This is a genomic window from Caballeronia sp. LZ029 (assembly GCF_031451275.1).
Classification (GTDB): Bacteria; Pseudomonadota; Gammaproteobacteria; order Burkholderiales; family Burkholderiaceae; genus Caballeronia; species Caballeronia jiangsuensis.
The window spans coordinates 1534681-1591225 of record NZ_JARUXO010000004.1 but is presented as its reverse complement, the minus strand read 5'-3'; the positions used below and the strand labels follow the sequence as shown (position 1 = coordinate 1591225).

At 63.5% G+C, this 56545-nt stretch carries 53 protein-coding genes (2 of these 53 running past the window's edge); 28 read left to right on the top strand and 25 right to left on the bottom strand.

Going from position 1 to position 56545, the window contains the following annotated elements; all coding sequences use genetic code 11:
• Positions 1–87: the 3' portion of an L-threonine 3-dehydrogenase gene (tdh, locus tag QCE73_RS33235; protein WP_309885201.1), read on the top strand. Its footprint begins 945 nt before the window's first position; the window shows 87 of its 1032 coding nt (coding positions 946–1032); its start codon lies beyond the left edge, outside the window; the stop codon is at positions 85–87.
• A gap of 10 nt (positions 88–97) precedes the next feature.
• Here the strand turns inward: tdh and QCE73_RS33230 are convergent, their stop codons facing one another.
• The gene (locus tag QCE73_RS33230) at positions 98–736 is read right to left on the bottom strand and encodes a YceI family protein (RefSeq protein WP_309885200.1); all 639 of its coding nucleotides are present in this window, start codon (positions 734–736) and stop codon (positions 98–100) included.
• A gap of 179 nt (positions 737–915) precedes the next feature.
• Between QCE73_RS33230 and QCE73_RS33225 the strand changes: the two genes are divergently transcribed.
• Complete coding sequence (locus QCE73_RS33225) at positions 916–1434, top strand: hypothetical protein (protein ID WP_309885199.1); 519 nt, start codon at positions 916–918, stop codon at positions 1432–1434.
• A gap of 39 nt (positions 1435–1473) precedes the next feature.
• On the opposite strand, the gene QCE73_RS33220 is transcribed toward QCE73_RS33225, so the two are convergent.
• On the bottom strand, positions 1474–2367 hold the full coding sequence (locus QCE73_RS33220) for a LysR substrate-binding domain-containing protein (RefSeq protein WP_309885306.1): 894 nt from the start codon (positions 2365–2367) through the stop codon (positions 1474–1476).
• A 134-nt stretch (positions 2368–2501) separates the two neighbouring features.
• Here QCE73_RS33220 and QCE73_RS33215 point away from each other — a divergent pair, with 134 nt between their 5' ends.
• The 4 genes from QCE73_RS33215 to QCE73_RS33200 all read left to right on the top strand — a co-directional run bounded on the left by QCE73_RS33215 (position 2502) and on the right by QCE73_RS33200 (position 7805).
• Complete coding sequence (locus tag QCE73_RS33215; RefSeq protein ID WP_035502779.1) at positions 2502–3683, top strand: M20 aminoacylase family protein; 1182 nt, start codon at positions 2502–2504, stop codon at positions 3681–3683.
• Positions 3684–3700: 17 nt separating this feature from the next.
• Positions 3701–5017 (top strand): MFS transporter, encoded by a 1317-nt coding sequence (locus tag QCE73_RS33210; RefSeq protein WP_238214486.1) that lies wholly within the window; start codon positions 3701–3703, stop codon positions 5015–5017.
• A 142-nt stretch (positions 5018–5159) separates the two neighbouring features.
• Positions 5160–6872, top strand: a complete 1713-nt coding sequence (locus QCE73_RS33205) for an IlvD/Edd family dehydratase (RefSeq protein ID WP_309885198.1) — start codon at positions 5160–5162, stop codon at positions 6870–6872.
• Between the two features lie 12 nt (positions 6873–6884).
• Complete coding sequence (locus tag QCE73_RS33200) at positions 6885–7805, top strand: dihydrodipicolinate synthase family protein (protein ID WP_309885197.1); 921 nt, start codon at positions 6885–6887, stop codon at positions 7803–7805.
• Position 7806: 1 nt separating this feature from the next.
• Here the strand turns inward: QCE73_RS33200 and QCE73_RS33195 are convergent, their stop codons facing one another.
• The 6 genes from QCE73_RS33195 to QCE73_RS33170 form a co-directional block, all read right to left on the bottom strand.
• Entirely contained in the window at positions 7807–8781 is a 975-nt protein-coding gene (locus QCE73_RS33195; protein ID WP_309885196.1) for a bifunctional helix-turn-helix transcriptional regulator/GNAT family N-acetyltransferase, read from the bottom strand.
• 98 nt (positions 8782–8879) lie between these two features.
• On the bottom strand, positions 8880–9878 hold the full coding sequence (locus QCE73_RS33190; RefSeq protein WP_309885195.1) for a lysylphosphatidylglycerol synthase domain-containing protein: 999 nt from the start codon (positions 9876–9878) through the stop codon (positions 8880–8882).
• Positions 9875–10708, bottom strand: coding sequence for a hopanoid biosynthesis-associated protein HpnK (gene hpnK / locus QCE73_RS33185; protein ID WP_309885193.1), 834 nt, complete (start codon positions 10706–10708; stop codon positions 9875–9877). Before hpnK ends, QCE73_RS33190 begins: the two co-directional genes overlap by 4 nt.
• A gap of 4 nt (positions 10709–10712) precedes the next feature.
• Positions 10713–12137, bottom strand: coding sequence for a hopanoid biosynthesis associated radical SAM protein HpnJ (hpnJ, locus tag QCE73_RS33180; RefSeq protein WP_309885192.1), 1425 nt, complete (start codon positions 12135–12137; stop codon positions 10713–10715).
• Positions 12138–12159: 22 nt separating this feature from the next.
• Positions 12160–13362 carry a bacteriohopanetetrol glucosamine biosynthesis glycosyltransferase HpnI gene (gene hpnI / locus QCE73_RS33175; protein ID WP_309885305.1) on the bottom strand — a complete coding sequence of 401 codons (1203 nt, stop codon included), beginning with the start codon at positions 13360–13362 and terminating at the stop codon, positions 12160–12162.
• A gap of 255 nt (positions 13363–13617) precedes the next feature.
• Positions 13618–14010, bottom strand: coding sequence for a hypothetical protein (locus QCE73_RS33170; protein ID WP_309885191.1), 393 nt, complete (start codon positions 14008–14010; stop codon positions 13618–13620).
• 199 nt (positions 14011–14209) lie between these two features.
• Here QCE73_RS33170 and QCE73_RS33165 point away from each other — a divergent pair, with 199 nt between their 5' ends.
• The 5 genes from QCE73_RS33165 to QCE73_RS33145 all read left to right on the top strand — a co-directional run bounded on the left by QCE73_RS33165 (position 14210) and on the right by QCE73_RS33145 (position 18593).
• On the top strand, positions 14210–14872 hold the full coding sequence (locus QCE73_RS33165) for a response regulator (RefSeq protein ID WP_035502804.1): 663 nt from the start codon (positions 14210–14212) through the stop codon (positions 14870–14872).
• The gene (locus QCE73_RS33160) at positions 14869–16248 is read left to right on the top strand and encodes an ATP-binding protein (RefSeq protein WP_035502806.1); all 1380 of its coding nucleotides are present in this window, start codon (positions 14869–14871) and stop codon (positions 16246–16248) included. The genes QCE73_RS33165 and QCE73_RS33160 overlap by 4 nt, the downstream gene beginning before the upstream one ends.
• A gap of 80 nt (positions 16249–16328) precedes the next feature.
• Complete coding sequence (locus QCE73_RS33155) at positions 16329–16550, top strand: hypothetical protein (protein ID WP_309885190.1); 222 nt, start codon at positions 16329–16331, stop codon at positions 16548–16550.
• Between the two features lie 63 nt (positions 16551–16613).
• Positions 16614–17660, top strand: coding sequence for a Gfo/Idh/MocA family oxidoreductase (locus QCE73_RS33150; protein ID WP_309885189.1), 1047 nt, complete (start codon positions 16614–16616; stop codon positions 17658–17660).
• Positions 17661–17708: 48 nt separating this feature from the next.
• The gene (locus QCE73_RS33145) at positions 17709–18593 is read left to right on the top strand and encodes a bifunctional helix-turn-helix transcriptional regulator/GNAT family N-acetyltransferase (RefSeq protein ID WP_309885188.1); all 885 of its coding nucleotides are present in this window, start codon (positions 17709–17711) and stop codon (positions 18591–18593) included.
• A 10-nt stretch (positions 18594–18603) separates the two neighbouring features.
• Here QCE73_RS33145 and QCE73_RS33140 read toward each other — a convergent pair whose 3' ends face one another.
• On the bottom strand, positions 18604–19518 hold the full coding sequence (locus tag QCE73_RS33140) for a LysR family transcriptional regulator (RefSeq protein WP_309885187.1): 915 nt from the start codon (positions 19516–19518) through the stop codon (positions 18604–18606).
• Positions 19519–19647: 129 nt separating this feature from the next.
• Positions 19648–21057: an MFS transporter gene (locus QCE73_RS33135; protein ID WP_035502815.1), complete on the bottom strand. Its 1410-nt coding sequence runs from the start codon at positions 21055–21057 to the stop codon at positions 19648–19650.
• 268 nt (positions 21058–21325) lie between these two features.
• Between QCE73_RS33135 and QCE73_RS33130 the strand changes: the two genes are divergently transcribed.
• On the top strand, positions 21326–22093 hold the full coding sequence (locus tag QCE73_RS33130) for an IclR family transcriptional regulator C-terminal domain-containing protein (protein WP_035502817.1): 768 nt from the start codon (positions 21326–21328) through the stop codon (positions 22091–22093).
• Positions 22094–22339: 246 nt separating this feature from the next.
• The gene (locus QCE73_RS33125; protein ID WP_309885186.1) at positions 22340–22876 is read left to right on the top strand and encodes a periplasmic heavy metal sensor; all 537 of its coding nucleotides are present in this window, start codon (positions 22340–22342) and stop codon (positions 22874–22876) included.
• An 11-nt stretch (positions 22877–22887) separates the two neighbouring features.
• On the opposite strand, the gene QCE73_RS33120 is transcribed toward QCE73_RS33125, so the two are convergent.
• Positions 22888–23577 carry a hypothetical protein gene (locus tag QCE73_RS33120; protein WP_309885304.1) on the bottom strand — a complete coding sequence of 230 codons (690 nt, stop codon included), beginning with the start codon at positions 23575–23577 and terminating at the stop codon, positions 22888–22890.
• Positions 23577–24059, bottom strand: a complete 483-nt coding sequence (locus QCE73_RS33115; RefSeq protein ID WP_035502886.1) for a glycoside hydrolase family 108 protein — start codon at positions 24057–24059, stop codon at positions 23577–23579. Before QCE73_RS33115 ends, QCE73_RS33120 begins: the two co-directional genes overlap by 1 nt.
• 422 nt (positions 24060–24481) lie before the next feature.
• On the opposite strand from QCE73_RS33115, the gene QCE73_RS33110 reads away from it, so the two are divergent.
• From QCE73_RS33110 to QCE73_RS33100, 3 genes are read left to right on the top strand one after another with little or no spacing between them, the layout of a single operon-like run.
• On the top strand, positions 24482–24868 hold the full coding sequence (locus QCE73_RS33110; protein WP_035502822.1) for a hypothetical protein: 387 nt from the start codon (positions 24482–24484) through the stop codon (positions 24866–24868).
• A gap of 31 nt (positions 24869–24899) precedes the next feature.
• The gene (locus QCE73_RS33105) at positions 24900–25427 is read left to right on the top strand and encodes a universal stress protein (RefSeq protein WP_309885185.1); all 528 of its coding nucleotides are present in this window, start codon (positions 24900–24902) and stop codon (positions 25425–25427) included.
• Between the two features lie 20 nt (positions 25428–25447).
• Positions 25448–27064: an alkaline phosphatase D family protein gene (locus QCE73_RS33100; RefSeq protein ID WP_309885184.1), complete on the top strand. Its 1617-nt coding sequence runs from the start codon at positions 25448–25450 to the stop codon at positions 27062–27064.
• A gap of 15 nt (positions 27065–27079) precedes the next feature.
• On the opposite strand, the gene wrbA is transcribed toward QCE73_RS33100, so the two are convergent.
• A complete protein-coding gene (wrbA, locus tag QCE73_RS33095; RefSeq protein WP_238293595.1) occupies positions 27080–27682 on the bottom strand; it encodes an NAD(P)H:quinone oxidoreductase in 603 nt (200 codons plus the stop codon).
• Positions 27683–27865: 183 nt separating this feature from the next.
• On the opposite strand from wrbA, the gene QCE73_RS33090 reads away from it, so the two are divergent.
• Positions 27866–28504, top strand: a complete 639-nt coding sequence (locus QCE73_RS33090) for a LysE family translocator (RefSeq protein WP_309885183.1) — start codon at positions 27866–27868, stop codon at positions 28502–28504.
• Between the two features lie 317 nt (positions 28505–28821).
• Here QCE73_RS33090 and QCE73_RS33085 read toward each other — a convergent pair whose 3' ends face one another.
• On the bottom strand, positions 28822–29121 hold the full coding sequence (locus tag QCE73_RS33085; RefSeq protein ID WP_309885182.1) for a hypothetical protein: 300 nt from the start codon (positions 29119–29121) through the stop codon (positions 28822–28824).
• Between the two features lie 477 nt (positions 29122–29598).
• On the opposite strand from QCE73_RS33085, the gene QCE73_RS33080 reads away from it, so the two are divergent.
• The 3 genes from QCE73_RS33080 to QCE73_RS33070 are packed head-to-tail and all read left to right on the top strand — an operon-like array spanning position 29599 to position 34799.
• Positions 29599–29850 (top strand): PAAR domain-containing protein, encoded by a 252-nt coding sequence (locus QCE73_RS33080; RefSeq protein WP_309885181.1) that lies wholly within the window; start codon positions 29599–29601, stop codon positions 29848–29850.
• 7 nt (positions 29851–29857) lie between these two features.
• Positions 29858–33919 (top strand): type VI secretion system tip protein TssI/VgrG, encoded by a 4062-nt coding sequence (locus QCE73_RS33075; RefSeq protein WP_309885180.1) that lies wholly within the window; start codon positions 29858–29860, stop codon positions 33917–33919.
• Positions 33909–34799 (top strand): hypothetical protein, encoded by an 891-nt coding sequence (locus QCE73_RS33070; RefSeq protein ID WP_309885179.1) that lies wholly within the window; start codon positions 33909–33911, stop codon positions 34797–34799. Before QCE73_RS33075 ends, QCE73_RS33070 begins: the two co-directional genes overlap by 11 nt.
• 93 nt (positions 34800–34892) lie before the next feature.
• Here QCE73_RS33070 and QCE73_RS33065 read toward each other — a convergent pair whose 3' ends face one another.
• Positions 34893–35228, bottom strand: a complete 336-nt coding sequence (locus QCE73_RS33065) for a hypothetical protein (RefSeq protein WP_309885178.1) — start codon at positions 35226–35228, stop codon at positions 34893–34895.
• A gap of 157 nt (positions 35229–35385) precedes the next feature.
• Between QCE73_RS33065 and QCE73_RS33060 the strand changes: the two genes are divergently transcribed.
• A complete protein-coding gene (locus QCE73_RS33060; RefSeq protein WP_309885177.1) occupies positions 35386–36678 on the top strand; it encodes an FUSC family protein in 1293 nt (430 codons plus the stop codon).
• A gap of 27 nt (positions 36679–36705) precedes the next feature.
• Here QCE73_RS33060 and zwf read toward each other — a convergent pair whose 3' ends face one another.
• From zwf to QCE73_RS33030, 6 genes are all read right to left on the bottom strand, one after another.
• Positions 36706–38181: a glucose-6-phosphate dehydrogenase gene (zwf, locus tag QCE73_RS33055; protein WP_309885176.1), complete on the bottom strand. Its 1476-nt coding sequence runs from the start codon at positions 38179–38181 to the stop codon at positions 36706–36708.
• A gap of 175 nt (positions 38182–38356) precedes the next feature.
• Positions 38357–39256 (bottom strand): LysR family transcriptional regulator, encoded by a 900-nt coding sequence (locus QCE73_RS33050; protein WP_035502838.1) that lies wholly within the window; start codon positions 39254–39256, stop codon positions 38357–38359.
• 91 nt (positions 39257–39347) lie between these two features.
• Positions 39348–41435: a pyridoxamine 5'-phosphate oxidase family protein gene (locus tag QCE73_RS33045; protein ID WP_309885175.1), complete on the bottom strand. Its 2088-nt coding sequence runs from the start codon at positions 41433–41435 to the stop codon at positions 39348–39350.
• Positions 41436–41487: 52 nt separating this feature from the next.
• A complete protein-coding gene (locus QCE73_RS33040) occupies positions 41488–42108 on the bottom strand; it encodes a glutathione S-transferase (RefSeq protein WP_309885174.1) in 621 nt (206 codons plus the stop codon).
• Positions 42109–42266: 158 nt separating this feature from the next.
• Positions 42267–42569: a hypothetical protein gene (locus QCE73_RS33035; protein ID WP_035502845.1), complete on the bottom strand. Its 303-nt coding sequence runs from the start codon at positions 42567–42569 to the stop codon at positions 42267–42269.
• Between the two features lie 102 nt (positions 42570–42671).
• Positions 42672–42854, bottom strand: a complete 183-nt coding sequence (locus QCE73_RS33030) for a DUF1289 domain-containing protein (RefSeq protein WP_309885303.1) — start codon at positions 42852–42854, stop codon at positions 42672–42674.
• Between the two features lie 279 nt (positions 42855–43133).
• Here QCE73_RS33030 and QCE73_RS33025 point away from each other — a divergent pair, with 279 nt between their 5' ends.
• On the top strand, positions 43134–45137 hold the full coding sequence (locus QCE73_RS33025; protein ID WP_035502846.1) for an AI-2E family transporter: 2004 nt from the start codon (positions 43134–43136) through the stop codon (positions 45135–45137).
• A gap of 14 nt (positions 45138–45151) precedes the next feature.
• On the opposite strand, the gene QCE73_RS33020 is transcribed toward QCE73_RS33025, so the two are convergent.
• The 3 genes from QCE73_RS33020 to QCE73_RS33010 form a co-directional block, all read right to left on the bottom strand.
• Positions 45152–45385 carry a hypothetical protein gene (locus QCE73_RS33020; RefSeq protein ID WP_035502848.1) on the bottom strand — a complete coding sequence of 78 codons (234 nt, stop codon included), beginning with the start codon at positions 45383–45385 and terminating at the stop codon, positions 45152–45154.
• 67 nt (positions 45386–45452) lie between these two features.
• Positions 45453–47012 (bottom strand): methyl-accepting chemotaxis protein, encoded by a 1560-nt coding sequence (locus tag QCE73_RS33015; RefSeq protein ID WP_309885173.1) that lies wholly within the window; start codon positions 47010–47012, stop codon positions 45453–45455.
• Positions 47013–47164: 152 nt separating this feature from the next.
• Positions 47165–47959 carry a 3-hydroxybutyrate dehydrogenase gene (locus QCE73_RS33010; protein WP_309885172.1) on the bottom strand — a complete coding sequence of 265 codons (795 nt, stop codon included), beginning with the start codon at positions 47957–47959 and terminating at the stop codon, positions 47165–47167.
• 779 nt (positions 47960–48738) lie between these two features.
• On the opposite strand from QCE73_RS33010, the gene QCE73_RS33005 reads away from it, so the two are divergent.
• Entirely contained in the window at positions 48739–49269 is a 531-nt protein-coding gene (locus QCE73_RS33005) for a GNAT family N-acetyltransferase (RefSeq protein WP_187605441.1), read from the top strand.
• 4 nt (positions 49270–49273) lie between these two features.
• On the opposite strand, the gene QCE73_RS33000 is transcribed toward QCE73_RS33005, so the two are convergent.
• A complete protein-coding gene (locus QCE73_RS33000; protein WP_035502854.1) occupies positions 49274–50269 on the bottom strand; it encodes a GlxA family transcriptional regulator in 996 nt (331 codons plus the stop codon).
• Between the two features lie 438 nt (positions 50270–50707).
• Here QCE73_RS33000 and QCE73_RS32995 point away from each other — a divergent pair, with 438 nt between their 5' ends.
• The 5 genes in view from QCE73_RS32995 to QCE73_RS32975 are tightly spaced (at most 41 nt apart) and all read left to right on the top strand, a layout consistent with a single transcriptional unit that may run on beyond the window.
• Entirely contained in the window at positions 50708–51679 is a 972-nt protein-coding gene (locus QCE73_RS32995; protein WP_035502855.1) for a dipeptidase, read from the top strand.
• Between the two features lie 33 nt (positions 51680–51712).
• Complete coding sequence (locus tag QCE73_RS32990) at positions 51713–52243, top strand: DUF5943 domain-containing protein (protein WP_035502857.1); 531 nt, start codon at positions 51713–51715, stop codon at positions 52241–52243.
• 41 nt (positions 52244–52284) lie between these two features.
• On the top strand, positions 52285–54348 hold the full coding sequence (locus QCE73_RS32985) for an NADH:flavin oxidoreductase (RefSeq protein ID WP_309885171.1): 2064 nt from the start codon (positions 52285–52287) through the stop codon (positions 54346–54348).
• A gap of 14 nt (positions 54349–54362) precedes the next feature.
• The gene (locus QCE73_RS32980) at positions 54363–56273 is read left to right on the top strand and encodes a (Fe-S)-binding protein (RefSeq protein WP_187605444.1); all 1911 of its coding nucleotides are present in this window, start codon (positions 54363–54365) and stop codon (positions 56271–56273) included.
• A 4-nt stretch (positions 56274–56277) separates the two neighbouring features.
• Positions 56278–56545, top strand: partial view of an electron transfer flavoprotein subunit alpha/FixB family protein gene (locus QCE73_RS32975; protein WP_309885170.1) — the 5' end (the start) only. The gene runs 893 nt beyond the window's last position; only the first 268 of its 1161 coding nucleotides appear in the window; it begins with the start codon at positions 56278–56280; the stop codon falls past the right edge of the window.

The following is a 56545-nucleotide window of genomic DNA, read 5'->3' as shown; positions in this document are numbered from 1 at the left end:
TTTCCCGTCGACGACTATCAGCAGGCGTTCGACACCATGCTGTCCGGAAACAGCGGCAAGGTCGTACTCGACTGGACCGCGGCCTGAGCGCCGCGCGTCATTGAGCGGCATCAGCCGGCGCTTTCGAAAACTCGGCCTGAATGGCGACGTGCACATCGTCGCCGACGGCCGGATACCACGTCGTCAATCCGAACTGCGCGCGGCTGAAATGTCCGTCGGCGGAAAAGCCCAGGGTTTCCTGCTTCGTTAGCGGATTGACCGCGTGCCCGTTGAAGGTCACGTTCAGCGTCACCGGCTTCGTGGTGCCCCGGATCGTCAGATCGCCGGTCAATACGCCTTTGTCGTCGCCCGTGCGCTGGAAAGCCGTGCTGACGAACACGATGCTCGGATAACGCTCGACATCGAACATGTCCGGCCCTTTCACCATGCGATCGAGCAGCGGCACGTTGGTGTTGACGCTCGACGCGTCGATGGTCGTTCGCACCGAGCTTCCGGACATTCCGTCCGCATTCCAGTCCAGTTGCGCAGTCGTCTTGTCGAACCGGATGACGAAGCGCGAGTAGTGAAAATGATCGACGTCGAAGCTCACGTTCCAGTGATGCGGATCGAGTTGATAACGCCCCGGCGGCACGCTCGATTCGCTCGACGACACATGATGCGTGACGACCTGCAGCGGCGTGCACGCCGTCAATGCAACCGCCGCCAGAAAAGGAATGAGACGCTTATAGACGTTCATCGGGCTTTGCCTCGAATACGAAAAAAACTTCGACAAGTTTCGCCGAGATTGCAAAAACTTGCGCAAGCCGTCACGGGCTTTTCGTCAGCACACACGAAAATCGCGCGATCAGGTAGAGTTCGCCTCGACCTCCATCTCAAAAAAAGGCGCCATCGTAGACGCGCGATGGCGGAGAACCCATGCGCACATGGCTGTCCCGTTTCCGAACCTTCCGCGCTCGCCTGTTGACCGTTGCCGCCATCGCCGCGTCGGCCTGGGCGCCTGCCGCGCACGCGAGCTGGTGTGGCGACGGTTTCTGGCTCGATGCGATGGTCGCATCGCATCACTTTCACCCGGACAAGGATTTCGAGCAGTTCAATCCCGGCATCGGCGCGGAATGCTGGGTCGCGCCTCAATGGGCGGTGACGGGCGGCTACTTTCGCAACTCGCTGTCGAAGCCGTCGTTCTATGGCGGCGGCGTCTGGGGCCCGGACTTTCTTCACTGGAACTACGTCAGGCTCGCCGTCATGGCCGGCCTCATCTCCGGCTACGACTACGGCAGTTATGGCATCGGGCACAACCATACGGTCGGACCCGTGGCCGCGCCGCTCATCATGCTCGAATACAAGCGCGTCGGCGCGAACATCATCCTGATTCCGCCGATTCCTTCGAGCGATCTTCCGTTCACGCTCGGCTTCATGCTCAGACTGAAGTTCTAGGGAATCCGAACTAAATGGTTATGAGATGTTCGGCGCATGTCACTGCGAACGCGCCGCGTGTTGCAGGCATTCGAGCAACACCGTCGCTGCGGGCGTCAACGGACTATCTCGCCGCGTCACGACTCTCACCGACACCGCGGGCAACGGATCGGCGATCGGAAAAATGGCGAGCCCTTCGCTGACCCACGAATGTTCGAGCAACGCGGCAGGCAGCGCGGCCAATACATCCGATCCGCGCAACAAGCCATGCGCGATGATGAAGCTCGGGCACTCGATCACGCGATTCGGCACCGTCAGACCGCGCTCCGCATACGAGTGAAGCAGCGCCTGCGTCGAGCTTTCCGGCGACGGGTTCAGCAGCCACTCCGCATCCGATAGCTCCGCCAGCGACGTGCAGTGCCGCAACGGATGATCCGCGCGCCCGACGATAGCCGAGCGGCTCTCATACAGTTCGATGTGATCGAACTCCGGCGCGAGATGCTCGGGCACGACGACCGCGACGACGAAGTCGAGCGTGCCGTCGCGCAAACGCGGCATCGCGACACCCGGAAAGCCTTCGATGAAGCTCACGCGCGCGTTCGGCATCTGCCGCCGGAATGCGCGATACGCCTGCGGCAGTATCGATAGCGCGGCCATCGGCGTGATCGCCGCGCTTACGCTTCCCGAACCCGCGCTTTTCATCTGCGTGATGTCGTCTTCGGCGCGGCGCATCTCGCTCACGATCAGATGTGCGCGCACGCGCAATTGCTGGCCGAACGCGGTCAACTGCACGCCGCGCGCCGTGCGCAGAACCAGCGGCACGCCGAGATCCTGCTCCAGTTCCTTGATCGCCTTCGTCAGCGCCGCCTGCGACAGATGCAGGCTGCGCGCGGCCGCGCGGATGCTGCCCTGCTCGGCGGTCGTCAGGAATGCGCGTATCTGGTGAATCTTCATGCTCATGAGCGACACCTAAGGGTTAGCACCGACGACTGATGGTAGTCACGCAATAAATTTACCGTCTTTTGGTTTGCTTTTCGGCTTTATATGCTTGGATCACGTTGATTTCGCATCGAGCAAGGAGTGTCTACATGTTGTCAGTCGAGCCCGTTATCCCCGGCATTGCCGCCATCGCATCGGAATTCGTCGATGTGCGCCGTCGCATTCACGCGCACCCCGAACTCGCGTATGAAGAAACGCAAACGAGCGATCTCGTCGCCGGATTGCTCGCGCAATGGGGCTACGAAGTGCATCGCGGGCTCGGCAAGACGGGCGTCGTCGGCGTGTTGAAGGAGGGCGCGGGCGGCAAGCGCATCGGCCTGCGCGCGGACATGGATGCATTGCCGATCGAAGAAGCGACCGGCCTGCCGTACGCCAGCAAGCACGCGCGCACGATGCACGCTTGCGGCCACGACGGCCACACCGCGATGCTTCTGTGCGCCGCGCGCTATCTCGCCGAAAGCCGCCAGTTCTCGGGCACGCTGATCGTGATCTTCCAGCCCGCCGAGGAAGGCGAGGCCGGCGCGCGCGCGATGATCGAAGACGGCCTCTTCGAAAAGTTTCCGTGCGATGCCGTGTTCGGCCTGCACAACATGCCCGGCCTGCCCGCGGGCGACATGTTCTTCACGCCGGGCCCCGGCATGGCCTCGTCGGACCGCGTGAACATCACGGTGCGCGGCGTCGGCGGTCATGGCGCGATGCCGCATGTCGCATGCGATCCGATGCCCGCCGTCGCGTCGATCATGCTGGGCCTGAACAGCATCGTCGCTCGCGAAGTCGATGCGCAAAAGCCCGCCGTCGTCACCGTCGGCAGCGTGCAGGCGGGCGAGGCGTGCAACGTGATTCCCGAGACCGCGCTGATGAAGCTCTCGGTGCGCGCGCTCGACGCGGGCGTGCGCAAGCAGCTCCAGGAACGCATCACGGCGCTCGTGAACGCGCAGGCGCTGGCATTCGGCTGCACGGCCGAGATCGATTACGAACTCGGTTATCCGGTGCTCGTGAATCACGAAGGGCCGACCGCCTTCGCCACCGATGTCGCGACGAAAATGCTCGGCGCGCAACGCATCGATCCGGCCGCGCGGCCGCTCATGGGCAGCGAGGACTTCGCGTTCATGCTCGAAGCCTGTCCGGGCACGTACGCGTGGATCGGCAACGGCGTCGGCTCGAAGGGCGGCTGCATGGTCCATAACCCGGCCTACGATTTCAACGACGACATCCTCGCAGTCGGTGCGAGCTACTGGGTGCGCCTGGCCGAAGCCTGGCTCGCCGACTGATCCCTTCGGAGCACATCATGAACGCACCCACGATCGCCAGCGCGCCGGCGAATGCATCGACGCAGACCAGCCGCGCAGCGCGCACGCGGCTCGTGATGGCGGCCGCCGTCGGCAACGCGCTCGAGTTCTACGACTTCACGGTCTATGCGTTCTTCGCGCTCGTCATCGGCAAGCTGTTCTTTCCGGTGCACGATCCGGTCGGCCAGTTGCTGCTCGCGGTGGCGAGCTTCGGCGTCGGGTTCTTCACGCGGCCCGTGGGCGGCCTCGTGATCGGCATGTACGCCGACCGCGCCGGCCGCAAGAAGGCGATGCTGCTCACGCTCGGCCTGATGGCGCTCGGCACCGCGATGATCGCGGCCGCGCCGACGTTCGCGCAGGTCGGTATCGCCGCGCCGGTCATCCTCGTGATCGCGCGGCTGATTCAAGGCTTTTCGGCGGGCGGTGAAGTGGGTGCATCGACGACGCTTCTGCTCGAACAGGCGCCGTCGAATCGTCGCGGCTTCTACGCTTCGTGGCAGTTCGCGAGTCAGGGACTCTCGGCGCTCGCGGGCGCGTTGACGGGCGTCGCGCTGACGGCGACGCTCACGACCTCAGAACTCGAAAGCTGGGGCTGGCGCGTGCCGTTCATCATCGGCACCGCGATCGTGCCGGTCGGCTGGTGGCTGCGACGCACGATGGAAGAAGCGCCGCGCGAGAGCATCGAAGCCGCGCCGAAAGCGCCGAAGCTGCCGCTCGTCACCGTGCTTCGCGAACATGGCCGCGCGGTGCTCAACGGTCTCGGTCTCACGATCGGCGGCACGTCGGCGCACTTCATCATCGTGTTCTATCTGTCGATCTACGGCGTGAAGACGCTCGGCCTGCCGGGCTGGACGGCGATGCTCTCCGGCTGCGTATCGGGCGCGATTCTCTTCATCGTCGCGCCGATCGGCGGCTATCTGTCGGATCGCATCGGCCGCAACAAGCTCGCGCAGACGACGCGCATCCTGCTCATGCTCGCGATCTGGCCGGCCTTCGCGCTCCTCAACAAGTCGCCGACGGCGGGCACGCTGCTCGCGGTCGTCACGGCGCTCTCGATCGTGCATTCGCTCAATGTCGGCCCGACCGGCGCGATGCTCGGCGAACTGTTCCCGCGTTCCGTGCGGGCGACGGGCGCGGCGATCGTCTACAGCCTGGGCGTCGCGATCTTCGGCGGCTTTGCACAGTTTTTCGTGACGTCGCTGATCGTCATCACGAAGAGCGTAATGGCGCCCGCATGGTATGTGATCGGCTGCGGCGTGTTCTCCGTGATCGCCGTGGCGTGCATGCGCGACAGATCGAAGGAAATGCTCGACTGATCGTCGAATCTTGCAACTCACGCGCGCCGGATGCGATGCGAGGTGTATAACTCGACGTATCCGGGTTTCGAAAAGGCCGCCCATGCGGCCTTTTTTCACTGGATCCCACACTATGAAGAACGCGCGATAAAAGGGGACGTCCATGCGCAAGCTACGCTCGCAAAGCTGGTTCGGCGGCAACGATAAAGACGCCTTCATCCACCGCTCGTGGATGAAGAATCAGGGCATTCCTCACGATCAGTTCGATGGCCGGCCGGTCATCGGCATCTGCAATACATGGTCGGAACTCACGCCCTGCAACGCGCATTTCCGCGAGCTCGCCGAGTACGTGAAGCGCGGCGTGCGCGAGTCGGGCGGTCTGCCGCTCGAATTCCCGGTGATGTCGCTCGGCGAATCGAATCTGCGGCCCACGGCGATGCTGTTTCGCAATCTCGCGTCGATGGACGTCGAAGAGTCGATTCGCGGCAATCCCATCGATGGCGTCATTCTGCTCGTCGGCTGCGACAAGACCACGCCCGCGTTGCTGATGGGCGCGGCGTCGTGCAATCTGCCCGCGCTCGCGGTATCGGGCGGACCGATGCTGAACGGGCGTTTTCGCGGCGGCACGATCGGCTCGGGCACGGGCGTATGGCAGATGTCGGAGGAAGTGCGCGCGGGCAAGATGACGCAGGACGAGTTCGTCGAAGCCGAGTCGTGCATGAACCGCTCGCGCGGCCATTGCATGACGATGGGCACCGCTTCCACGATGGCGTCGATGGTCGAATCGCTCGGCATCGGCCTGCCGCACAACGCCGCGATTCCCGCCGTCGATGCGCGCCGTCAGGTGCTCGCGCATGTGGCAGGACGGCGCATCGTCGACATGGTCAAGGAGGATCTCACGATGGACAAGATCCTCACGCGCGAGGCCTTCGAGAACGCTATCCGCACGAACGCGGCCATCGGCGGATCGACGAATGCGGTCGTGCATCTGATCGCGCTGGCGAAGCGCATCGGCGTGGAGCTGAAGCTCGAAGACTGGGAGCTCGGCTCCGACGTGCCGTGCCTCGTGAACCTGCAACCATCGGGCGAGTACCTGATGGAAGACTTCTATTACGCGGGCGGTTTGCCCGCTGTGCTGCGTCAGCTCGGCGAGCAGGGCTTGCTGCATCGCGACGCGCTCACGGTGAATGGCCGCACGATCTGGGACAACGTGAGCGACGCGCCGAACTACGACGAGAAGGTCATCACCCGCTTCGAGCAGCCGTTCAAGCCGCACGCGGGCATTGCGGTGCTGAAGGGCAATCTCGCGCCGAACGGCGCGGTCATCAAGCCGTCGGCGGCGACGCAATCCTTGCTGAAGCATCGCGGGCGCGCGGTCGTGTTCGAGAATGTCGAGGAGTTGCACGCGAAAGTCGATGACGATTCGCTCGATATCGACGAGCACTGCATCATGGTGTTGAAGGGCGCGGGACCGAAGGGTTATCCGGGTTTCGCGGAAGTCGGCAACATGCCGCTGCCGAAGAAGGTGCTGCAAAAAGGCATCACCGACATGGTCCGCATTTCAGATGGCCGCATGAGCGGCACGGCATACGGCGCGGTCGTGCTGCACGTGTCGCCGGAAGCGGCGGCGGGCGGTCCGCTCGCGCTCGTGCAGACAGGCGACATGATCGAACTCGATGTCGAGGCGCGCCGTCTCAATCTCGAAGTCTCCGACGAAGAACTGGCGAAGCGCCGCGCCGCGTGGCAGGCGCCCGAGCTGCCGAAGCGCGGCTATTACCGCCTGTATGTGGAGCATGTCTTGCAGGCGGATCAGGGCGCGGACCTCGATTTTCTCGTCGGTTCCAGCGGCGCGCCCGTGCCGCGCGACTCGCACTGAGCGGAGGCGTCGATGTCCGATCATCAAACGCCGCCATCCGGCATGTGGCCGGTGCTCTACGCCTACTTCGACACGCTGAACCGGCTCGACAGCGACGCCACGCGCAGACAGATCGATGCGACCATCGCGGCGGGCGCGCCCGCCATCGTCACGCTCGGTCTCGCTACCGAAGTGAATCGCCTTTCCGATGCCGAAAAGCGCACGATGATCGACGACTGCGCCGCGCACATCGGGGGCCGCGTGCCGCTCGCGGTCACGATCACCGGCGACAGCATCGAGTCGCAAGTCGCGCTCGCTGACTACGCGCTCGAACGCGGCGCGTCGTGGCTCATCCTTCAGCCGCCATCGATGCGCGGCGAGCCGGAAGCCTTCTACTACGAGTTTTTCGCGTCGGTGCTCGAACGGACCGGCGCGAACGCGGGCATTCAGAACGCGCCGGAATATCTCGGCGTCGGTCTGTCCGCGGAATCGATCGCCGCGCTCGCTGCCGAGCAGCCCAACTTTCGCTTGCTCAAAGGCGAAGGTCCGGCCGTGACGATCCGCGCGACCATCGAACGTCTGCGAGCGCTCGAACAGACGCTCGCGGTGTTCAACGGGCGCGGCGGTCAGGAGCTCATCGACAATCTGCGCGCGGGCTGCGACGGCCTCATCGTCGCGCCGGATGCGTACGATCGTCAGGTCGCGATCCATCAGGCATTCACTGAAGGGCGCGAGCACGACGCGGAATCGCTGTATGCGGAGACGCTGCCGGAAATCGTCTTCGTGATGCAGTCCCTGGAAACGCTCACCTGTTACGGCAAACGCATCGCGGCATGGCGCATGGGCTTCGATGTCCTGCACGATCGCGGCGCGCGTCCGAGCTCGTTCGGCATCGAATGTGCGCGGCGTTTCGCGCAACGCCTCGGGCCGACGTCGCGCGCTCTGCGTCGATGAATCATCGAACCGGGCGGCGCGTGAAGCGCTGCTCGGTCACCGGCGTGCCCCATTGCGTGCCTTCGGCTTCATCGCTCAATATGAAGCCGAAGGATTCGTATAAGTGACGCGCGGCGTCGAGACTCTTGAAGGTCCAGAGATACGTCTCGTCGTAATGCGCATCGACGAATTCCATCGCGCGCGCCATCAACTGCCGGCCCATGCCGCTGCCACGCAATGCATCGTCGATGATGAACCAGCGCAGATGCGCGACGCGCGTCGCGGCGTCGCCGTCGATCGCAAGCGAGCCGAGCGTGCGCTCGCCGTCCATGACGAGCCACAACGCCTTGTCGGGCGCGGGCAGGCTTTCGGCGAACGCGGCCAGTTCGGTGGCGACCCTGCGCTCGAAGAACGCGCCGAAGCCCGCATGATGCGCATAGAAGCGCGCGTGCAGGCTCGCCACGTCGCCGATGCAGCCCGGCCGATATCCCTCGACGATGCGCGCGCCGTGCGTATGCGCGGCGTGCGGCTTCTTGTGGTCGTGACCGTGGGCGAGCGCATCGGCGTAGAGCGCGAGCGAGCGCACGAGCGTCTGCTGATCTTCGGGCACCATGCGGCGCAGCGCGTCGGAAACCTGATCGGTCGCGAACTTGTCGATCTTTCTGCGCAGCTTCTGACCCGACGTAGTGAGGTAAAGCTCGGAAGAGCGCGCATCCTCGCTCGATGTCTGCCGCGTGATGAGTCCCGCCGCTTCGAGCCGCGCGATCTGCCGGCTCGCGTTGGACTTGTCCAGCCGCAAAGTCTGCGCGATATCGCGCGCCTGAATGCCGGGCGTCGCGCCGATCTCGATGATCGCGTGCACCGCCGACGGCGCGAGGCCGCTATCCGCGAGCGTGTTGCGCATGAAGCCCAGTTCGCGCACGAGCTTGCGCGAGAACTCACGCAGTTCGAGGATGGTTTTATCGCGGGATTGAACGGGTGTGTCGATGAAATCCATGACGTCTCCATCGGTTGCGAAGCGCAACCACGTCCGTTCAATTTAGTTGCGGATTGCAACTTTCGCAAGCAAAATCGTGCTCCCGAAAATTCTCACCTTTAACCGCGATCGCGTGCGAATGTCTCCGCGCGTTCGGGTTCCGCGGCGCGCAGCAGCACGAGCGCGATGCCGCCCCACACGAACTCGCGCACGCGCCGCAGAAGCGCGAACGAAAGCGCCGCCTCCCGATCGACGCCGAACGCCGACGCGATCGCGACGATCGTCGCTTCCTGCACGCCGAGTCCCGCGGGCGCGATGAACACCGCGTTGCGCACAGCCTGCGTGAGCGTTTCGATGGCGATCGCGCCCGCGATGGAGACCGGATGCCCGAGCATGGCGAACGCGGCAAAGACTTCGACTGCGCCGAGCACGTATCCCGCGAACTGCCACGCGAACGCGCGCGCGAGCAGCGGCGTGCGATGCAACAGCGCGCGGATGTCGTGGTCGAGCCGTTTGCCGTCGAGCTTCGCGGCAAGCGCGTGAGCGGGATCGAGCCAGCGCCGCGCCATCGCTTCGAGACGATGAAACGGCGCGCCCTTGTGTGCGACGACGAACGCCGCGACGCAGACCGGCAGGGATGCGATCAGACCCGCGCCGATCATGTTGCCGACGCCGCCGCCCGAATCGCTCGCATGAAAGCGCAGCAGGAAGAGGCCGAGCATCGCGAGCGCATATTGCACCGCGATCGTCACGAGCATCTCGACGATCACGGATGCACTCACGCGGCTCACATCCGGCAGATAGCGCGTGCCGAGCCGGATGCCCGCGAGTTCGCCGCCGATGCCGAGCACCGGCAGCAGGCGTCCGACAGCTTCGCGCACGACCGCGATCCACCAGAGCGCGAGCAGGTCGATACGTTTGTCGAGCAGAAGCTGCCATGCGCGCGCATCGAGCAGCAACGGCAATCCGTGCAGCGGCACGAGCCACAGAAGTACCGGCCCCGTATGCGCGATGAGCGTGAACGCATCCGCGATGCCTTCACGCAACGCGAGCGCAATCAGCAGCGCGATGGCCGCCGGCCAGCGCAGCCACGCGACGCGTTTGAGCCAGATCGTCACGTGGCTGGCTCCGGCGTGCGGGCGTGCCCGAACACATCCGCGAAGCCGCCGTGCATCGCGCCTGTCGATTCGATGGCGTGCGCGACGCGCGGCGAGCACAAGGCAGCCAGTTCATCCGCATGACGATAGTCGTGCATCGACGGCGTCAAGGGCGCGCCTTCCGTCGCGGGATGGCTGTAGATTTCGAGCACGCCTTCGCGCGGTTTGGCGAGCGCCGCGAGCAATGCGGCTTCATCCATGCGACCCGTCGCGGCGATGCCCGCGACCCAGTCGTTATGAGCGATGCCCGCATCGTCGAGCCGCTTTTTCATCAGCGCGACCCACGGCCCGAGCAAGAGCGAGCCGTGCATCTCGCGCGGCAGGCGCATCGCGCGCATGCCGAACTGCGGCCCGATTTCGAGGATCAGCGCGAGGATCGTCGGATGCAGATGAAAATGCTTGTGCACGTTGACGTGATCGAGTTCGAGGCCGGTCGCGGCGAAAGCCTTGAATTGCGCGTAGATCTCGATGGCGAGCTGCCGCCGCGCGCGCTGGAGAAAGAAGAAACGCACGCCGTTCTCGAACATCGAGCCTTCGAACGAGCCGCGCGCATCGACGAGATCCGGGATCGACCAACGCGGCAGCGTCGCGGCGCCATCGGTCAAAACGAGGTGCAGGCCGACACGCAGCGTCGGCAGATCGCGTGCGATCTTCACGGCGTGGTGAGCGGCGTTCGCGCCGACCATCAGGCTCGCGCACGTGAGCACGCCTTCGCGATGCGCGCGCGCGACCGCATGGTTCACGCGTTCGTGCAGCCCGAAGTCGTCGGCGGTGACGATGATTCCACGCACGGCATCATGCCTCGCGTGCGCGCAGGAAGCGGAAGAACTCGACGCCTTCGCGCAGGCGCCGCGTCATCATTTCCCAGCTCGTGAGCATCTCGCGCACGATCTCCCAGATCTTCGACGGACGGAAATAAAAGCCTTTGTAGAAGCGTTCGAGATCATGATAAATCTCTTCGCGCGACAGATGCGGATAACCGATCGCGGCCAGTTGCACACCTTGCTTGCTCACGAGATTGATGACCTTGTTCTCCGCGAGCCAGCCGCTTTCCACCGCCTGGTTATAGAGCGTCGTGCCGGGATAGGGCGCCGCGAGCGAGACCTGGATCGTATGCGGGTTGATTTCCTTCGCGTATCGAATGGTCTTTTCGATCGTCTCTTTCGTTTCGCCCGGCAAGCCGAGGATGAACGTGCCATGCACCTTGATGCCGAGCTTGCGGCAATCGTCCGCGAAGCGCCGCGCGATATCCGTGCGCAGGCCCTTCTTGATGTTCAGGAGGATGTGATCGTCGCCGGATTCATAGCCCACGAGCAGAAGCCGCAAGCCGTTCTCCTTCATGATCTTGAGCGTCGCATAAGGCACGTTCGCCTTCGCGTTGCACGACCATGTGACGCCGAGCTTGCCGAGCCCGCGCGCGATCTCTTCGACGCGCGGCTTGAAGTCCGTGAAGGTGTCGTCGTCGAACATGATCTCTTTCACTTCGGGCATGTTGTCGCGAATCCACTTCACTTCCGCGAGCACGTTCTCGACCGAGCGCACGCGATAGCGATGTCCGCCGACCGTCTGCGGCCACAGGCAAAACGTGCAGCGCGAACGGCAGCCGCGTCCGGTATAGATCGACACATACGGATGCTTCAGATAGCCGATGAAATAGTTGTCGATCTTGAGATCGCGCTTGTAGACCGGCGCGACGAACGGCAGCTCGTCCATGTTTTCGAGGATCGGGCGCGCTTCGTTGTGTTCGATCGAGCCATCGGGCAGGCGATAGCTGAGTCCCTTGATATCCGCGAACGCGCGGCCCTCGGCAATCTCCTTGCAGGTGAAATCGAATTCCTCGCGACACACGAAGTCGATCGCTTCGCTCGCAGCGAGCGAGTTGTGCGCATCGACGGCCACCTTCGCGCCCACCATGCCGATCATGACGCCCGGCGCGCGCGCCTTCAGTTTCTCGGCGAACAGCGCATCCGTCGGAAACGAAGGCGTGCTCGTGTGGATGATCACGAGCTCGTGCTGCGCGGCGATATCGAGCGTCGCGTCGACCGACACGCCGTCGGCGGGCGCATCGAGCACGCGCGAACCGGGCACGAGCGCGGCAGGCTGCGCGAGCCACGTCGGATACCAGAACGAACGGATTTCGCGCTTCGCCTGATAGCGCGAGCCGGCGCCGCCGTCGAAGCCGTCGAAAGAGGGCGCCTGAAGGAAAAGCGTGTGCTTCATGATGCGAGGTCCGGTGAATATGTTATTGACTGTCGGAGGCGTTGGCGTCGTAGCGCTCGCGTGCGTCGTCGAGCGGAATGCGCACGCCGCGCCACATGACGCTCGATCCGAACGATGCGGCGAGCCATTGCAGCCACATCAGCAGGTCGCGCAACGCAATGAGCGGGAGATCGCGCCAGAACGCGCGCCATGAGCGTGCGGCGCGCCAGTGCAGCAGTAGCCGCGCGGAAAGACCGAGCGATGTGCTCAGATCGACGATGGTGTCCGCGATGCTTTGCGCGGTCTCGGTGCCGTGCTCGAAGCCGAGCCCGAAGATGGCGCTCGTCAGAAGCCAGGGCGTCGTGAACGTGACGCACAGACACGCGAAGCCGAGCGGATTGACCGAGCGGATCGTGCGCAGCCAGCGCGTTTCGCGGCGCCAGAGCGAGGCGAGGTCGTGTTCGATCACGTCGGTGGTGACAACCACGTCTGAAAGCACCGTGCGCAAGCCGAGCGCGCGCACGTGCTCCGCGAGCCAGTAATCGTCCGCGAGACAGTCGCGCACGGCTTCGAAGCCGCCGCTCTTCACGAGCGTGTCGCGCCTGAGCGCGAGCGTCGCACCGAAGCCGAAGCGATTCTGTCCGAGCACATTGGCCACATGCACCGAAGGCGCGAACCATTCGTCGATGAACAGCGCGCCGATGCGCGACCAGAAGCCGCCCACGCGCCGCGCACGATACAGGCACGTGACGACGCCCACGTTCACATCGGCGAGCGGCTCGGTCACGCGCAGGAGATAGTCCGGCTCGACGGCGATGTCGCTGTCCGCGATCACGATGAGATCGTGCTTCGCGCGCGCGGCCAGGTTGATGAGGTTGTCCACCTTGCGGTTGCTGCCGTGCGCGGTGCCGTCGATCACGAGTTCGATGTCGTGCTTCGGAAAGGCGCGCGCGAGCCGCTCGACGACGCCCGCCGCTGGATCGGACGCGCTCGCCACGCCGAACAGCAGTTGGTATGACGGATGCGTCTGCGTGCAGAAGGTTTCGAGGTTCGAGTACAGGCGCGGCTCGGTGCCGCACAGCGGTTTCAGCACGCTGACGGAGCAGTGCGTGTCGTCGCCGCGCCGCGCGCCGGCCGCGCCGCGCAAGCCGGGAAACACGAGCGCGGCGAATGTCGCGTGGCACGTCGCGGCGCAGCACAGCGCGATGACGAGCCATACGAACAACGGAACCGAATGCGCCGTCATGATCGTCGCGTCCGGATGCAGCACATGAGCCACGGCATGAGGATCTCCACAGTTGCCTTGCGCATCGCAAGGATTCGAATGCGTGTCGAGAACCCGAAGCCTGCCTTCGCGAACCTTAAGAGATGCTTAGATAAGCGAACGAATGCACATTGAAATACGCGTGAAAGCGGCTTGTATCGCCGCGCTAAGAAACGGACGTGGACAAAAAAAACCCGGCGGAGAGGCCGGGTGAAGGAGATCGGGCGAGATCCGAGGTCACGCCCGACCGCGTGGCACTCTGCAGGACGCCGCTGCGCGCGGACAGGCTTGCGCGGCGGCGTTCAGCCGGGAACTGTCGGGATGTAGTTCCGCATGAAGCTGCACCAGCCAGTCGCCCGGAGAGGTTCCGTCGATCACGAGCCTGTCGGCGGCCCATGCGATGCGATGTGCCGTGCGGGCGGCATCGAATGCGAGCTTCGCGATGTGCCGCACGACGAGCACGATGCCCACCGCGCTCGCGAGCGTCGCGAGGCGCACCGCGGTGTTTTCGAGCGCATGAACGTGGCCCGTGCAGCCGCAGACCGTGAGCCACGCTGCATCCGACGCGGCGATGCACAACGCGATCAGCACCGTGTTCGCACGCAGGGAAACAAGAGTGGACGGTCGCATCGGCATCTCCGGGCCGCGCGCCCGCGAATCGGCGCGCTCGACGGTATAGTGCGGGGACGAAGCTTATGCAATGCTTAAGCAGGACGCGCGCAATGCCGATAACGGGGCCACCATGTGCGGCACCGCGCAAAGCTTAAGTGGCGCTTAAGCATGCAGGCCGGAGAATCGGTGGGCCCCTGTTCGAGCCTGGAGAAAGCGCATGCGCCTGTTATTGGTGGAGGACGACGAGATGATCGCGGAGACCGTGCTCGCCGCGTTGCGCCGCGCGAGTTACACCGTGGACTGGGCGCAGGACGGCCGGGCCGCGGAGCTTTCGCTCGGCAACGGCGTATATGACCTCGTGCTGCTGGATTTGAATCTGCCCAAGCGCGACGGCCTCGACGTGCTCGGCACTTATCGCAAGAACGGCGGCAATGCGCCCGTGATGATCCTGACCGCGCGCGATGCCGTCGACGACCGCATTCGCGGCCTCGATGCCGGTGCGGACGACTACCTGATGAAGCCCTTCGATCTCGACGAGCTCGCGGCACGCGTGCGCGCGCTTCTGCGACGCCGCACGGGTCACAAGCATCCGGTGTATTCGCACGGCGAGCTGTCCCTCGATCCCGCCGCGCACGAAGCGAGCAAGGGCGGCGTCGCGCTCAATCTCGTGCCGCGCGAATTCGCGCTGCTACAGGCGCTGATCGAAGAGCCGTCGCGTGTGTTTCGCCGCTCGGAGCTCGAAGAGAAGCTGTACGGCTGGGGCGAGGAAGTCGGCAGCAACGCGATCGAAGTCCATGTGCACAGCTTGCGGCGCAAGATCGGCGCGGAGGAGATCGTGACGGTGCGCGGCGTGGGTTATCGCCTGAAGAGGATCGGATGACATCCATTCGCCGATGGCTGCTCGGATGGCTCATTTGCGGCCTCGGCGTCGCGTGCGTGATCGCGGGCGTCGGCATATTCAGCACTGCGCGGCTGGAAGCGGGCGAGCTCTTCGATTACGAGCTGCGCACCGTCGCGCTTTCGCTGCCGCACAACATCAACGCCGACGACGTCGCGCAAGGCCGCGATCACGAACTGCACGGCATTTCGGATGACAGGCTCGTCATCGACATATGGGACCGCTCGGGCCGGCTCATCTATCACTCGCCGCGCGAGCCCGCGCTGCCGCGCTTTGGCGTCGGCTTCGAATCCGCCGAGCGCGAAGGCTTTCGCTGGCGCGCGTTCGGTGTCGCGCAGCCGGACCGCTTCGTGCAGGTGGCCCAGCCTTATTACATCCGCGACGACCTCGCCATCTCGCTCGCGCTGCGCACGATCTGGCCGCTCGCGTTGCTCATACCGGTGATCGTCGTGATCGTGCTGTTCGTCGTCGCGCGCGGGCTCTCGCCGGTGCGCTGGCTGTCGCAATCGCTCGCCGCGCGCTCGCCGGAGTCGCTCGAACCCATTGCATTCGACAAGCCGATGCCCGTCGAACTGCATTCCCTCGTCAATGCATTGAATGACCTGCTCGCGCGACTGGGCGACGCGTCGCAGGCGCAACGAACGTTCGTCGCGGACGCCGCGCACGAGCTGCGCACGCCGCTCACGGCGCTCAAGCTGCAAATCCAGGGCGCAATCGGCGACGGTTCGCTTCAGGTCGATCCCGCGACGCTCGCGAAAATCGATGGCCGCCTAAACCGGCTCATCCACCTCGCGCAGCAACTGCTCAGCATGGCGCGAGAAGATGCCGCGCGCGAGGCGGCCATCGCGCCGATGAGCCTGCGCACGCTGTGCGAGCTACGCGTGAGCGATTTCTCCTTGCTGGCCGAAGCCCGCTCGATCGACCTCGGCCTCGAACTCGAACAGGCGCGCGACGAGCACGACGCGTTCACCGTGATGGGCGATGTGCAGGCGCTCTCCGTGCTCGTGAACAACCTGCTCGACAACGCGATCCGCCATACGCCGCACGGCGGCCGCGTCGACGTGACCTTGCGGCGCGAAGCGGAAGGCATCGCGCTGACCGTGCTCGACTCCGGCCCGGGCATTCCGGAGAGCGAGATCGGCCGCGTATGCGACCGTTTCTATCGCTGCGTCGGCACATCGGGGCATGGCAGCGGCCTCGGACTCGCGATCGCGCTGCGCGTCGCGCAACGGCATCACGCGACGCTCGACATCACGAATCGCGACGATGCGAGCGGGCTCATCGTTCGAGTGCGCGGCTTGCGCGCGGTTGCATCGACGGCGCACGCGAAGGATATCGTCAGCGGAATGCATGCGTGAATGAAAGCGCAAGAAGCGGGGCGTCGCATGTCTCGTGCGCGACGAAGCTTGTCGTTTCATCCCTTCATGCCGGGCCTATCATGAAGAAGTTTGTCCTCTTGTGCGCATGTGCAGCGTGGACCGGCGCCGCGCTTGCGGCCGATGCAGCCGCGCCCGCTGCCGCTCCGGCCGCGGCATCCGAGCCCAAGACTCTGAAAGAGCGTCTGGGCGACAAGGCGAGCGACGAGCAACGCGTCGACAATTGCCACGTGCCCGCCGACCGGCGCGGCACGAAGGTTCGCCCCGACCGGTGCGCGCCCTGACGCATGGGCGAATGTGTTACCTTTCGAGGATGAACCATTTGGTACAAACTCAAGGAGCCCGCCTTGTCTTCCACTCAAGCTTCATCCGTTCTGCGCCTCGGCATTCTCGGCGCCGCGAACATCGCAAAGCAATTCACGCGTGATGTCAGGCCGAGCGAGCGCGTGCGCGTCGTCGCCGTCGCGAGCCGCAGCGACGATAACGCGAAAGCCTACGCGGAAGCGAACGGCATCGAAACATGGTTCGGCAGCTATGACGCGCTGCTCGCGAGTCCGGATATCGATGCCGTCTATATTCCGCTGCCCAACAGCCTGCATGCCGAATGGGCGATCAAGGCCGCCGATCGCGGCAAGCACATCCTGTGCGAAAAGCCGCTCGCGCTCGATCGCGACGAAGCCGTGCGCATGTTCGAGGCCGCCGATCGCAACGGCGTGATGCTGCTCGAATCGTTCCCGTATTACTTCCAGCCGCAGACTGCCACGATGATGGCGCTGATCGGCGAAGGCGCGATCGGCGAGGTGCGCGCGATTCAGGCGAGCTTCGGCTTCACGGTGGGCAATCCCGGCGCGAATATCCGCATGAAGCCCGAGCTCGGCGGCGGCGCGCTGCTCGACGCGGGCAGCTATCCGCTGAGCCTCATCCGGCTCGTGATGGGCAGCGCGCCGCAGCGCGTCGATGCGGTCGCGACGTGGGCGGACAGCAAGGTCGACATCAGTCTCATGGCGACGCTCGTCTATGCCGATGGCCGACGCGCGCAGGTCTCGTGCTCGATGGATGCGGCGAATCATCGTTACGCGACGATCATCGGCTCGCAGGGCACGATCGACACCGAGTATCTCAATCACACGAGCGCGCAGACGGCCGGCGATCAATACGGCTATCTGCCGAGCCAGATGCGCGTGCGTCGCGGCATTCCGAATTCGGTTCCGTTCGAGCCGGTCGCGTCCGATGTGGGCAGCGGTTTCCTTTTCGCGGCGGAAAGCTTCGCGCGCATGATCGAGACGCGCGACGCCGCCGCGATCGAGTACTACGCGCAAGTGAGCCTCGACAATGCCGCGACGCTTGCGGCGATCATCGAAAGCGCGCGCAGTGAAAAGCCTGTCACGCTGTGACGTGATTTCGGATTGACGCCGGTTGATTCTCTGACTAGAGTCAGAGACATGAGCCCGACCGACATCAACCGGATTCGCAGCTTCAATCGCACCGTTGCCGAGGGCATCGGTGCGCTCAACGATCATTTTCTCGGGCGCGGCCGTCCGATGGGCGAGTCGCGGCTCGTCTGGGAGATCGGGGCTCAGGGCGTCGATCTTCGCGTGCTGCGCGAGCGCCTCGGCCTCGACTCGGGCTATCTGAGCCGCACGCTCGCCGCGCTGGAGCGGCAGGGTCTCGTCGCGATCGAGTCTAGTCCCGAAGACCGCAGGGTGCGCCGCGCCAGCCTCACCGAAGCGGGCCGCGCCGAACGCGAGGAACTCGAACGGCTTTCCGATGCCGTCGCGGGCGGCATGCTGGCGCCGTTGAACGAGGCGCAGCGCCGGCGGCTGATCGCGGCGATGGCAGAAGTCGAGCGCTTGCTGCTGCCGTCGCTGATACGTTTCGAGATCGAAGATCCGACGAGCGAGGATGCGCGATGGTGCATCGATCAATACTTCGCCGAGTTGAACGCGCGCTTCGATGCGGGCTTCGATCCGTCACTCAGCCTCTCAGCCGACGCGCGTGAACTGACCGCGCCGCAGGGCGCGCTGATCGTGGCGAGGCTTCGCGGCGCGGCGGTAGGCTGTGTCGCGCTCAAGTTTCACGGCGCGGCTCCGGCCGAGTTGAAACGCATGTGGGTGAGCGAGGCCGCTCGCGGACTGGGCGTAGGACGCCGATTGCTCGAAGAAGCCGAAAGGCACGCGCGGCAGAGCGGCGCGAAAGTCCTGCGTCTCGAAACGAACAAGGCGCTCACGGAGGCCGTCGGGCTGTATCGGCGATCGGGTTATGTCGAGGTTGCCGCGTTCAGCGACGAGCCCTATGCGGATCACTGGTTCGAGAAAGCATTGCGCTAACCCGTTTCGTTCAACTCGCGTCCGTCAACGCGATGACGAGATCGAGAAACGCGCGCGTCTTCGCAGGCGGATGATGCCGCGACGGATAAAACGCATAGAGCGGGAAGCGCTCGTCGGGCCAGTCGGGGAAAAGATCGACGAGCTTGCCATCGGCGAGCAGATGTTCGTGGCCGAGCAGCAGAATCTGTGCGATGCCATAGCCCGAGAGAATCGTGCTCAACATCGTGCCGGGATCGTTGAGCGTCAGCCGGCCGCGCGTCTGCACCGTCAGACGCTTCTTCTTGCGATGAAACTCCCACGCGAACGGCCGCGCCGTTTCGGGATCGCGAAACTCGATGCAGATGTGCGTATCGTCAGCGAGCGCCTGCGGCGTCGCGGGCTTGCCGTGCCGCTCGATGTACGAGGGCGCGGCGACGGTGCGCACCGGCGTATCGAGCAGCTTGCGCGCGACAAGGCTCGAATCGCGCGGCTCGCCGAAGCGCACGGCGAGATCGAAACCGTCCGCGATGATGTCGCCGAGACGATCGCTCGTGATGAGTTCCAGTTGCAGATCGGGATGCGCGTTCAGGAACGCATCGAGCTTCGGGCCGAGCAATAGCCGCGAGAAGATCGGATCGACATTCACGCGCAGGCGGCCGCGCACGGCCGTCGCGCCCTCCGATGCGGTCGCCGCGGCTTCCTCCAGTCCCGCGAGATGCGGCATCACGTGTTCGAAGAAGCGCCGGCCATCGTCGGTGAGAGCGACGCTGCGCGTGGTGCGATCGAACAGACGAATCTTCAGGCGCGCTTCGAGGCGCGCGATCGCACGGCTCACGCCGGGCTGCGACATGCCGAGCCGATCGCCCGCTGCGGCGAAGGTGCCCGCATCGACGATCGCGGCGAACACGCTGATGCCGTTGAGGATGCGTTCGTTGAAGGCGGACATTCATGCCTCTGCGTCATCGATGAGAGGGCATTCATGTTATCGCGATGCGGGGTGAAGATGCGAATGCCCGCCGCGCGCAAAAAAAACGGGCCCCGAAGGGCCCGGCAAATCACTCCAACACGGTCACCTTTACGCGTGGCGGGCCTTCGCAACCTTGTCCACAGAAATCGAATCGGCACGCAGACGCTCATATTCCTGCTCGCTCATCGGCACGGCGTCCTTCTTGCCCAGATCGTTCAGGCGGATGCGATACGTCTCACGCGCCGAGTAAGCCGCGATCGCCGCGATGACCGTCACGCCGAACGCAATCGCGCCGACCGTCAGCGGGATGTTGTTCGATCCCGGGGGCGCAACCGCTGCGAACAGGGCGGGCAGCAGCGCGGTGATCGTCGTGCCGATGTTCTGCGCAATCGCCATCGCCGAAACACGCGAGCGAGTCGGGAACAGTTCCGGATAGAAGCTCGGGAAGATCGCGTTGTAGCCTTGATACACGACGCCCCACATCAGAAGCGACATCAGGAACGCGAGCGGAACGCTGTGGATGCTGATCGCATAGAGATACGCGAACGCCAGCACACCGGAGATCAGCGAGCCGCCAATCATCATCGGGCGACGGCCGATCTTGTCCGACAGGTTGCCGACGAACGGAATCACCAGCACCGCGACGATGTTGCCGACCACCGGAATCCACAGATACACGCTCTTGTGAAAGCCGATGCCATACGAGGACTGCACCGCATACGCCGCACCGAAGATCGTCGCGACGACGGGAATCACGTTCATCAGCGCCATGCAGACGACGCGGATCATGTCGGGCGTGCTGTTGGCGAACGCTTCCTTGATCGGCGACTTCGGCAGATCGCCGTGCGACTCTTCGGACGTGAACGCCGGCGTTTCATGCACTTCCTTCCGGATGATGTAGCCCGCGACCAGCACGAACGCCGACAGCAGGAACGGAATGCGCCAGCCCCAGGAGTTGAACATGTCTTCCGGCATGAACGTGGCGAGCGGCAGGAACACGGCGGCGGCGAGAATCTGGCCGGCCTGCACGCCCTGCAGCGTGAAGCTCGCGTAGTAGCCGCGGCGTCCGAATGGCGCATGCTCCAGAATCATCGAGCTTGCGCCGGAGATTTCACCCGCCACCGCGAAGCCCTGAACCAGACGCAGCACGACGAGCAACGCCGGAGCCAGCATGCCGACGCTGTGATACGTCGGCAGGAGGCCGACTGCCATCGTCGAGAAACCCATCAGGAACATGCAGATGAGCAGCACGTTCTTTCGGCCGTGCGTGTCGCCCAGATGGCCGAGCACGAATGCGCCGATCGGACGGGCGACGTAACCCACGCCGTACGTCGCGAGGGACGCGATGATCGCCACCTTCGGATTGCCCGACGGGAAGAACAATTGCGGGAAAATGAGTGCTGCTGCCTGGGCGTAAATGAAGAAGTCGTAATACTCCAGCGCCGAGCCGATCCAGCCGCTCGCGGTGGCCTTCTTCGCCTGGCGTCCGCTGTGCGCGTCTTCCTTGGGGCTAGCCATAGAGATGTCTCCGAACAATGGGTTTATGGAGTTGAGCCTGAAACCTGGTCGAGCGGCGGGGCGTTTGAAACACCCGAATTTCGCGTCGCTCTGAAAGTGATTGGAGAATAAGAGCGCAACCCCTTTGGATCAACGCTTTATGATAAATTTTGCGCGATTATCGTACGCGTGTGTCCGATAATCGATCACTTTGGGGGTTAGCACTAGCAAAAGGCTATGCTCGAGCGCCGAAACACTTGGCGATCCATAACTAAACAAGCATATCAGCATGACTAAACCGGAACTCGACAAACGCGACTGGATCGCCGGTCTGGAGAAGGGCCTTGCGATCCTCGAAGCCTTCGACGATCAGCACGCGCGCATGACGCCCACGCAGGCCGCGATGCGCACCGGCCTCACGCGCACGGCGGCGCGCCGCTATCTGCTGACGCTCGCGCATCTCGGCTACGTGCAGACCGACGGCAAGCTCTTCAACCTGACGCCGCGCGTGCTGCGCATGGGCTGGTCGTATTTCGAGTCGGCGCGGCTGCCGCGGATCGTGCAGCCGTACCTGCAGCAGTTGAGCGCGTTGATTCACGAATCGGTGTACGTGAGCGTGCTCGATGACTGGGACCTCGTGATCATCGCGCGCAACGGTTCGACGCGCGTGATGACGACGGGCTTCGTGCTCGGCGCGCGCGTGCCGGCCGCGCTGATGTCGGGCGGCATCGCGATGCTCGCGTACATGAACGAGACAGCGGTGCGCGGCTGGCTCGACGCGACCGAGTTCAAGCCCTTCACGCCGCTCACGATCACCAACAAGGAAAGGCTCTACGAAAAGATCCGGCAGGCGCGGATCGATGGCTATGTCGCGATCGAGCAGCAATTGCAGATGGGCGTGCGCGGCATCGCGGTGCCGATGAAGAACCGGCACGGTGAAGTGGTGGCGGCGTTGTCGGCGAATATGCCGATCGGAAAGGAAACGGGCGAGGCCGCGCTCGCTCGCGTGTTGCAGCCGTTGCAGGAGACGGCGTTGTCGATGTTGAACGTGATCTAGTTGCGTCGAGTTGAGGGTTGAGGTGAGGGTTTTCGGGATCGTGTGGTCTGGACGCTGCCGAAGCCCGTATTCAAAGGCTTTGCGGCGAGTGTCAACGGCTCAGAGGTGAGGGTTTTCGGGAGCGCCGCTCGGCGGACGCACGCCCTCACTCTCACCTAATTCCCCCTCCCTACACTCCTTTCCATGGTTGCGGCGACACACCCGGTCAACCACATCCGCACATCGACAAAAGGAAAGGGGAACGAAATGACCCAGCTCAACGCATCGGCGAACGCGCGCAAGGCACGCAGCACGGGCTTGCTTCTCAAGCTCTCGGCGTTATCCGTCGTCACCGCGCTTTCGCTCGGGCTCGGCTCCGCGCCGGTCTACGCGCAGGCGCTGCCGATGGATAACGCCGCGCCCGCCCGCGTGCAGCCGTTCGACGTGCGCACGCTCCACGATCAACTGAACCTCACCGCCGATCAGGAAGTGCAGTGGCAGGCCGCGCTCGACGCGATGCGCGAGAGCCATTCGTCGGAGCGCATGAACGCGGACCAGATGCAGGCGCGCATCCAGACGATGCTCAAGCAGCCGATACTCGATCTGCCCGCGCTGCACGCGCTGGACCAGAAGATCCGGCAGCAGGACGCGCCCTTGTCCGAGCAATCGGCGAAAGCCTGGCTCAAGTTCTACGGCAGCCTGAACAATCAACAGAAGACCACCTTCAGCGATGCGATCCGGCCGCAGTTCGAGAACATCGCGCATCATCCGGCGCGCCCCTACGATCCGCGCACCGGACTCTGACGCGAACAAGCTCAGGACGCGCCCGTGAAGATCGGCCCTTGTCCGCCCGGCACGAACGCGCGGGGTGCATGGTCGATGCTCGCGCCGGACTGATCGCGCCCGGCCGATGACGGCGCGGGATCGCGCAACGTGACGGCGGTCTCCGATGTGATCGGCACGCTCGGTTGCGCGAGCAGTTCGGTCTTGCGCATCGAGCCCGCCGACGTCCCGAAGTAATACCCGATGATGCTGATCCATGCGGTCCCGAGCGCGCCGACCACGACGTTCACGAGATCGCGGTTCGGCTCGGGCAACGCGCGCAGCGCCATCAACAGCAGAATGCCGAAGAAGCCGGCCGTGACGCACATCGCGAGGACCTTCGGCACCCAGTCCTTGTTCGCGATGCCCATTGCGCGCGCATCGGCACGGTCGCCCGCCGCGATGCGCGCCATGTCCGCCTCGAACGACAAGCGCGCCTGCGCCGCCGCCACCACCAGTTGTTGCAACTGCAACGAGTTCGCGTTCTCCGCCTGACTGATCTTGTCGAGCGCGGCGGGATCGTTGAGCGCGGTCTCGACGACATCCGGATCGCTCGGCGTACCAAGCGCATGCGAGATGATCGCCGCCGCCGTGCTCACGCCGAGCCCGACCGGCCCGCCGATGAGACCCGCCAGAAGAGGCGCCTTCGCGCCGATGGTTGCCGCCACTTTCGTCCAGTCCATCATGCTGCTCCCAGGAGAAGATTCGTCGCCATGCGATCGGTCCAGCCGCGGCTGAACGTCGGCCAGGCATGCAGGCCCTTCAGATAACGCAATCGATATGCGATGAAACGCAAAACGAAGCGCATCGGATCGGCGGCTTTCACGGCATCGACGGTATCGGGGCCGAACTTGCCGTCTTCCTTCGCGCCCGATGCCTTCTGCATCCACAGCACGACGAGACCGCCGTTGTAGTTCGCATCGAAGATCTGGAACGCGACGCGCGGATCGAATTCGTCGAGATGCAGCGGATCCCAATACTTCTGCTTCGCGATGCGCTTCGCGAGTTCGAGCGGCAGGTCCTTCATCGCGCCGGCATAACCGTAGCCACGCGCGACGCGCGCCGTCACGCCCCACATCGTTTCGCCGCCCGGGTCCGCCGGATGGAACGAGTAGCCGCCTTCGCTGCCGATCAGCGCTTCGAAGGCGTCATCGAAATTGTTCATGGTTGTCTCCTTGGCGCCTGCGCGTGCCGCCGGTAACTCGCGATACGACAGCCGCGGCGCCGGAAGAAACGGGCCGGCGCACGAGGCGGCCGGCCCGGTCGCGTCAAACAGTGGCAGGCAGTCATGACGCGACGGCAAAGCCTTATGCATCGGCTATGCCAGGCGATGGGAGAAACGCGTCCGGGCCTTGTCCGGCAAGGCCCCGGCAGCGTTCGGACGCTGGCGAATAAAAGTGAACTGTCGTGCGCTGGCCAACGCTTTTAAGTGCGTTTGTTCGATCTGCCCAGACATCGAACTGCACACCGCACGCTCATTCGACGCTCATTGTCCACGCCTACGATGCGAAGCATCCAGGCGGCGCGGTCCCGATCGAAACCATCGCACTGCCTTTCGTTGACGACGTTTCATCGAGGAGAAATGCCATGCGTCACTACCCATCGGACAGTCCCCGCGCGGCCGCGCGCATCGTCGTGATGTCGCTCATCGCTGACGGACATATCGGCAGTGCGGAAATCGAGGAGCTCGAAAAGCGCGGCTTCTATGCGCGGCTCGGGCTTCATGCAGGCGAGTTGCACGAGGTCGTGCGCGAGGTCTGCGAAGACCTCACGCGATGCTCCTATCTCACGTGGGACGACGCGTGTCGAGTCGATTCAGGCATCGTGCAGCAGCTCGCGGAAGAAGTGCGCGACGAGCGCATGAGACGCGACGTGCTCACGCTCTGCGAATCGGCGGTGGTCGCGGACGGCATGATGACCTGCACCGAAGCCGCCGTGATCGATGCCGTGAAGCGCACGTGGCGCATGCATTGAATCGCGCGAATCATCGAACGGAGACGACATCATGCAAAAGCACATTCTCGTCGCGGTAGGCCCGGGCTACAGCCATGCCGCGCTCGCGCTCGGCATCGCGCGGGCCCGCGAATGCAACGCGCGCCTCACCGCGCTTCATGTGGTGGACCGCACGCCGTTCTGGGCGATATCGTCCGCGCAGTACGACTGCGGCGCGGCGCTCGCGCATGTCGATGAACTCGCGCGCGGCGTCGAGAAGCGCACGCTTCAGGCGATACGCGCGTCGAGCATCAACGGCGTGTGCGTGACGATGGACCTGCCCGCGCGCACGACGCTCGGGCGCGTGATCGCGCAGGCGGCGCGCGAGTTCGATGCGGACCTCATCGTGATCGGCCGCACGAAGGCGACGAACTGGCGCTTCTGGGAAGAGCGCGTGTCGGACGCGGTGAGCCGCTACAGCAATCGCCGCGTGCTGATCGCATCGAATCATGCGGGGCACATCGTGTCCGCTGAAACAAAATCGACACCGTTAAGCTTTACCATCGCCGATTCGACGCAGCGCGTCACTCGTCCATCGTAAAGTCCGAGAGGAAGCTCGCCATGCCGGATCGTATCGTCAAGCCGTCCCGACGCACCTTGTTGAAGGGTCTCGTTTCCGGCACGGGACTCGCGCTCACGGGCGCGGGTCTCGCCGATGCCCTCGCGCAAGGCGTCGCGCCCGCCGTCGTCACCGCGGACAAGTCGCGTCCGCAACTGCCCGGCGGCGTGATGAGCGGCGATGTCACGGCGACGAGCGGCATCGTCTGGAGCCGCACGGACCGGCCGGCGCGCATGATCGTCGAGTATTCGACGAGCGAGCGCTTCGATACCTTCCAGCGACGCATCGGGCCGGCCGCGCTCGAGAGCAGCGGCTTCACGGCGCGCGTCGATCTGACCGGCCTGCCGCCTGCCGCCGACATGTTCTATCGCGTGCGCTTTCAGGATCTCGTCGATGGCAAGGCATACAGCGAGCCGGTGACGGGACGCCTGCGCACCGCATCGCTCGATGCGAACAAGCCGGTCACGTTCGTCTTCTCCGGCGATGAAGCGGGGCAGGGCTGGGGCATCAACGAACGTTTCGGCGGCTATCGCATCTATGAGGCGATGCGCCGCGAAGCGCCGGACTTCTTCATCCATCAGGGCGACCAGATCTACGCGGACAACGTGATCGAATCGGAAGTGAAGCTGCCCGACGGTTCCATGTGGACCAACATCGTCACCGAAGGCAAGTCGCATGTCGCGCAGACGCTCGACGACTACCGCGCGGCCTTCGCCTACAACCAGCTCGACAAGAACAAGCGCCGCTTCGCCGCGGAAGTGCCGTTCCTCGTGCAATGGGACGATCACGAAGTGCGCAACAACTGGTATCCGGGCCAAAAAATCGGCGACGCGGAGAAGCGCTATCAGACGCGCTCGATCAATCTGCTCGAAGCGCGCGCGAAGCAGGCGATGTTCGAATACAACCCGTATCGCATCAATCAGCTCGATCCGGAGCAGGTGTATCGCGGGTTTCAGTTCGGTCCGCTGCTCGACGTGTTCATGCTCGATGAGCGTTCGTATCGCGGCGCGAACTCGCCGAACAGACAGACCCGTCTCGATGCGGATTCGGCGTTTCTCGGCTCGCAGCAGACGGCGTGGCTGAAGGCGTCGTTGAAGGCGTCGCGCGCGACGTGGAAGGTGATCGCGAGCGACATGCCGATCTCGCTCGTCGTCCCCGATGCGAACCCCGACGTGCCGAAGGGCACGTTCGAGGCATGGGCCAACGCCGAAAACGGCGCGCCGCTCGGCCGCGAACTGGAGCTCGCGGAGATCCTGCGCTTCATCAAGCAGGAGGACATCAGGAACGTCGTGTGGATCACGGCCGACGTGCACTACGCACAGGCGACGCATTACGATCCGTCGCGCGCGAAGTTCACCGAGTTCAAGCCGTTCTGGGAATTCGTCGGCGGGCCGATCAACGCGGGCACCTTCGGACCCAACGATCTCGACACGACGTTCGGTCCGGAACTGCGCTACGTGAGCGTGCCAAAGGACAATCCGCAGAACCGCTCGCCCGCGTCGCTGCAACAGTTTTACGGCCGCGCGAAGATCGATCCCGTCAGCCGCGCGATGACGGTCTCGCTGCACGACCTGAACGGCAAGTCGCTCTACGAAGTGAAGCTCGACGTCGAAGCGTGAGCGCGGCGTCGATCGTTATCCGGCGAGCTTCGTCGCCAGTTCGGCGACATGCTTGCCCTGATAGCGTGCGATATCGAGTTCGTTCTGCGTAGGCTGGCGGCTGCCGTCGGCGGATGCCATCGTCGTCGCGCCGTAGGGCGTGCCGCCTGAAATCTCGCTCATGTTCGTGAGTCCGGCGCAGGCATACGGCACGCCGACGATCACCATGCCGTGATGCAGCAGCGTGTTATGAAACGACGTGATCGTGGTTTCCTGTCCGCCATGCTGCGAAGCGGTCGATGAAAACACGCTGCCGATCTTGCCGACGAGCGCGCCTTTCACCCACAGCCCGCCGGTCTGATCGAGAAAGGTGCGCATCTGGCCCGCCATGTTGCCGAAGCGCGTCGGCGTGCCGAAGATGATCGCGTCGTAATCCGCGAGTTCGTCGACGGTGGCGACGCTCGCCTGCTGATCGAGCTTCACGCCGATCTTAGCGGCCTGGTCGGCGGGAATCGTTTCGGGCACGCGTTTGACCGTGACTTCCGCGCCCGCGACGCCGCTTGCCCCTTCGGCTATCGCCTGCGCCATCGTTTCGACGTGGCCGTACATCGAATAGTAGAGAACCAGTACTTTCGCCATGATGTGTCCTTGTGTGAGGGTGCATCGGATGGAGACGTGCGGCGCCTTGCGCGCCTTCAAAGATAGCACCGCCGCGCCGGTTCGCAAGGAACTGGCCTGCCCGCGCGAATGCCAGCCGTTCATGGACTGGCGCGCGTTTCTCCGGCCAGAATGTCGATAAATCGAAACGGAGACGCCACCGCCATGAACGGCCACGCCTTGCTCAGCGCCAATCTGCTCCTTGCCTACTCGGCTTATTTCGTCGGCACGGCGAGTCCCGGGCCGAGCAATCTCGCGATCATGTCGATTGCCAGCACGTCGGGCCGGCGCGCGGCGTTCGCATTCGCGGCGGGCGTGATGTCCGGCTCGTTCTTCTGGGCGATGCTCGCGGCACTCGGGCTCTCCGCCGCGCTGACCGCGTACTCGGGCTTCCTCATCGGCGTGAAGATTTGCGGCGGGTTATATCTGCTGTGGCTCGCGTTCAAATCGGGGCGCGCGGCGCTGAAGCCTCCGGTGCGCAATGCATCGGCGGATGCGCAGGGACAAAGCGTGCGCAGGCTCTATGCACGCGGCGCGCTTTTGCATCTCACCAACCCGAAGGCGATTCTCGTGTGGATGTCGGTGGCGGCGCTCGGCTCGTCGGCGGGGGAAGGGCCGGGACATATGCTCGTGGTCGTCGCGGGCTGTCTGTGCATCGGCGCGTGCGTGTTCGGCGGCTATGCCGCGCTCTTCTCGATGGCCTCCGCGCGGCGCGTCTATACGCGCATCCAGCGCGGCCTCGATGCGTGCCTCGCGCTTGTGTTCGGCGCGGCGGGCATTCGCCTGCTGACTTCGCGTGTGTGATGGATGAACCGGCTTGCGCGGGCGTCGGCGCTTTCGGCTGAATCGGCGTTTGCGTTTTTGATGCGACTGCCGACGGCGGTGCTCATCGTCGTCGCCGGGTGAGTTATCCACATTGTGCTGGAGCTGAACCTTTCTGAACCTCGGGCGGCGCTGTGCCATCAGTCCGATTTCGTGGCAACCTTGCGCATGGAATCCGCCCGAACCGCATCGACCGCGATCCGAGCGCATCTGAGTGAGGCTCGCCACCTACCAGCGATCTCCGAGCAGACGCCGAGCCGCCGCGAGGAACGCGTTCTTACGGGCACGTTCCACGCGGATCAGTTCTCTTCCAGCCGAGCGCGCGTCGCGTCCGTGATCCGCGGCCCGGACGCTAAGCGCACTTCGATCTTCAGTTGCTTGCGCCGCATGCGGCCGAACGCATCTTCAGACTGACTCGGATAGGCGAGACTGAAGCATTGGCGGCACGCCACCTGCCGCGACAGGTACAGCAGCGCAGCCCGTCGTCGGCAGTGCGGACATTCGAACCATGCGCGCGTGCCACCATAGGTGCAGGCAGTCTCCAGCAGCGCGATGCGCTGTTCGACAGGCTCACCGTTGATCGCATACGTGACCGTCACCCCGCGTTTTTCGGTGCATAGGTCCATCCGTGACACTTGGCTTGCCGTTTTCGTCCTTCCATTGCCAGCCGTAGGAAAGGCCCGCGCACAGGAGGTTTTCACGGTGCAGCTGCCGCACCTCAAGCGAACGCAGTTGCCCCGTCTACGACTCCATGCGTAGCCTGCCCGCGTTGATCCTTACGCCGCCACGCATTGCGCCTTCGCAGGATACGAAATCGTCACTCTGAGCACGTGCACGGATGCGCTTTTATCGCCTTCTGAGATCAGTTCAGATCCATGTCTGGCCGGCTATCCAGCGCGGAGAATCTCGCGAAGCGTCTGCTTCCACCACGAGCGATCAGATTGCACAGAAGGCGACAAAACCCCGCACCCAAATTCATAGGACAGTGACATTTTGTTGCGGAAGTGCCGGGCTGTGAACGCTTGTCGTAGCCTTTTTCTCCCTTTCAACACGGCGACAGATAAGGATGACAAGCTATGAAAGATGAAACAGGCCGAGAAGTAGCCCGCTTGGGCGACAGGACGGACCACGGTGGCAAGGTCATCGAGGCCGCGCCTAACCTTATGCATATGAGGATCGCAGTGGCGCTCGACGGGCATACGACCGAATGCCCGAAGTGTAGCGGGACATATCCCATCATCGCGACAGGCGCACGCACGCACGGCGGGAGAAAGGTGGCTTTCATCGGCGATAAGACTGCATGCGGCGCGACCGTGATCGGCGCGTGAGGATCGCATGACTTGGAGCATTCAAACGCGAACAGTAACGTTCGACTGTCCTGCACTGCCAGAGACGATTTATCGAGGACCGGACCGTAAGCAACACACGGAGCCCCTTTTAACCGTGCGCAGCATTCGCGGACGGGAGGCGGTTGGCGAACTGTTCGAATATACCGTTCTTGCCGAGGTTGAGCATCTCGATGCCCTGCTAAGACCCAGTGAAGCCGCGCAGATCGATTTACAGCAGGTCGTCGGGACGCATGGAATCGTTGCCCTCGAGATAGACGGTATCGGAACTTTCCGCGCAGCGCAGAAAGGCGATACGGGACGCGCGAACATCGGGGCCGATACACGCTACATCGGCGGGAACATCGCAACCGCCCGAATCATTTGCGCAGAGGATCGCGCGGCGGTTTATGAATTCGTGTTGCGCCCTTCCGTATGGTGGGCCACGCTCGAGCGCGATTCGCGCATCTTCAAAGGGTCCGTTACCGACATTCTCGAAGAACTGCTGCGCGACCGCACGATGCTTGACTGGCGCATCGCGGGACCGTGGAGCGGCATGAGGGCGTATCCGCTGCGCGACTTCGTCCGGCAGGCGTGGGAAACAGACTGGAATTTCGCGCTGCGGCTTATGGAGGAATGGGGTCTCTTCTACTGGTTCGAGCACAACCGGCACGGGCACACGCTGGTTATCTCCGATACGCTAGGCGGCTTTCGTGACCACGGCGTCGCATACGAGACCCTGCTATACCGCACGGATGGGCGCATCGATGAGGAACACATTAGCGAACTGTCCGTAACCTATACGGCCACGGCAGGCAAGGCGACCGTCAACGATCACGATTACATGCGCCCGCGCCTACGTAAGAGCAATGCGCCGCTTCGCGAAGAATACGAGGACACGCAAGGCACGGCGAACGGGCGCATTGAAATCTACGCGCCCGCCGAGTTCGCGAAACCGGATTCAGATGACGGCCCACATAAAAGCAACGACGCCCGCGAGGAAGGCCAGCACCTAGCGCGCGTCATGCTTCAGGCGGTGCGCTGTGAGGGACTACGCGCGCACGGCAAGGGGCGTTTGCGCGGCCTTCAGCCAGGCCGTACTTTCACGCTCGCGGACTATCCGCAAGAGGCGGCGAACCGTGAATATATTGTTCTGTCGTGCGAACTCGATTTGAATGAAATCGGCACGTCATCCGGTTCATGGCGTCAGTACAGTGTAGACGCCTCGTTTGAACTTCAACCCTCGACCGAGGTTTACCGCTTACCGCAAGTCACGCCCCGCCCGCATGTCGGCAACGAATACGCCGTCATCGTAACGCCCACACACAAGGAAGACGGAAACTATGAATGGTGGATCGATGACAAGAACCGGGCGCTGATTCAATACGACTGGGATCGACAGGCGACGTTTGATGGCTCGACGTCGATTTGGGTACGGCTCGCGACGCAATGGCAAGGCAATCAGATGGGCGTGGTCACGCCCGCCCGCGCCGGGCAAATGGTCATCGTCTCGCACGTACACGGCGATCCGGACCGTCCGTACATTTCTGCCTTTGTGGTCGATAAGTACAACTTGCCGCCGTGGGAACTGCCGCACAATGCTGCAATCAGCGGCACGCGTAGCCAGAGCCTAGGCAATAGCTCGGCGTCGAATCACCTTGCGTTCGATGACACTCACGGAAAGCTACAGGCACAGCTAGCGAGCGATCAGGAAAAGTCGAGTTTAAGCCTCGGCTTTAACACGCGCATCGACGGCAACAAGGGAAGACAGGAGGCCAGAGGTTCGGGCTTCGAACTGAGAACGGACGGGCACGGCGCGGCGCGCGCGGCCAAGGGCCTGTTGATAACGACCGAGGCACGCCCTGACGCGAGCGGCCACGCGCTTGATATGGGCGAGACGATTGCACGGCTTACGCAAGCGCGCGATATCCACGAGACGCTAGCGAAACACGCGCAAGCACATGGAGCGCAAGCCGAGGAAGGCAATCACGCAGGTAATCAGTCGAACGTCGCCAAAGCGATTAAAGCAGCGAACGATGAGGTACGCGGAATCGGCAGCGCGAACGCTATCAAAAACAACGCCGACGCGTTCCCCGAACTCGCCGCGCCGCATCTCACGGTATCGAGCGCTGCGGGGATTCAGGCCACTGCGGCGGGCACCATGCACATGGCGAGCGGCGACGACCTTGCTGTAACAAGCGGCCGCAATTTCAGCGTCGCGGCGGCGCGTTCGATGTTCGCCAGCGTTGCGAACACCTTCGCGGTATTCGTGCAAAAGGCCGGAATCGCGCTCACGGCGGCAGCGGGAAAAATCCGCATCGAAGCGCAGAGCGATAGCGTGCAGATCGTCGCGAAAAAGGATGCCGAAATACTCAGCACCGATGGCTGGATCAATCTGACAGGCGTTAAAGGAATTCGGCTGAACGGTGGTGGCACGGTGTTGGAGATAAGCCCGGAAGGCTTGCGCGGCTTCACGCACGGCGAGTTCCTGATTCATGCGGCAAGTCACGCGACAGCCGAGCCACGAGAGAAGCCGGTCAAGCTTCCTCTCACGGATATCAAGAGCGCGAAGATTGCCGAATCATTCACGTTAGTTGACAACCGCTCGGGCTTGCGGATCGCGCGCCAGCCGTACCGAATCACACTCGAAGACGGGCAGGTTATCAAAGGTCGCACAACCGATGCGGGAGAAACGGCGCTTGTTCTGGCTGAATGGGTGCAAGCGGCAACAGTCGAAATTCTTCACGATGACGGAACGGAAAACCCGGTCGCCATTCTCCCGGTCGTGCTGACTCGATCAGCCGATCAAGCACAACAGCCCACTATCGTGAGTCAAAAGAAGGGAGATAGCCCGGTCAATGGCCGCGAGCTTCAGCGAAACGAAGCAGGCCAGCCGGGGTTCGACTGGAATGTCGCGCTGTGCCAGCCGTATAACTGGGGAATGCGGTATAGCACGAAGGACAAGAAAGACTCGAAGCGCCTCGACTTTCCGGTTATCCGTCAATTTGCGCTCGATATCCGGGAGGTCTTACTCGAACAGATTCAGTGGGGAGATAACTACTTCGGAAGAGGCACGCCGACGCTGACTATTACGCCGATTTGGATTGATAGGGAGGCTGTCATGCCGAATGGTGAGAACCGGAAGACACGGCGGCTTCAATTGAACGACAGCGTACTCAAAGAGCTATCGAAACGAATCCGACAAGTATTGTCAATGGCGCTGACCTCAAGCCAGTCAGGCCCGTTCGCTCTTCCAAGCGAAGCGATGCCTGATGTCATCGTTACAAATGACGCACTTACAGGCGATGCGCAAGGTGTCTTCGACAATGGAATATGGGCACTTTCAATAAATACCGCTACCTTTACACCGTTGTTTCAAGAATCCCAAAAAAAAGAGGCATTACAGCCTAAGGCGGATGCACTGGAAGCATTAAAGGATTTCGTAGATACAATCTATCACGAGGCGCGCCACGGCCAACAATCCTTTTGGGTGTTTGCAATGATGCAACAACAAAAGGCAAATTTTCCGAAAACACCGAAGATTGATTTGTGGCCCGGCATCGTCGTTAGGGGCCAACGGGAAGCGGCCAGAATCGTCGAACTTGCCAAACAGCAACCCATTCCGGACGACATGCTCGCGCTCGCGGGCATTAAGCATATGGCAGTTGGCCTATACGTTTGGTACCTAGGTATGTGGAAGACCAGTAAATGGTTTCCAATCCCTATTGCGAATAACGACGCAGAACTGTCCGAAGAATATCAAGCAGCATTTGAACAAGCCACTGAGGTATTACGTAATGTTGGAGCGGGAGGAGCGCAAATTGATGTCGATAATATGGTGTACGAACATACAAATGAAGGCTACAGAGGGCGGCCCTGGGAAGATGATGCCTTTTACTGCGGTGAAAATGCGGGAGATTATTGGATGTCAGGTGAGGCGTCTAACGATATGTCTGATAATCGGTGCAGCCGCGCTTACGCATTCGCCTATCACGCGCGCGCAAGCCGCGCAAACATCCCTACCATCAGCACGAACAACACTGGGGGCGGAGCCGTTCGACATGGAGAATAAAAAGCCAACCTATCAATTCATCCAGCACGACATGTCACCTGAAAGCCGGGCTCGATTAATCGAACTTGCCAAATTGGGAGCGCTATGGGTTGCGGGAAAGACCAGTTTGGAAGACGTCGAACGACGCTTCGGTCAATCAAAATTAATAGGGCCACCCGACGACGACGAAAAAACGTACTCCTTCAGCAATCTTGACTATGGTGTGCACTTTAATTGGAACTTGAAGCTGGAAAATGCAAAAGAGCACCGTAGCAGAACTTTCGAAATCAGATTGGAAGCTAATGTTCGCGTAAACATCGATCGCGACAATCTGAAAGATGCGCTTGGCCTCAACCGAACAAAGGTCGGCGAACTAATAGATGGAGTGCGTAAGGAAACACTGGATTATTATGCCTACGTGCCACTTCCCGGACGTGATCCTGATCTCGTTCATCTAAATTATCGCTTTCCCTTGCCGGACAATTCGGAATTCGATGTCTATGCGGGGTTTGACTACAAGCGGCTTCCCGAACAGGTAGGGTCAACGGTGGAGAATACAGACAATTTTCGAGAACTTAAGATATCCCGTTGGTATCTGACGTCCACTGAACTCAAGCAACGCGACGATGCCAAACGTCAGAAATACGGCGACATGAACTTATGCACAGGAATGCCTTGCCCAGAAACGGGCTATTGGGAGGCATGGGGGCATGGCGGCCCACTTGATGTCGAACTCTTGAAGACCGGACAAATGTTTCCGACAGCACGCACTTCATCCCAAACGTTAAGAGCGAGTCGAAATTATGCAGTCGATGCCCGCTATTTCTGGCTTTGCTCAGAGCATCAGAAAGAGATGGCGTTTGAACGCATGGCGCCATTGCGCAGACTTCAAAACGGCTAAACGCTAATCGCAAAGCGGCGTAACTCGTTAAAGGAATCGCGCCGCTTGCTCGCTCAATGCTGCGGCGAAAGTCGCGGTGTTCCTTCTTCGCCTTCATGCGTTCGGGCGGTATCGACCAGATAGCCGCCGCCTGTCGATCTCGGCGAACGTCGCACCGCGCGCATCGCCGGATCGCGCCGCCGTTAGGATTGCGAACTCCAGACGGCGCGCGCCGATGCCCTCGACCGTGCGCAGCCCGGCGATGAATGCGGGCATGGCGTCGATCGCCAGCGCCGGATGATTGCGCACGCGCTTCGCTTTCTTGGGCGCGGCCAGCAGCTTGTCGAGATTGTCACGCCATGCGGCAGGGTTCACGCCCGGCTCTCGAAAGCCCTTGACCACGGGCCGATCCAGAATCGCCTCAATGCGGCCGCGCTGGCGCCTCGCCATTCTGGATCATGACGACCGTTCACGCGTTCTACAACCGCATCGCGCTGTTCGCACTTTCGCAGCTCGTGTAGCGGATTTGCCGCATCTCGTGCGGTTCGGCTTTGCATCTGGACGATCGGCGGCTACGCTCAAACCAGAGCCCGATATCACCAGAACGATGCCGACCGACGATTCCTCCCGCAGCGCCCGCACGATCCCGCCCGAAAGCGCCGCAGCCGTGGGCGCATTCGTCCACATCGTCGGCGATGCGTTTGCCGCGCTCGGGCGCGAACTCATCGCGATCAGACCGACGCCCGCCCGCGCGCTCTTCGCCACGCAGGCGATGCTGTCCGTCGGGCTCGCCGTGGCGCTCGCCTATGCGTTCCACCTGAGCAACATCTGGTGGGCGGCGATCAGCGGCTTCGCGGTGATGCAGTCGAAGTTCTCCGCGTGCGCGCAGCGCGGCGTGCAGCGCGTGGTCGGCACGGTCGCGGGCGCGATCATCGGCGCGGTGGCGGGCGCGACGATCGGCGACATGCTGTGGATCTTCGTGCCGTTCCTCGGCGTGATCGTGGGCGTGTCGGTGTATCGCGCGCTCGTGTCGGATGCGGGCTACGCGTGGGTGCTGGGCGCGGTGACGGCGTTGATGGTGACGTTCGAGGCGCATCGGCTCGTCTCCGCAGCGGCGACGGCGTCGTTCGCGCTGTTGCGGGTCGCGGAAGTGGTGGTCGGGACGGTGGCGTGCGTGGCCGTGTCGGCGCTCTTTCATGCGGGCGTGCAGCACTATCGCAAGTCGCGGGGCGCGCCGCCGGTGCCGCGCGCGCAGGCGGCATCCACGGTCGATCGTGTCGATGGCGTCAACGCGCAGGCCGTCACCGTCATTCCGTCCGATGCGGCGCAGGCCGTGCAGGCGCTCGATGCGACGCACATCGCGCGCGCGGAGCAGATCGCGCTCGCGATGCGCAAGCGCCTCGCGTGGCAGAGCGCGTGGTCGGTGATGATCCTGGCGTCGCTCGCGTACACATGGAATCTGTCCGGCTTCGCGCAGGCGATGGTGACGGCGGTCGCCGTGCTGATTCTGCCCGCATCGGCGCTCGGCAAGCCGACGCACAAGCCGATCGCCGAGCGCATGATCCAGCGCTTCATCGGCTGCCTGCTGGCGGGCGCGGTGAGCCTCGCGCTTCTGCCGTTACTGGGCGATAACGCGCTCGCCTGCATGGCGGCGCTGTGCGCGGGCGTGTGGATCGGCTGTCACGTGCAGACGGGCACGCAAGGCGCGAGCTATGTCGGCCGGCAGTTCAGCATCGCGTTCATCATGGTGTTCGTGCAGGACCATCACTGGTCGTCGGACCCGATGCCGGCGCTGATGAGGCTCGTGGGGATTCTGGGCGGGATCGTGGTGTTGTCGGGGGTGATGGCGTTAGGCGCGGCGTGGGCCGCGAGACGGACGTCGCACGTCGCGATGCGGTGAGCGAACGTCACCGCATCGCGCGATGCCTTAAGCCTCTTCCGCCCAGGCCTGATTCTCCCGCGCCATCAACGCACTCGACGCCGCCGGTCCGAACGTCCCCGCCGTATACCCGCGCGGCCGGTCGCCCAGTTCCTTCCAGCCGTTGAGAATCGGCTCGACCCACGTCCACGCCGCTTCCAGTTCATCGCGACGCATGAAGTGCGTGAGCCTGCCGCGAATCACGTCGATCAACAAACGCTCGTAGGCCTCGGCGCGGCGTTGCGTCATGGCCTGTTGCAGATCGAGATTGAGCGTGACCGGCTGCATGTGCATGCCGCTGCCCGGCTCCTTCGCCATCATCTGCAACTGGATCGACTCTTCCGGCTGCAACGTGATCGTCAGCCGGTTGCCGTAGTGACGCGGACCATCCGGGATGATCGAGAACGGCAGATCCGCGAAATCGATGACGATCTCCGAGCGGCGATTCTGCATGCGCTTACCGGTGCGCAGGAAAAACGGCACATTCGCCCAGCGCCAGTTGTTGATATGCGCGCGCACGGCGACGAACGTCTCCGCGCGGCTGTCGGGAGGCACGTTCTGTTCTTCGAGATAACCCTTCACCGCCTCGCCGCCCACCGCGCCCGCCGTGTACTGGCCGCGCACGGTGTCGCGTGCGGTATCGGCGACGGTCATCGGCCGCAGCGATTTCAGCACCTTCAGCTTTTCGTCGCGCACGGCGTCCGGATCGAGGGATACCGGCGGCTCCATCGCGACGATGCACAGCAGTTGCAGCAAGTGGTTCTGCACCATGTCGCGCAATGCGCCGGTGTGATCGTAGAAGCCCGCGCGGCTGCCCACGCCGACCGTCTCCGACACCGTGATCTGCACGCTCTTGATGTAAGGCGCCTGCCACAGCGGCCCGAAGATCGCATTGCCGAAGCGCAGCACCATCAGGTTCTGCACGGTTTCCTTGCCGAGATAATGGTCGATGCGATAGATCTGCTCTTCCTTGAAATGCTTGCCGACGGCGTCGTTGATCGCACGCGCGGAGGCGAGATCGTGGCCGAGCGGCTTTTCCAGCACGACGCGCGCGTGCTCGTCGAGAATGCCGGCGTTGTCGAGGTTCTCGCAGATGGTCACGAAAAGCTCCGGCGACGTCGACAGATAAAGCACGCGCTGCGAGCCCGGACGCACGGCCTGCGCGAGACGCTGGAAGTCGCCGGGATTCTCGACGTCGACGCGCACATAGTCGAAGAGCGCGAGAAATTTGTCCCACGACTGCGCGTCGAACGCTTTCGCGTCGATGAACGGACGCGCCTGTTCTTCCATGAAATTCTTGAGGTAATCCTCGCGCGCCCAGTCCTTGCGGCCGATCGCGAGAATGCGCGTGTCGGCGGGCAGGTTGCAGTGCATGTGCGCCATGTAGAGCGCGGGCAGCAGCTTGCGCGCCGCCAGGTCTCCGCCGCCGCCGAAGATGATCATGTCGAGCGGGCGTTCATTCGAGGGAGCAGTTGGATTCGTCATGGTGCGTGAGCCGGTAAAGGTTCAGAAAAGCCGAAAGCGCGCCGATCGGTGCGATCGTTCGAGACAGCTATGTTGCATGTTTTGCCGCTACTTTGCACGGCAGTCGTGCTAACGCCCGTTCGATTCGCCGGACGATGGACGAAATGTCACTCGCGGCGCGTATGTTTAGCGCGCTTCAGCGCAACGAGTCGTCCGCTCGCAGCGTCGACACGGCGAGATCGAGGAACGCGCGCACCTTCTGCGTGACATGGCGTCCTTCGCGATGCACGAGATGGATCGGCAAGGGCGGCGGCTCGAATTCGGGCAGCACGATCACGAGACGCCCTTCGCTGACATCCTGCGCGACCTGATACGACATGAGCCGCGCGATGCCGAAATCCGCGAGCGCGGCGGCAATCGCGGAATCGTTGGTGGTCGTCGAGATTCGCGGATGAGCGCGCACGAGAAACTGCCGCTCGCCGTCCTGAAGGCGCCATTCCGGCGACGACGACGAACCCGTCGACGCGATGATCACATGCTCCGCGAGATCGTCGGGATGACGCGGCGTGCCGTGCGCTTCGAGATAGGCGGGCGACGCGCACAGCACGCGCCGCACGCGTCCGACGTTGATCGCCTGCAGCGAGGAATCCGGCAATTGCGCGATGCGCACCGCCACGTCGATGCCCTCATCGACGAGATTCACGACTCGATCGACGAACCAGCAGCTCGCGTCGGCTTCGGGATAACGGCGCAGATAGTCGAGCACGACCGGCGTGACGTGCAGCCGGCCGAACATCACCGGCGCGGTGATCGAGAGCAGGCCGCGCGGCGACGAATGCGTGCCCGTCGCGGAAAGCTCGGCGGTATCGATCTCGCCGAGAATGCGCCGGCAGTCCTCGAAATAGCCGCTGCCGGCGTCGGTGAGACGCACGACGCGCGTCGTGCGCGTGAGCAGGCGCACGCCGAGATGCTCTTCGAGCTCCGTCACGACGCGGCTCACGACCGACGGCGAGACATCGAGCTTGCGCGCCGCCGATGCGAAGCCACCGGTTTCGACCACCGTGACGAAGGTCGTCATTGCCTGTATACGGTCCATGGGAGAGCCCGAGGCATGCAAGCATGAAGGATGCCGTGCATTCTCGGGGATATATGCGCGGGGCACAATCCACGACCGCTTCACACAGGAATCAAAGATCGAGTTCCAGCTTGCCGCCCTCGTCCGCGGCGGGCACTGCGCAACAGATCAGCGCTTCGTCGTCGCCGACATGGAAAGCCGGCTCGCTTTCATACGACACCGCGCCCTGCGCGATGCGCGTCCTGCACGTGCCGCACGTGCCGCCCCGGCAGTTGAACTCCGGCGAAAGGCCGCTCGCTTCGGCCAGTTCCAGCAAGGTGCCGCTGCCGGGTTTCCATTGCGCGCTCGTTCCCGACTTGAGGAATTCGATCTTCATCGGCTCGGTCGCGGCGGGGCGCATCGGCTTCACGTCGGCGCCGCGATCCGCTGTGCGCTTCAGCGCCGAAGGGCCGAACGCCTCCGCGTGAATGCGTCCGTCGGAAACGTTGAGCGCGCGCAGGCCGTCGTAGATCGACTGCATGAACGTGCCCGGACCGCACAGATAGAAGTCGTAGTCGTTGAAAGGCAGGCGGCTCGTCAGCAGATCGATGTCGATGCGCCCCGATGCATCGTAATCGCGCCCGAGCCGCGCGCCGTTCGTATCGCTCAGCACGCGGATCACGTTCACCGCGCCGCCCGCGCTTTGCTCGAGCGCATCGATTTCCTGCGCGAACGCGCGGCTCGCGAGCGAATGCGACGACACGATCATCCACACCGGACGAACGCGGCGCTTTCTCAGGCCTTCATAAACCACGTGCCGGAGCATCGCGAGCATCGGCGTGATGCCGACGCCCGCCGCCATCAGCACGGCCGGGCGACGCTCCAGCGCATCGATCGTGAAGTCGCCGGCGGGCGCGCGCGCTTCGATCGCGTCGCCGACCTTCAGCGTGTCGTGCAGATGCGCCGATACGCGTCCGTCGCGCTTCACGCTGATGCGATACAGCCCGTCCGATGGCGCGACCGACAGCGTGTACGTGCGAATCAGCGGCTTCGCATCGCCCGGCAGCGTGACGCGTATCGGCAGATGCTGGCCGGCCTTGTGCGGAACGATGCCCGCGCCATCGGCCGGTTCGAGATGGAAGGAGCGGATCGCATCGCTTTCATCGACGATCTTGCTCACGCGGAACGTCCGCCATACGTTCGCGAGCGCGGCGGCCTTGAGGCGCTCGGCCACCTGATCCCAGTCGCCGGTCATCAGCGAATTGGGCGACGCGCCTTCGCTACGCGCCTTCCACCGCAGCGGCAGCGCGCCCGCGCGATACACGATGCGGCGCGGCGTGAAGCGCCACAGCCGTTCCGCGCCCTGGAACGCGGCGGTTTCCCGGGAATCGAGCAGCACTTCGGCGTTGCCCGCGAGTTGCAGCACGTCGCCGGTGTCGAAGTCCGCGAACACGAGCCCCGCGCGGCCGTTCACGAGGATGTTGCCGAGCGTGTTGAAGAAGAGATTGCCCGCGAAATCCGGGATCGTGAGCGTGCCGTCGTCCGCGAGGCGCACGAAGCCCGGCTTGCCGCCGCGATGCGACACGTCCACTTGCCGATGCCCGTCCTCGCGATCGAAATACGACGCGACGAAGAACGTGTCCGCGCCCGTGATCATCGCCTTGGCGCGCGGCGAAAGCGCGTCGAGCATGACCGGCTGCACGGACGAGGGCACGGTCGGATCGCGCACGAATTCGAAATCGCGCAACTGGATGTATTGCGGGCAATTGCCGTAGCTCTGCTCGACGGCCACGTCGAATTCGACGTTCGCGCCATCGCGACGAATCACGCCGTTCATGCGGTTGCGGCGGCGCGTGTGCATCTCGATGCCGAGCAGGCCGATCGACGCGCCGTCGTTCATGCCGGCGTCGGCGGGATCGAGCGGATCGCGCGCGGGGCTCATCGACAGGGTTTTCGAATCCGGCGTGCGCATGAAGCCGGGACGCCCGGCGAGCAGCGTCGCCCACGGATCGCCGTGTTCATCGACCGCGCCCGCCACGATGAACGGCAACTGCGCGAAGAACTGGCGATGCTGATCCGGCATGTGATCGCGCACGACGCGCCGCCCGACGCCGTCCATGCGCTCATCGACGCCGAAAGCCTTCTGGATGGCGATTTCGCCGGGATGCCACGGCGAGGGCGTGGCGACTTTTGGAACATCGGCGAGCGCGGAAGCGGACATGATCGTATGCCTCTTCGATTCAGGCGCGGCGGCGGAAGCCGCCGCGCTAACTTTACGCCGCGAGACCCGCGGCTGTCTTTTGGAACGGCACGAAGCCGGGCAACGCTTCGACGCGCGCGAGCCACGCGTTCACGTTCGCGTAGCCGGAGATATCGACGTTGCCTTCGGGCGCGCTCGAGATATAGCTGTAGAGCGCGATATCCGCGATGGTCGGATGCGCGGCGCCGGTATCCGCGATCCAGTCGCGCTGCGCCAGTTCCGCATCGATCACCTTGAGCACGGCGTGCGCGCGGGCGATGACTTCCTCCGCGTTGAATGTCGCGCCGAACACGGTGATGAGACGCGCCGCGCCGGGTCCGAACGCGATCTGACCGGCCGCGACCGAGAGCCAGCGCTGCACTGCGGCGGCTTCGGCGGGCGTGTCGGGCAGCCATGTCGTCGCGCCGGCCTTCTTCGCGAGATAGACGAGGATCGCGTTCGAATCGGCGATGACCGCATCGCCGTCGATAAGCACGGGAATCTGTCCGAAGCGATTCAGCTTGAGGTACTCGGGCGTCTTGTGCGCGGCGGCCGCGAGATCGACGAATTCTGCTTCGTGATCGATTCCGAGCAGATTCAGAAAGAGACGCGCACGGTGCGCATGCCCGGACAGCGGATGGTAGTAGATCTTCACGGCAGATTCCCTGATTCGGTTGGCGGCCGGGAGAAGTCCCGTCCTCTGAATCAAGTATCGGTTTTTGCCGTGAGAAGGAGAATAGCGGCGGAATTCAAATCACCATTCTCGAAACGAGAATGGTGATCGCGAGTTTCGTTGCTTCGCTCACGCGGGATCTATTCGCCGCGCGGCACGTTCGCCTTGTTGCCCGCGAGCGGTGAGCCGTAGCCGCCACTGTTGGCGTTGTTCGGAAGACCGTTGACGAGCTGCGCGCGCGGATCGCTCGGATTGAGATTGAGCTCGCCCGCCTGCGCGTTGCCGTGCGTCGGATATTGACTGCCGAGCGGCGCGTTCGGCATGAGCTTCGTGCTGTTCTGCGGCGCGTACATGTCGGTCTCGACGCTCGGATGCAACTGCGCGAACGCCGATGTGGCGGCAAAGGCGGATGCGAAAACGAATGCGGCACAAGTCACTTTCATGGTCGACTCCCTGCAAAGTCACATTCAGTGTAGTCCGCGCGCGGGACGAAACGCGCCATCACCCTTTCGCCGACCAGTCCAGCCTTTGTTCTTTCGCGATGCCTACTTCCGGTGCTTCTTGAGCCTGGCCCGGCGCCTGGGCCTTTCGTCGATGATGCGCGCGCGATGCTTGTCCTTCATTTTCTTCCATTGTTTGCATTCGTCCTTCGTGCGCAGACAGCCGATACACAGACCAGTCTTCTCGTCGAACTTGCAGATGCTGATGCAGGGTGAATCGACTGCCATGATGTCCTTGTCCAAGAGCGGCGGCGAAAAGCCAATGTCGCATGCGCGCGGTTCGCGCATCCAACTGATTGTTCCGATCATCCCGATAGAGCACGGCGCGGACCCGCACCGTTCCCGTATCGCCTCACCGTTGAAGCGATTGCAGTAGAATTCGGCTCCCGCATAGACTCACCTCAATGGCGACGGGCGCTGCCACTACGGCATGCGCCTTGCTTGATCGTTGCACGCTCCGCACAGTCGTGCGCCGCCGGACTTCCTATAGAAAGCGAGCCAATCCCCATGCCGCAAGCACCCGTGCCGCGCCGGCCACCCGCGAAGATCCTGCCGCCCGAAGCGCCCGGCGTGCGCGCGCTGGCGTCGCTGGTGACGGGCGTCATCATCATTTGCGCGCTGTACTTCGGCCGCGCGGTGATGATCCCGATCATCCTCGCGATTCTGCTGAGCTTTCTGCTCGCGCCTTTCGTCGATCTCCTGCGGCGGCTGCGGCTCGGTCAGGTGCCGTCGGTGATCGTGGCGGTGTTGATCGCGCTATCCGTGCTGACCGCTGTCGGCGCGCTGATCGGCGCGCAGGTCGCGCAGCTCGCGGGCGATCTGCCGAAATATCAGGTCGCGGTCGAACGCAAGATCGATTCCGTGCAGCGCGTGACGGTCGGCCGTGCCGATGAATTTCTCGGCCGCGCGTCGCGTGCGTTGAAGCGGCTTTCGCCCGCCGCCCGCGAGCAGGAGCAGAAGAAGGAGGACAACCCGACCTCATCGCCGATCGATCAGCCGATGCCCGTCGAAGTCCACGAGCCCACGCCGACGCCGCTGGAACTGGCGCAGCGCTTTCTGTCGCCGATCGTCAGTCCGCTGGAAACCACGGGCATCGTGCTCGTCGTCGCGGTGTTCATCCTTTTGCAGCGAGAGGATCTGCGCGACCGGCTGATACGGCTTTTCGGCTCGCGCGATCTGCATCGCGCCACTACCGCGATGGACGAGGCCGCGCGGCGTCTGTCGCGCTACTTCCTCGCGCAGCTCGGCATCAATGCGGGCGTGGGCATCATCATCGCGATCGGGCTTGCGATCATCGGCGTGCCGGGCGCGCTCCTGTTCGGCGTGATGACCGCGCTGCTGCGCTTCGTGCCCTACGTCGGCACGTGGATCGCGGCGATCGTCGCGGTCGTGTTCGCGGCGGCGGTCGGTCCGGGCTGGGCGATGCTCGTGTGGACCGTCATCCTCTTCGGCGTCACCGATATCCTCGCGGGTCAGGTCGTCGAGCCGCTCCTTTACGGGCACAGCACGGGGCTTTCGCCGTTCGCCGTGATCGTCGCGGCGATCTTCTGGAGCTGGATCTGGGGGCCGATCGGCCTCGTGCTCTCGACGCCGCTCACCTTGTGCCTCGTGATTCTGGGCCGTCATGTCGATCGCCTCGAATTTCTCGACGTGCTGTTCGGCGACCGGCCCGCGCTCACGCCCGCCGAGAACTTCTATCAGCGCCTGCTCGCGAACGATCCGGACGAAGCGCTCGTGCAGGCCGAGACGCTGCTCAAGGAGCGTTCGCTGATCGCGTATTACGACGAAGTCGCGCTGGAAGGCCTGCGCTACGCCCACAACGACGTGCTGCGCGGCGTCGTGACGGCGGAACAGTTGAGGCGCATCAACGAATCCGCGCTCGACATCATCGAAGGACTGGAAGACGCCGACGATATCGCCGTGACCGTCGAGCGCAAGGAAGGGCCGCCCGCGAGCCTCGATTCTCCCGACGACACGCCTGGCGTGGTCCACGAGACGCCGCCCGCGCGCTTCGATGCGCAGAAGGAAGGCCACACGGCGTCGGTGCTATGCATCGCGGGGAGAAGCGAGCTCGACGATCTCGCGGCGACCATCGCCGTGCAGCTTTTTCGCAAGCACGGCCTGTACGCGGATCTCGCGGGCTACGAGCGCTTCTCGCGCGGACGCTTCAGCGAAGTCGATCTCGCGGGCGTGACGATCATTTGCGTGGTGTCGTTCGATGCGGCCGAGTCGCCGCCGTATCTGCGCAACCTGTTGCGGCGCCTGCATCAGCGGGCGTCATCGGCCGAGCTGATCGTCGGGCTGGTGTTCCCCGAAAGCCCGCTGCAAGGCGAAGTGCTGGTGCGCACGAGTTCGGCGGCGGTGTCGTTCCGGGAGCTGGTCGAGGCCTGCGTGGCGGCCGCCCGCCGCCAGTCCGGCGACGGCGTGCCGTGGGCAGGTCTGACCGACACGACCGGCGAGGCCGCGCTGAGCGGCCCGAGCGAGGACGTGCCGGAATTGCGTAATGCCTGAACGTGACGACGCGCCTAGCGGTTGCCGTCGAACAGATCGTTGAGCATGGTGTCGAAGGCGGCTTGCGCGTCTTCGAGCTCCTGAAGCGCGGCATCGAAAGTCTGCAGCGCCATCTGCGACGGACGGGCGTCGCCTTCGGGCGGAAAGTGCTTTTGCAGCGACAGGAAAGCGGACTGAACCTGACGCGTCGCGTTGACGATACGTTCCATCGCTCGCGCTTCTTCCGCGCGATTGTTCTCAGCGGTCATCGGACACACTCCTCGTTGGCAATGTCCCGATAGTACCAAGCGATGCGCTTTTCGACGCTGCCCGATCTCAAGCTTTCGCGACCGTGAAGAGCCGCACGGCTTCGTCGAGCACCACGGCGCGTTCCGCGAGGCGCTGCGCGGTGGCCGCCGCCTGTTCGACGAGCGCGGCGTTCTGCTGGGTCGAATCGTCGAGATGCGCGACCGCCTGATTCACCTGCGCGATGCCCTCGGCCTGCTCGCCGCTCGCCTTCGCCACTTCCATGATGATCGTCGATACGCGGTTGACCGCTTCGTCGATGGCGCGCATCTGGCTCGTCGTGCGCGTGACTAGGCTCGTGCCTTCCTCGATCTGCGCGACGCTCGTCGCCACCACGCCTTCGATTTCCTTCGCCGATGCCGCGCAGCGCTGCGCCAGATTGCGCACTTCGGTGGCGACGACCGCGAACGAGCGGCCCGCCTCGCCCGCGCGCGCCGCCTCGACGGCCGCGTTCAGCGCGAGGATATTGGTCTGGAACGCGATGCCGTCGATGACATCGGTGATGTCCGCGATGCGCCGCGACGCGGCCGTGATGCCCGCCATCGTCTGCTCGACCTGACTCGCGATGCGCCCGCCGTCGTCCGCCGCGGCCTGCGCTTCCCTGACGAGTTCGAGGGCGCGCACGGTGGCGTCGGCGTTGCCTTGCACGGTGGTGGTGAGTTGATCCATCGTCGCGGCGGTCTGTTCTAGCGACGCCGCCTGCATTTCCGTGCGGCGCGACAGGTCCGTGTTGCCGCTGGAAATCTCGTTGGCGGCGTCGAGCATGCCGCCGATCTGGCCGCGCACATCGAAGACGATCGCCGCGAGATTCGCCTTCAACTGGCCGAGCGCGCGCTGCACGTCGCCGAGATCGTCGTGGCGCGCATCGGGCATGTCGGCGGTCAGATCGCCTGCTGCCATGCGCGCGGCGAAGCCGGACATCGTGCGCACGGGTGCATCGACCTGACGCGACAGCGCGAGCCAGCCCGCGAAGCTCGCCACCGAGCCCACGCCCAGCGCGATCCAGAAGGGCAGCGGCGGCGCGCCGCGCCATCCGGCCAGCGCCGCGATCGATGTGGCGACGGGCACCGCCGCGAACGCGGTGCCCAGACGCGCGCTGACGGGCATGTTCGCGATCGCCGCGAGCTTGCCGGCGATGCCCTGCTTCACGAGCGCGCCGCGCACGAGCCTGTGCGACGCGTTGCCGGCTTTCATTTGCGCATAGAGCGCGGTGGCGTCGCGCACTTCCTCGCGCGTCGGCTTCACGCGCACGGACAGATAACCGACGACCTTGCCGTGCTCCATCACCGGCGTGACGTTCGCGCGCACCCAGTAGTGATCGCCGTTCTTGCGGCGATTCTTGACGAGCGCGGTCCACGAGCGGCCGGCGCGGACGGTCGCCCAGAGATCGGCGAAGGCTTCGCGCGGCATGTCGGGATGACGGATGATGTTGTGCGGCTGACCGATCAGCTCCTCGCGCGAGAAGCCGGACACCGACACGAACGCCGGATTGCAGTACTGGATGTTGCCGGAGAGATCGGTGGCGGAGACGAGCATCTCCGACGCGGGAAATTCGAACGCTTGCTGGGTGACGGGCTGGTTATTGCGCATGATGTCCTTGCTTCTGCCGATTCGCGCGCCGTCTTTGGAAGGGGGCGCGCGTCTGATTACAAGGACATAACGGCTAAAGGCCCCACGTTCTTTAGGGGATTCCGAGTAAAACGCTCAAGTGCGGCGGAATGACGCCGATAGGCGTACGCCGCTTACTGCGCGCTCCATCCGCCATCGATTTGCAGCGCCGAGCCGCGCATCTCGCTTGCGGCGTCGGAGCAGAGGAACACGGTCATGTCGCCGATCTGCTGCGCGGTCACGAACTGCGCGGACGGCTGCTTGTCGCCGAGCAGCTTCGCGCGGGCGGCATCGGGCGTGAGCGAGTCGCGGGCGGCGAGATCGTCGATCTGCTTTTGCACGAGCGGCGTGAGCACGAAGCCGGGGCAGATCGCGTTGACGGTCACGCCGGTGCGGGCGTTTTCGAGCGCGGCGACTTTGGTCAGCCCGAGAATGCCGTGCTTGGCGGCGACATAGGCGGACTTGCCTGCCGAGCCGACGAGCCCATGCACCGACGCGATGTTGATCACGCGGCCCCAGTTGCGCGCGCGCATTTGAGGGAGCGCGACGCGCATCGTGTGGAACGCCGAGCTCAGATTGATGGCGATGATCGCATCCCAGCGGTCGATCGGGAATTCGTCGATGGTCGCGACATGCTGGATGCCGGCATTGTTCACGAGGACATCGACGGCGCCGAAGGTTTCGTTCGCGAACGCGAGCATCGCTTCGATTTCATCGGGCTTCGTCATGTCGGCCGGATGATGCACGGCCTTCACGCCGGTCGCTTCGATTTGCTTCAGGGCGCCTTCGATATCGCCGAAGCCGTTGAGCACGAGGTTCGCGCCGGCTTGCGCGAGCGCCGTGGCGATGGCGAGGCCGATGCCGCTCGTCGAGCCGGTGACGAGAGCCGTTTTGCCAGCGAGCGATTTGTTCGATGCGGTTTGAGTCATACGAGGGTTGTTTTCCTTCGGGTTTGATGGGGTGCTGGGTGCTTGTGGAGTTTGGAACGGCCGTTGGCTCGGCGTAAATTGGGGTTTTCGGGCGATTGATTTGGTTTTTGGTGGGTGTCCCGGTTTCGTGTCGGTCTATTAGCACTGCCCCTCCCCGGGGCGGGGGTCACTTTCTTTGCTGCTGCAAAGAAAGTAACCAAAGAAAGCAGCTCGTTCAAGCCCGCGGTCACACGCACGTTGGCCATGCTTGCCAGCCGCCGATGGCCCTCGCCTAAGTGTCGCCCCCAAAGGCACAATCGGGCTTGGCTCGCGCACGGTCTGTCACATCGTACCGCTTGCTTCACTGGTTCAGCACCAAATGGCTCCGGCCCGCTACGCGGCCGACGGGTCAATTGAGTTTGCGTGCGCTTCTTTGCTGATGCCTCTCCTATAGATGGTTTCCCTCGCATACCCAACGGCAGCGCGTAGCGCTGTGCCGAAGCTCTTTCGTGCTGAACCAGCGCGCTGAAACCTCTCGGGCGGCAGACCGTGCGCGATCCAAGCCCGGTAAGTCCTTCGAGGGCGACACTTAGGCGAGTGCCGCTTCCTGCTGGCAAGCATGGCCAACGTGCGTGTGACCGCGGGCGATGAGAAGCTGCTTTCTTTGGTTACTTTCTTTGCAGCAGCAAAGAAAGTGACCCCCGCCCCGGGGAGGGGCAGTGCTAGTAGACCGACACGAAAACAGGATTCCATCGAAACCCAGGCAACCACTAACCAAAAATCGGCGTCATACTTGACGCATGAAGGCCGATTATCTCCGCACAGCGCTTTCCTTCCGCCTCGCGCGCCCCGCCGACGCTGCGGAGATCGCGCGCATCCACGTCAAGGCTTGGCAGGCCGCCTACCGTTCGATCTTTCCCGCCGAATTCCTCGATTCCCTTTCCGTCGCAAAGCGTCGAGCGCTATGGACCGATCTTATCGCCCGCGGCACGCCCCGCGTGATGCTAGCGGAACGCGACGACGTGATGCTGGGCTGGATAGCATGGGGACCATCGCGCGACCACGACAAAGGCAAAACGGATGCCGAAATCGAAGCCGTCTATATCGATCCGGCGCATTGGCGCAAGGGCGCGGGCCGAATGCTGATCGATGAAGCAATCAACGCCGCGGCGAGCGAAGGTTATCGGGAAATGACGCTCTGGGCGCTGGAAGAAAACGCGCACGGCCTGCGCTTTTATAAAGCGCTCGGCTTCGCGCTGGACGGCGTGTTCCGGACGGAAAGAGTCGGCGGCTGCGAAGTCTGCGAAACGCGCCTTCACATGTCGATCTGAGCGCTCACGCCACCATCGCCGGCACGGAAGACAGCGACGGCAATTGCTTGCGCCGTTCGCGCGTCGGCGCCGTGCCGAAAGCATCGCGATAGCTTTTCGAAAAATGGCACGCCGACTGGAAGCCGCACGCCATCGTGATATGCATGATCGACATATCGGTCTGCAGCAGCAATTCACGCGCGCGGCGCAAACGCAAAGTCAGGTAGTAATGCGTCGGCGTCATGCCGAGATGCTCGCGAAATAGCCGCTGCAATTGCCGTTGCGACATCCTCGCGAGCCGCGCCAGTTCTTCGCGCGATAAAGGCTCTTCGATATTGTTCTCCATCAGCGAGATCACTTCGAAGAGCGACTTGTTCGCCGATCCCAGCCGTGCCACCAAAGGCATGCGCTGCTGCGCGCTCGTATCCCGCACATGTTCGACGATGAACTGCTCGGCAATCTGCGTGACCCGCGCCGTCCCGACGCGCGCGGCGATCAGATTGAGCATCATGTCGAGCGGCGCGACGCCGCCCGTGCACGTCACGCGATCGCGGTCGATCACGAACAGCTCCTTGAGAAAGCGCGTGTCGGGAAACTCTTCCTTGAGCGCCGACATGTTCTCCCAGTGGATCGCGCACGCATAACCGGCGAGCAAACCGGCGCGGGCAAGCGCATAGGTGCCGGTGCAGAGCGAGCCGAGCACGCTGCCGGTACGCGCGAAGCGGCGCAAGGCTGATAGATGCGCGGGCGTCGTCGCGCGCTGCACGTCGATGCCGCCGACCACGAACACGATGTCAGGCTGTCCAACGCACTCCACCGGACCCGTATCGACGGAAAGGCCGTTGCTCGCCGTCACAGGGCCGCCCTCGGGACTCACGATCGACCATCGATAGAGCGGCTGCCCCGTCAGATAGTTCGCCATGCGCAGGACTTCGATCGCGTTGGTGAAAGCGATCATCGTGAAGTTGGGAAGCGGCATGAACGCGAAGTGTGACAGCGACGCCGTGCGATCGGAGGACATGTGAGAACTGATTCCTTGGAATCTATTTGTTGGCGCCGTCAGTGCGGCGCTTCGCCACTTTTTTAATTTTGGTTGGTAGTGCAACTACCATGCCATCAGGCTAAACCCTGAGCAATGCGAGGCGCGGCTCATGCTTCGCTGCGGGTGCGCACCGGCGCGGGGCCACGCGCCACAAGGCGCGCACTGCTAAAGCGCATGATCGTTCCGATGCAGTGCAGCAAATCACCTAGGTAAATGCGCTACACCGAATCGCAATTCGCCACTTGTCGAAAACAGACGCGCATGTCGGAAAAGGTAAAGAACACGTCTAAATTCATAAATTGACCGGCAGGCCAAAAGTCAAGAATAGACGCAACGACGAAGGCATCGATCAGGCGCTGCAAAGCCCGTCAGACCTGCGTCTTTCCCCCTCTACCCGGCAACGCGGAGCACACCCAGATGAGCACCCTCCACAACGACAGCATCATCATCGACGGACTGAACATTTCGAAGTTCGAGCGCTCCGTGTTCGAGGATATGAGGAAGGGCGGCGTCACCGCCGTGAACTGCACCGTGTCGGTGTGGGAAGACTTTCAGAAGACCATCGACAACATCGCGGAAATGAAGCAGCAGATCCGCGAGTACAGCGAGATTCTCACGCTCGTGCGCACCACCGACGACATCCTGCGCGCGAAGAAGGAGAACAAGACCGGCATCATCTTCGGCTTTCAGAACTCGTATGCGTTCGAGGACAACCTTGGTTATATCGAAGTGTTCAAGGAACTCGGCGTGAACGTGGTTCAGCTTTGCTACAACACGCAGAACCTCGTCGGCACGGGTTGCTATGAGCCGGACGGCGGCTTGTCGGGTTATGGCAAGGAAGTGATTCATGAGATGAATCGCGTGGGCATCATGGTGGATCTCTCGCATGTCGGCGCGAAGACTTCCTCCGATGCGATCGCCTGCTCGAAGAAGCCCGTCACGTACTCGCACTGCTGCCCGTCGGGGCTCAAGGATCATCCGCGCAACAAGACCGACGAGCAGTTGAGAGAGATTGCCGATGCCAACGGCTTCGTCGGCGTGACGATGTTCTCGCCGTTCCTCAAGAAAGGCCCGGATGCGACCGTCGAGGATTATCTCGAAGCGATCGAATACACGATCGATGTGATCGGCGAAGACAAGGTCGGCATCGGCACCGACTTCACGCAAGGCTACAGCACCGAATTCTTCGACTGGATCACGCACGACAAGGGCCGCTATCGCCGCCTGACGAACTTCGGCAAGGTCGTGAATCCGGAAGGCATCCGCACGATCGGCGAATTCCCGAATCTCACCGCCGCGATGGAAAAGGCGGGCTGGAGCGAGTCCCGCATCAAGAAGGTGATGGGCGAGAACTGGATGCGCTTCTTCGGCGAAGTCTGGAACGTCTGATCACTCTCACGACAAATACAAAGGAACCCTGCGATGCAACCTCAACTGCCTATCGACGTCGATGCGCAAACCGGCGTCTGGACCACCGACGCGCTGCCGATGCTCTACGTGCCCCGCCATTTCTTCACGAACAATCATGTCGCCGTCGAGGAAGCGCTCGGCCGCGAAGCGTATGCCGAGATTCTCTACAAGGCCGGCTACAAGTCCGCGTATCACTGGTGCGATAAAGAAGCGGAAAAGCACGGCATCAGCGGCATGGCGGTGTTCGAGCATTACCTGAAGCGTCTTTCGCAGCGCGGCTGGGGCCTGTTCGATATCGTCGAAGCCGATCCGGCGACATCGCATGCGCGCATCCATCTGCGTCACTCGTCGTTCGTGCTCCAGCAGCCGGGCAAAGAGGGCAAGCTCTGCTACATGTTCGCGGGCTGGTTCGCCGGCGCGATGGACTGGGTCAACGACACCGCGCCCGACAGCGCGAAGAAAGGCCCGCGCTCGAAGTCGATCGAGACGCAATGCGCCGCCGAAGGACACGATCACTGCGTGTTCGAAGTGTCGCCGCTGTAAGCGCCACGCACCGAAGCAAATTCATTCCGAGGTCGATCGCAATGCGTTACCCGAACCTTTTCAAGCCTCTCCAGCTTAACAAGCTGACCCTGCGCAACCGCATCGTCAGCACCGCGCACGCGGAGGTCTATGCCGAACCGGGCGGCCTGCCCGGCGACCGCTATATCCGTTACTACGAGGAGAAGGCGAAGGGCGGCGTCGGCCTCGCCGTGTGCGGCGGTTCGAGTCCGGTTTCGATCGACAGCCCGCAAGGCTGGTGGAAGTCGGTGAACCTCGCGACCGACAAAGTCATCGATCCGCTCTCGCGTCTCGCCGAAGCGATGCATCGTCATGGCGCGTTCATCATGATCCAGGCGACGCACATGGGCCGCCGTTCCGCCTGGCACGGCGAGCACTGGCCGCATCTGATGTCGCCCTCGGGCGTGCGCGAGCCGGTGCATCGCGGCAACGCGAAGATCATCGAAGTGGAAGAGATCAAGCGCATCATCCAGGACTTCGCCGCGGCCGCGAAGCGCGTGAAGGATGCGGGCATGGACGGCATCGAGATCTCGGCCGCGCATCAGCATCTGATCGATCAGTTCTGGAGCCCGCGCACGAACTTTCGTACCGATGAATGGGGCGGCTCTCTGGAGAATCGCTTGCGCTTCGGTAAGGAAGTGCTGAACGCCGTGCGTGAAGCCGTGGGCGCGGACTTCTGCGTCGGCCTGCGCATGTGCGGCGACGAGTTCCATGAAGACGGCCTCTCGCACGAGAACCTGAAGGAGATCGCGCAGGCGATGTCCGAAAGCGGCCTCATCGATTACGTCGGCGTGATCGGTTCCGGCGCGGACACGCATAACACGCTCGCCAACTGCATGCCGCCGATGGCGCTGCCGCCCGAGCCGTTCGTCCATCTCGCGGCGGGCATCAAGTCGGTCGTGAAGCTGCCGATCATGCATGCGCAAAGCATTCGCGATGCCGGTCAGGCCGAGCGTCTGCTCGCGAACGGCATGGTCGATCTCGTCGGCATGACGCGCGCGCAGATCGCCGATCCGCACATGGTCATCAAGATTCGCGATGGCCGCGAGGATGAAATCAAGCAGTGCGTCGGCGCGAACTATTGCATCGACCGTCAGTACAACGGGCTCGACGTGCTGTGCGTGCAGAACGCGGCGACCTCGCGTGAAGAGACGATGCCGCATGTCATCGAAAAGACGCGCGGACCGAAGCGCAAGGTCGTCGTGGTCGGCGCGGGCCCCGCAGGCCTGGAAGCGGCGCGCGTCGCGCGTTCGCGTGGCCACGATGTCGTGTTGTTCGAGAAGAACGATTACGTCGGCGGCCAGATCATGCTCGCCGCCAAGGCGCCGCAGCGTGAGCAAATGGCCGGCATCGTGCGCTGGTTCGACATGGAAACGAAGCGTCTGGGCGTCGATCGCCGTCTCGGTGTCGCAGCCGATGACAAGATGATCATGGCCGAGAAGCCGGACATCGTCGTGCTCGCGACGGGCGGCTCGTCGTTCACGGATCAAGTCCCGGCGTGGGGCGTCGAGCAAGGCCTCGCGGTCAGCTCGTGGGACATTCTTTCGGGCAAGGTCGAGCCGGGCAAGAACGTGCTCGTGTACGACGGCGTGTCGACACATGCGGGCGCGGGCGTCGCGGACTTCATCGCGTCGAAGGGCAATAACGTCGAGATCGTCACGCCGGACGTGAAGGTCGCCGACGACACCGGCGGCACCACGTTCCCGATCTTCTATCGGCGTCTCTATGCGCAAGGCGTGATTCACACGCCGAACTACTGGCTCGACAAGGTGTACGAGGAAGACGGCAAGAAGATCGCCGTGATCCGCAACGAGTACACGGAAGAGCAGGAAGAGCGCGCGGTGGATCAGGTCGTGATCGAGAACGGCATCACGCCGAACGACGCGCTCTACTGGAAGCTCAAGCCCGAGTCGCTCAATCGCGGGCAGATCGATGTGCACACGCTCTTCGCATCGCAACCGCAGTCGTCGTTGAGCGAAGAGCTCGGCAACGGACGCTTCCTGCTGTTCCGCGTCGGCGACTGCATCTCGATGCACAACATTCACAGCGCGATCTACGATTCGCTGCGCCTCTGCAAAGACTTCTGACGAGGTATTCGACGATGAACCCCGTGTTTGTCATCACCGCGCTGCTGTGGCTTTCGATGGCGGGCCTCGCGTTCGCCTTGCTCAAGCGCGCAGCTTACTGGCGCGAAGGCCGCGCGACGACGGCCGGCGCATACGGATGGGCGAATCTGCTCACCATCCCGAAGCGCTATTTCGTCGATCTGCATCATGTGGTCGCGCGTGACCCGTATATCGCGAAGACGCACGTCGCGACCGCCGGCGGCGCGATCCTCGCGATGGCGCTTGTCTTCATCAACTACGGTCTCGCGATCTACTCCGTCTGGCTCGACCGCGCGATCTTCATCGCGGCGATCATCATGCTGGTCGGCGCGGTGTTCGTGTACCGGCGTCGTCGTGCGAAGGACGTGCCCGCGCGTCTGTCGCGCGGACCGTGGGACAGCCTGCCGCTGTTGCTCGGCTCGTTCGCCGTGGGTCTCGCGCTGTTCATGCTGCTGCCCGCTTCGTGGATGTCGGGATCGCTCGCGATCATCGTGGCATTGCTGATCGCGGCAGGCGCCTACACGATGACCTTCGGTGCAGCGCAAGGCGGCCCGATGAAGCACGCGATGGCCGGTCTGCTGCATCTCGCATTCCATCCGCGCCAGGAACGCTTCAGGACGAAGACCGAGCATGAAGTCGTGCCGCCGACCGCCCTGAAAAAGCCCGTGCTCGATGCGAAGGAATACGGCGTCGGCAAGCCGGTCGAGTTTCGCTGGAATCAGTTGTTGAGCTTCGATGCCTGCGTGCAATGCGGCAAGTGCGAAGCCGCGTGTCCCGCGTTCGCATCGGGTCAGCCGCTCAATCCGAAGAAGCTGATTCAGGATCTGGTCGTCGGCATGGTCGGCGGTTCGGACTCGCAATACGCGGGCAGCCCGACGCCGGGCATTCCCGTCGGCAGGCACACCGGCGGTCCCGCCAAGCCGCTCATCTCGCAGATGATCGAAGCGGACACGATCTGGTCCTGCACGACATGCCGCGCCTGCGTGCAGGAGTGCCCGATGCTGATCGAGCACGTCGATGCGATCGTCGATATGCGCCGCAATCAGACGCTGGTCGAGGGCATCGTGCCGGGCAAGGGTCCTATCACGCTCTCGAATCTGCGCGAGACGGGCAGCCAGAACGGCTACGACATCGGCGCGCGCTACGACTGGTCGGTGGATCTGCAAGTCCAGGTCGCGCAACCGGGCCGTCCCGTGGATGTGCTGCTGATCGCCGGCGAAGGCGCGTTCGACATGCGCTATCAACGCACGCTGCGCGCGCTGGCGAAGGTGATGAACAAGGCGGGCGTCGATTACGCGGTGCTCGGCGGCGTCGAAACGGATACCGGCGACACGGCGCGCCGTCTCGGCGACGAAGCGACCTTCCAGCAATGCGCGTCGAAGCTGATGAACACGCTTTCGCAGTATCAGTTCCGTCGCATCGTCACCGCCGATCCGCACGTGCTGCATAGCCTGCGCAACGAATATCGCGCGCTCGGCGGCTATTACGAAGTGCAGCATCACACCGCGTTCATGGCCGAGCTGGTCGAGAGCGGCAAGCTGTCGCCGAAGGCCGCCGCCGTGCTCGCGGACAAGAAGATCACGTATCACGATCCGTGCTATCTCGGACGCTATAACGGCGAAACGGAAGCGCCGCGCAAGCTGTTGAAGACCATCGGCATCAAGGTGGTCGAGATGGAACGTCATGGCATGCGCGCGCGCTGCTGCGGCGGTGGCGGCGGCGCGCCGCTGACGGATATCCCCGGCAAGCAGCGCATTCCCGATATCCGCATCGCCGATGCACGATCGGTCGGCGCCGAAGTGGTCGCGGTCGGTTGCCCGCAATGCACCGCGATGCTGGAAGGCGTGGTCGGTCCTCGTCCCGAAGTGCTCGACGTGGCGGAACTCGTCGCCGCAGCGCTGGAGTGAAGCCATGAACGACATCAAACGAATCGATCCGCGCCGGCCTTTCATCGTCACGTCGGCCGGGCTGAAGCGCATCACGCTCGGCGAGGTCGGCAACGGCATCGTGCTGGATTTCGCGCACGGCGGTCACAAGGAAGCGGCGAAGCCGCGCCGCACGACAAAGCCCGCGACGCGCTCGCTGCTCGTCGCGGCGCATACGGATCGCGGCGCGCTCGACGATCACGCGCGCCAGGCGCTGGCCGCCGCCGCCTTGCTCGCCGACGATCAGACCGAAG

Bases quoted from the DNA above. Each gene is read 5' to 3' on its own strand.
- QCE73_RS33230 (WP_309885200.1), bottom strand. From the start codon at position 736: ATGAACGTCTATAAGCGTCTCATTCCTTTTCTGGCGGCGGTTGCATTG.
- QCE73_RS33225 (WP_309885199.1), top strand. From the start codon at position 916: ATGCGCACATGGCTGTCCCGTTTCCGAACCTTCCGCGCTCGCCTGTTG.
- QCE73_RS33220 (WP_309885306.1), bottom strand. From the start codon at position 2,367: ATGAAGATTCACCAGATACGCGCATTCCTGACGACCGCCGAGCAGGGC.
- QCE73_RS33215 (WP_035502779.1), top strand. From the start codon at position 2,502: ATGTTGTCAGTCGAGCCCGTTATCCCCGGCATTGCCGCCATCGCATCG.
- QCE73_RS33210 (WP_238214486.1), top strand. From the start codon at position 3,701: ATGAACGCACCCACGATCGCCAGCGCGCCGGCGAATGCATCGACGCAG.
- QCE73_RS33205 (WP_309885198.1), top strand. From the start codon at position 5,160: ATGCGCAAGCTACGCTCGCAAAGCTGGTTCGGCGGCAACGATAAAGAC.
- QCE73_RS33200 (WP_309885197.1), top strand. From the start codon at position 6,885: ATGTCCGATCATCAAACGCCGCCATCCGGCATGTGGCCGGTGCTCTAC.
- QCE73_RS33195 (WP_309885196.1), bottom strand. From the start codon at position 8,781: ATGGATTTCATCGACACACCCGTTCAATCCCGCGATAAAACCATCCTC.
- hpnJ (WP_309885192.1), bottom strand. From the start codon at position 12,137: ATGAAGCACACGCTTTTCCTTCAGGCGCCCTCTTTCGACGGCTTCGAC.
- hpnI (WP_309885305.1), bottom strand. From the start codon at position 13,362: ATGACGGCGCATTCGGTTCCGTTGTTCGTATGGCTCGTCATCGCGCTG.
- QCE73_RS33170 (WP_309885191.1), bottom strand. From the start codon at position 14,010: ATGCGACCGTCCACTCTTGTTTCCCTGCGTGCGAACACGGTGCTGATC.
- QCE73_RS33165 (WP_035502804.1), top strand. From the start codon at position 14,210: ATGCGCCTGTTATTGGTGGAGGACGACGAGATGATCGCGGAGACCGTG.
- QCE73_RS33160 (WP_035502806.1), top strand. From the start codon at position 14,869: ATGACATCCATTCGCCGATGGCTGCTCGGATGGCTCATTTGCGGCCTC.
- QCE73_RS33155 (WP_309885190.1), top strand. From the start codon at position 16,329: ATGAAGAAGTTTGTCCTCTTGTGCGCATGTGCAGCGTGGACCGGCGCC.
- QCE73_RS33145 (WP_309885188.1), top strand. From the start codon at position 17,709: ATGAGCCCGACCGACATCAACCGGATTCGCAGCTTCAATCGCACCGTT.
- QCE73_RS33140 (WP_309885187.1), bottom strand. From the start codon at position 19,518: ATGTCCGCCTTCAACGAACGCATCCTCAACGGCATCAGCGTGTTCGCC.
- QCE73_RS33135 (WP_035502815.1), bottom strand. From the start codon at position 21,057: ATGGCTAGCCCCAAGGAAGACGCGCACAGCGGACGCCAGGCGAAGAAG.
- QCE73_RS33130 (WP_035502817.1), top strand. From the start codon at position 21,326: ATGACTAAACCGGAACTCGACAAACGCGACTGGATCGCCGGTCTGGAG.
- QCE73_RS33125 (WP_309885186.1), top strand. From the start codon at position 22,340: ATGACCCAGCTCAACGCATCGGCGAACGCGCGCAAGGCACGCAGCACG.
- QCE73_RS33120 (WP_309885304.1), bottom strand. From the start codon at position 23,577: ATGGACTGGACGAAAGTGGCGGCAACCATCGGCGCGAAGGCGCCTCTT.
- QCE73_RS33115 (WP_035502886.1), bottom strand. From the start codon at position 24,059: ATGAACAATTTCGATGACGCCTTCGAAGCGCTGATCGGCAGCGAAGGC.
- QCE73_RS33110 (WP_035502822.1), top strand. From the start codon at position 24,482: ATGCGTCACTACCCATCGGACAGTCCCCGCGCGGCCGCGCGCATCGTC.
- QCE73_RS33105 (WP_309885185.1), top strand. From the start codon at position 24,900: ATGCAAAAGCACATTCTCGTCGCGGTAGGCCCGGGCTACAGCCATGCC.
- QCE73_RS33100 (WP_309885184.1), top strand. From the start codon at position 25,448: ATGCCGGATCGTATCGTCAAGCCGTCCCGACGCACCTTGTTGAAGGGT.
- wrbA (WP_238293595.1), bottom strand. From the start codon at position 27,682: ATGGCGAAAGTACTGGTTCTCTACTATTCGATGTACGGCCACGTCGAA.
- QCE73_RS33090 (WP_309885183.1), top strand. From the start codon at position 27,866: ATGAACGGCCACGCCTTGCTCAGCGCCAATCTGCTCCTTGCCTACTCG.
- QCE73_RS33080 (WP_309885181.1), top strand. From the start codon at position 29,599: ATGAAAGATGAAACAGGCCGAGAAGTAGCCCGCTTGGGCGACAGGACG.
- QCE73_RS33075 (WP_309885180.1), top strand. From the start codon at position 29,858: ATGACTTGGAGCATTCAAACGCGAACAGTAACGTTCGACTGTCCTGCA.
- QCE73_RS33070 (WP_309885179.1), top strand. From the start codon at position 33,909: ATGGAGAATAAAAAGCCAACCTATCAATTCATCCAGCACGACATGTCA.
- QCE73_RS33065 (WP_309885178.1), bottom strand. From the start codon at position 35,228: ATGGCGAGGCGCCAGCGCGGCCGCATTGAGGCGATTCTGGATCGGCCC.
- QCE73_RS33060 (WP_309885177.1), top strand. From the start codon at position 35,386: ATGCCGACCGACGATTCCTCCCGCAGCGCCCGCACGATCCCGCCCGAA.
- zwf (WP_309885176.1), bottom strand. From the start codon at position 38,181: ATGACGAATCCAACTGCTCCCTCGAATGAACGCCCGCTCGACATGATC.
- QCE73_RS33050 (WP_035502838.1), bottom strand. From the start codon at position 39,256: ATGGACCGTATACAGGCAATGACGACCTTCGTCACGGTGGTCGAAACC.
- QCE73_RS33045 (WP_309885175.1), bottom strand. From the start codon at position 41,435: ATGTCCGCTTCCGCGCTCGCCGATGTTCCAAAAGTCGCCACGCCCTCG.
- QCE73_RS33035 (WP_035502845.1), bottom strand. From the start codon at position 42,569: ATGAAAGTGACTTGTGCCGCATTCGTTTTCGCATCCGCCTTTGCCGCC.
- QCE73_RS33030 (WP_309885303.1), bottom strand. From the start codon at position 42,854: ATGGCAGTCGATTCACCCTGCATCAGCATCTGCAAGTTCGACGAGAAG.
- QCE73_RS33025 (WP_035502846.1), top strand. From the start codon at position 43,134: ATGCCGCAAGCACCCGTGCCGCGCCGGCCACCCGCGAAGATCCTGCCG.
- QCE73_RS33020 (WP_035502848.1), bottom strand. From the start codon at position 45,385: ATGACCGCTGAGAACAATCGCGCGGAAGAAGCGCGAGCGATGGAACGT.
- QCE73_RS33015 (WP_309885173.1), bottom strand. From the start codon at position 47,012: ATGCGCAATAACCAGCCCGTCACCCAGCAAGCGTTCGAATTTCCCGCG.
- QCE73_RS33010 (WP_309885172.1), bottom strand. From the start codon at position 47,959: ATGACTCAAACCGCATCGAACAAATCGCTCGCTGGCAAAACGGCTCTC.
- QCE73_RS33005 (WP_187605441.1), top strand. From the start codon at position 48,739: ATGAAGGCCGATTATCTCCGCACAGCGCTTTCCTTCCGCCTCGCGCGC.
- QCE73_RS33000 (WP_035502854.1), bottom strand. From the start codon at position 50,269: ATGTCCTCCGATCGCACGGCGTCGCTGTCACACTTCGCGTTCATGCCG.
- QCE73_RS32995 (WP_035502855.1), top strand. From the start codon at position 50,708: ATGAGCACCCTCCACAACGACAGCATCATCATCGACGGACTGAACATT.
- QCE73_RS32990 (WP_035502857.1), top strand. From the start codon at position 51,713: ATGCAACCTCAACTGCCTATCGACGTCGATGCGCAAACCGGCGTCTGG.
- QCE73_RS32985 (WP_309885171.1), top strand. From the start codon at position 52,285: ATGCGTTACCCGAACCTTTTCAAGCCTCTCCAGCTTAACAAGCTGACC.
- QCE73_RS32980 (WP_187605444.1), top strand. From the start codon at position 54,363: ATGAACCCCGTGTTTGTCATCACCGCGCTGCTGTGGCTTTCGATGGCG.